This is a genomic window from Rhodococcus sp. IC4_135 (assembly GCF_011602025.1).
In the GTDB taxonomy this organism is placed as follows: Bacteria; Actinomycetota; Actinomycetes; order Mycobacteriales; family Mycobacteriaceae; genus Rhodococcus_F; species Rhodococcus_F baikonurensis.
Genome location: NZ_JAAOLG010000005.1, coordinates 229,132 through 286,802 on the forward strand (window position 1 = coordinate 229,132; position 57,671 = coordinate 286,802).

A 57,671-nucleotide genomic window follows, 5' to 3' on the forward strand; every position below is an offset into this window, starting at 1 on the left:
ACGCGTCCCGATGCTCGAGATCGACATCGTCGACCGGCCCACCGACACGGAGAAGCTGTTGATCTTCGGACGCTGGGATCTCGGCACGTCGCCGGAGGATGTCTTGGACGTGCTCGCCGTCCAAGGTTTGGTGCCGCCGGAGAAGTAGGCGCGGGCTACATGGCCAGTGCCGCGAGGTCCGGCTGCACGATGTCGAGCGCTTGCTGCGGCACCGCGACGGCGTCGCTCGACCATCCCCAGATCGAGTACAGCTCGCGGCCGGGGTCGGTATACCCATCGCGGCCGTGCAGCACCCGGTAATTGTCGATGCAGATCATCTCGCCGGCTTCGGCACGGAACATCGGCCCGCTGTCTCGCACGTGAATCACGGCCTCACTCCACTGCTTCACCAGCGGCCACTGCGCTTCCTCCGATTCACCGGCGATCGGCGCGAGGTACGGGTGGTACCGAACTTGGTTGCGTCCACTCGGCACAGTCCGGGCAATCGGCGCGAAGGTGTTCTGTGGGAAGTTCGGTTCCGAATGGTCGATGTCTGTGCTCCAACAGAATTCGGCCAGTTCCGCCGTTGCGGGATCGAAGGCGAGCAATCGCGTCAGCTTGACCGCATCGATGAGAAACGAGTCGCCGCCACTCGGGTACGCCGGACGCTTGCACCACAGAAATAGATAGTCGGGCGCGTAATCACCGAAAGCAAACCCGTCGTTGTGGGCGGTCATCCGCTCGCCGGAGATACCGAACGAGCGCTTGCGGCCGCGTTCGTCCACCGGTTGCGTGTCGACGACAGCGGCTTCGGCGTCCTGACTTTTGGCGCTAGCCTCGAACTGGCGGCCGACGCGAATGCACTTCTCACCGAGCAACTTCGACGCGAATGCAACGGCATCTTCCTCGGTGTGCAGCCCACCGAAGACCGCGGCGCCGTCGAGAGCGATTGCCGCCCGGACGGCCTCGACCGTGTCCACGCGTCGCGGAACAACACTTGCCAGCGTCAAATCGGAAGAGAACATTCATGACTCCATACGTCGAGTTGGCCAAACGGTTCAACTCGAGCGTAGGAACTCGTCATTTCGACGGCGTAACTCCGGAAACCGATTCGGTTACGGAGCCAGCCTTCCTTCAGATCACCTTGCCGGGGTTCATGATTCCGTGCGGGTCGAGTGCGCCCTTGATTGCATGATGCATCGCGACGACGGCCGGTGACAATTCTTGCGCGAGGCCGCCCATCTTCAGCAGGCCGACGCCGTGTTCACCGGTGACGGTTCCGCCCAACTCGAGGGCGTTGTCGATGATCTCGGCAAAAGCGGCCTGAGCGCGCCTCCGCGCCGCTTCGTCGTCGTGTGGCGTGATCAGCAGCGGATGCAGGTTGCCGTCACCCGCATGCGCGATGTTCGCGATGTGCGTGTCGTGCCTGGCCGAGATGGCCTCGATGCGCGCCAACATCTCCGGAACCGCCCCCTTGGGAACACAGATGTCCTCGGTGAGCACCGGGCCGAGCCGCTCGAGGGCGGGGTACGCCAGACGCCGGGCGGAGAACAGGGCGTCGGCTTCCTCCTGATCGGTGGACCTGGCGCTCCAGGTTGCCCCGGAACGGTTGAAACAGGCCAACATTCGCTCGGCTTCGGCGTCACCGATCTCGCCCGGTGTGTCGATGCGGCCGAGCAGGACAACCTCGGCATCGGCCGAGAGGCCCATGTTCTTCCAGGCGTCGACGGCAAGCAGGCACTGTCGATCGATCAACTCGAGGGCAGACGGCGTGAGACCGTCCGCAGCTACGGCTTCGACGGCCTTGCCCGCAGCGACGATGGAGTCGAAGTATCCGACGATGGTGCGTTCGGGATCGCGCTGAGGACGAAGCTTGACGGTCACCTCGGTGATCACGCCGAGAGTGCCTTCGGAGCCGACCATGAGCGCCGAGAGATCAAATCCTGCCACTCCCTTGGCAGTTCGACGCCCGAGCCGAACCAGCTCACCGGTTCCGGTGACCACCTGCATGCCCAGCACATAATCCTTGGTGACGCCGTACTTGACGCAGCACAGGCCACCGGCATTGGTCGCGACGTTGCCTCCGATCGTCGACCAGGGCGCGCTGGCTGGATCGGGCGGATACCAGAGGCCGTGCTCGGCGCAGGCGTCGCGGAGGTGATCATTGACCACTCCGGGTTCGACCACGGCCAAACGCTCGAGGGTGTTGATCTCCTTGATGGCGTTCATCGCGTCGAAGGCGATCACGACGCCGCCGGCGACCGCGTTGGCTCCGCCCGACAGACCGGTGCCGGCGCCGCGCGTGACGACGGGCGCACCGTGGGCGATGCACGCCTGCACAACTGTCTGTACCTGCTCGGCTGTGCGCGGACGGACCACCGCTACGGGCATCTCGTAGGGAGCCCACTCGGCGTCGTCGTGGATGTAGCTCGCCATGATGTCGGGGTCGGTGATCAGTCGATCCGCATCGATCTGCGAGCCGAGCGCCTCGAGGAGTGTCATGCCTCCACGATAGTGACGGCGGCTACACCACCCCATGTAGATTTACTCCGAGAAACCGGAAACCGTATGGGCATTCTCTCCATACTCGCCGTTCGTCTGACAAGGGAGTGCCGATGCACGAGAACTGGCTGCAGCTTCTCCTGGCCGAGGCATCCACCGAGGAACTGATCGAGCATCGCGATCAGTTGGCCGCCGGGTCAGCCCCGGAGGCCGCTGCCGAGATCGAGCGAGAAGCCCGATCGGCGCTTCAACTACGAAGTCTCCTGGCTCAGCGCCGACAGCGCGCCACCGAACTGGGGGCGCTCAACGACATCGCGTCGCTGCTCACCACGATGCACGATCACCACGCCCTCCTGCAGGAGATCGTGGATCAGGCCAAACGACTACTCGGCGTCGACCTTTCGTACCTTGCTCTCATTCATGACGACATCTTGATCATCGAAGTGACGAGCGGGGCTTATACGTCGCAGTTGCTCGGCCTCACGGTTCCGTTCCGCGAAGGTCTGATCGGTCGAGTGGTCGAGAACTCTTCTCCCGCTTGGTCTTCGGACTATCGCAACGATCCGTCGTTTGCGCACATCGGGCCGGCCGACGACGCAGCGCGGGCCGAGAACATGCGCGGCCTGCTGGCCGTGCCACTGACGTTGAACGGCAAGATTCTGGGTGCTCTGTGCGCGTGCAAACGTCAGGAGCGCCGATTCGGCAACGAGGAAGTTGCGTTGCTGTCCGCCCTCGCAGCTCATGCCTCGGTGGCGATCGAGAATGCCCGCTCTCTCGAACGCTATCGCGCGACGGTTGCAGAAGTGAATGCAGCGAACACCGAACTTGCCGAGCGCACAGCACTTCTCGAACAGACACTGACCTGGGACCGATCGCTCACACAAGTTGTCCTGCGCGGCGGTGGAGTCCGTGAACTCGTGGAAGAAACCTCGGCGTCGACGGGTTCGCCGGTGTTCTTCGTGACCGGAACATCCGAGATTCCACCGGGATTGCAACGGGTGAGCGAGAGTGTTCGTCGAGTTTTCGACATCTTCGCTGCAGACCGACGCGAGCAGGAAGTGACGCTCATCGTCGGTGAGCAGTTCCTGTTCGCCACCGAAGTGCGCAGTGCCGGTGACCAACTCGGGGTTCTGTTCCTGCTCTCGCGCCGAGAACCCACCGCCGCCATGAGATTGGCACTCGAAAGGTCGGCCCCGGCCATTGCGCTGGCGCTGGTCGGTGAACGGGCGGCCCGGGAAGCCACCCGTCGAGCACGCGACGCATTTCTGGTCGATCTGATCACCAGGCCAGCGCCGACGCCGGCCGAGGTCACCGGCCAGTTCCGCCTGGCCGGGCTCAACCCCGACCGCTCGTACACTGTCGTGGTGGCCCGCCCGGCAGACGCCGTCGACCGTACTCGTCGCAGTATCGAGGAAATTGCATTTCCCTCGGGAACTGTTGTTGCCGAGCATGGTTCACGGGTCATCGCATTGATTCCCGGAATGTCACCGGCAGAGGTTGCGGCGGCATGGGTGCAGCCGGCGGAGAACCCGACCGTCGGAATCGCCGATCCCGCAGTGGGAGCGGAAGGTCTGGCGCGAGCCTATGTCGAGGCGCAGCACACTGTCGACGTCCTCGAGACGCTCGGGCGGGCCTCACACGTGGAACCGGCAAGTTCACTCGGCATCTACCGAATTCTGCTCAGCCGCACCGGCCGCGAAGAACTGGAAGCACTGACGCAGCGGTCCCTCGGCCCACTCCTCGAGGAGGAGCAGCGACGCGGCGTTCCGCTATTGGACACCCTCGCGTCGTACCTGTCGCACAATTGCAAGCACTCCGCGACCGCCGCAGCGCTCGCGATTCACGCCAACACTCTGTACCAACGCCTCGAATCGATCGACCGGTTGATCGGCACACAGTGGCGTCAGCCGGACCAGGCGCTCGATCTTGCGCTCCTGATCCGGCTGCGTGCCAGTGCGGGGAAACTCGGTCAGATCTGAGCGGGCTTGCTCGATCGCTTTGCCAGAACCACTACAAGGATTGCGGCGCAGAGCATCACGGCGCCCACCACCCACAAACCTGCCTTGGCATTTCCGGTCACATCGGTGAGCCAGCCGGTGATGTACGGAGCGCCGAAGCCCGACGCATTGCCGATCGAGTTGATCATCGCGATACCCGCAGCCGCGCTGGCGCCCGTCAGGAACGTGGTGGGCAGGTACCAGAAGACGGGGAGCGCACACAGGACGCCGACGGCCGTGAGCGAGACCGCAATCATGACGGTGAACGGTGAATCCAGATACAGCGCAATCGGAATGGATACCGCACCCAGGAGCGTCGGTGCTGCAACGTGCCACATTCGTTCACCCGTCTTGTCGGAATGGCGGCTCCACAGCACCATCGCGACAGCGCCGATCGCGTAGGGGACGGCCACGATCAGACCCGTCTCGACGAGCGAGAAATCAGTATTGAACGTCTGCTTGAATCCCGCGACGATGCTCGGCAGGAAGAAGCTCAAAGCGTAGAGGCCGTAGGTGATTCCGAAGTAGACCAGACCGAACCCGATGACGCGGGGATCACGCAGGGTCTTGCCGGCAGACTGGTGACCGGCGTCGCCGAGTTCCTTTTCCTCGTCGGCCATGGACTTCATCAGCCACGTGCGCTCCTCGAGGGTCAACCACTTGGCGTCGGCGGGACGATCGGTGAGGTAGAACCAGACGACAAATGCCAAGATCACGGCGGGCAGGCCCTCGATCAGGTACATCACGCGCCATCCGGCCAGGCCGAACAGACCGTCGCCGTACTGGATGATGGCGGCCGAGAGCGGGGCGCCGAGCGCCGACGAGAGCGGAAGCGTCAGCAGGAACAAGCCCATCAGGCGTACGCGGTACTTCTTCGGAAACCAGAAGGTCAGGTAGAGAAGAACTCCGGGGAAGAAGCCGGCTTCGGCGATTCCCAGCAGGATGCGCAGGAAGTAGAGGCTGCCCACGTTGGGCACGAATGCCAGCGCAGCGGCGAGGATGCCCCAGGTGAGCATGATGCGCGCGATCCACAGCCGGGCGCCGAAGCGGTGCAGGGCCAGGTTGCTCGGCACCTCGAACAGTAGATAGCCGACGAAGAAGAGTCCGGAGGCGAGGCCGAACATGGTCTCGGTCATCCCGAGGTCGGCGCTCATGGTGAGCTTGGCGAAGGCGATGTTCGTACGATCCAGATAGTTCACGAAATAGAGCAGGATCAGAAAGGGGATCAGCCGTCGCGCTACCTTCTTCACCACGCGAGATTCGATCTCGCTCGGTGCAACCCCACCGTCAGTGGTGGTGCTATCGGTGGAGGTCATGGCAGGGGTACTCCTCGGAAAAGGTCAGCGGTGCTATCGACGAAGTGACTCAAGCCACAGTAGAAGCACCACTGAGCTCAACCTATGTGGACAATCTCTACAGAAGCCGTCCCCGCATGTGCGATTACTCCCGACGATCCGGCAAATGATTCCCGGCAGCCCGACGAACGTCCTTGAACAGTCGAACGCGACAAAACCGTCTGAGCTGCGGGTTTAGAGCTACTGGAATCGAGTCAGTGGCTAGTGTTGTCGGCGAAATAGCCGGAGCAAGTGCGTACGCACCGCATGACTTGAAGGACAGAACATGACGAAGTTGGTTCGGACCACGATGACCCGCCGGTCCTCCACCGCAGTCGCTGCCACCATCGCGGCGGTCGCTTTTTTCACCGCCGCCTGCGGCAGCGACTCCGACAAGACTGACTCGGAAAAGACCGCTACCGGCGCTTCGTCCGCTACGTCCTCGGTCAGCGTCGGTGGGAAGGCACTTGACGCCAAATTCGAGACGAAGTGCGCAAAGGACGGCGGCACGACAGTGATGACACTGCTCGACGCGGAAAATGCGACCTACGGCGTATTGACCGTCTCGGCCATCATCGATGAATCCGGCACGGTTCAGACTGCTGGAATCGCCGGAAGCGAGGGTGGATCGAACGGTTTGCCGTACACCGCCGGATTCGCACCGGGTCTGCCCGGCGGGTCCGCCAGTGCCAAGCAGGACGGCAATACCTTCGTGGTGACGGGCGAGGGAATCGGCGCCCGGGACGGGAGCAACCCGACGGAGACGTCGAGCTTCGAGATCACGTTCGCCTGCGAGTCCGTCATCGGCGGCTGAACGATAGAAGCAGGAGAATCGTGCACCTGTACTCAGGTGCACGATTCTTGCTAGCTGATCCCCAACTGTTCGCGCAGTTGGACGACGCGGAGCACGATGACTCCGATTGTCACCACGGTGACGGCACCAAAAGCGATCCAGCCGATCCGCACTGCTTTCACTCGGTTCTCGCCGGCGCCCAACCACTGCGGGACGTACAGGAAGGCAGCTGCCGTTGCGGCACCGGCCACCAGGCCTCCCGCGTGACCCCAGAACGAGATCCCGGGCAGCGAGATGCTGATGATCACGTTGATCGCGATCACCGAGATGATCGGGACCGGGCTTCGACGCAAACGCAGGAGAAGAACTGCCTGTGCGCCCATGATGCCGAAGATCGCACCCGACGCCCCAGCAGTCCAGGACAGGGCCGTGAGCGAGGAGAACACCGGCTGGAACGCCATCACCGAGGCGGAACCGCCGAGGAGCGAAACCAGGTAGATGCCGATGTACCGGGAGCGGCCCATCACGATTTCGGTGTCGCGCCCCAGGATGTAGAGCGCGTACATGTTGACCGCGAGGTGCAAGATGCCGAAGTGCAGGAACCCGGAGCCGATGAGCCGGAACCAGTCACCGCTGGCGACCAGACCCGGATTGAGTGCCCAGTTCGCGAAGATCGACGAGCCGACCTGATTGTTCATGATGCTTCGCGACTGCGCGAAGGTCGCGAGGAACGCCAGGACGTTGAGCCCCATCAAGGTGTACGTCACGACCGGGACCGCTCGGGTGGGGCTCACGGTGTTTCCGGCGACGCCCCGAACGGGACGGACATCGCGTTGACCGGCAGCTACACAGTCGACACATTGGTATCCCACCGCCGCCTCGCGAAGGCAGTCCGGGCACGCCGGGCGTCCACAACGATTGCAGGAAAGTGCGGTAGGTCGATCTGGATGGCGGACGCACCGCGGTTGGGGCGGGATGCCCTCACTCGCACCGCCGCCCCAACCGGGGTTCGTCATCTGCTTGTTTTACCTGTTCAGGAGATGGTGATGCTGTTGATCACGACGGGCTCGACCGGACGATCGCCACGATCGACGGCGGTCGAGGAGATAGCGTCGACAACCTTCTTGGAATCGTCGTCGAGAACCTCACCGAAGATGGTGTGGCGACGGTTCAGGTGCGGCGTCGGGCCGGTGGTGATGAAGAACTGCGAGCCGTTGGTTCCCGGGCCTGCGTTGGCCATGGCCAGCAGGTAGGAGCGGTCGAACTGCAGTTCCGGGTGGAACTCGTCACCGAACTTGTAGCCCGGGCCGCCGGTGCCGGTGCCGGTGGGGTCGCCACCCTGGATCATGAAGCCGTCGATGACGCGGTGGAAGATGGCACCGTCGTAGAACGGGCCGGTCTTGGTGCCGGCGGCGTTTGCGGTGGTGTACTCCTTCGAGCCGTCGGCGAGGCCGACGAAGTTCTCGACGGTCTTCGGCGCATGGTTGCCGAACAGAGCGATCTTGATGTCGCCGCGGTTCGTGTGCAGCGTTGCGGTTGCGGTCTGATGAGTTGAAGTCACACCACCATCGTGCCATTGCCGACGTTCTCGCGGATGTGAGCCCGCCAATTCCGCTCGACGGAGCATGCGTCACTGCAATTCGATGTCGGCGGCGACGACCGGATTGGAAATGTCGATACCGTCCGCAGCGGCGCGTTGGTACAGCCGGTACAGAGCATGATCGAACTCGTCGCGCGTTCGCCCCGCCGACCAGTACGGCAATGCGATCATCCGGGACGGCGGTAGGCCGTTTTCGATCGCTTGGTTGCGCAAGCGGGCGACACGACTTTTCTCGCCGCCGATCCACAACATCGTCGATTCCGTCCGCACCTTGGTCCGATCCAGTATGTCCACCCATTCGATATCAGGGAATCCGTGCTCGCCTGACGGACCCGTGAAGCTGTGTATTCGGACTTGTTCGGCGAAATTCGTCAGGGATCCGACAGCCGGGCGCGCAGATCTGTCGCCCACTGCAACGACGTCAGTGACGCCCGGAACAAGGACGAGTTCGTGTTTGAATCCGATCACCCCAACGCGACTGCCTACGCCCGTCCGGTTGAGCCACCAATCCGGCTTCCCGAGATCTATGACATCGAACGTGATCCTTCGATCGCCAGGATTGAAATCGATTGCTGTGTAGGAACGCCCGATCGGACGCCGGGGGTCGGCCTCCCAACTGGGAACCGCGAGTTTGTCCGACCCCAAGGTGGGGAGCATCATCTCGTCCGCCGGCTCCCGAGGCACGAACAACTTGAACACCGGCGCCGCCCCACGAACGCTCAGGTTTCCGAACTCGCTCGACTGCAACACAACTCGAACGGTGTCGTCCGTTCGCTGTTCAACCTCGGCAATCGAGGCAACGGTCATGACCATGCCCGCAGGTAACCGGGATTCTCTCGCCCTGTCCACGCTCGACTAACCCAACTGTCCCAACGCGGTACCCAGGTTTCCCGGCAGCCACGTCTTTCCAAGTACACTCGCATTGTTGATCGCCTCACCCTGCGCATCACTGAGCCATACGACGCGGGATTTCAGATTCGACTCCCAGAAAGGCGATTGTTCGAGGTTCGCGATGGAATCCCGTGGTGACGGCATCAGAAGTACCGCTTCACCGTCGACGTCGCCGGCGGTCTCACCCGAATACGTCACCGGAGTTCCCGTCGATTCCACCGTCGCCTGGTCCTCAGCCGGTCTCATTCCGAAGAGGCGCAGAATGTTTCCCCCCGAACCCAGCGAAATCTGCTCCTTGTAGTAGAGCCCGAATGAGTACGGCCGCTTCGCAAGTCCCGGGTTCGCCGCTGCCACACCGGTGAACTCGTCGACTGCCGCGGAGATCAGCGCCTGGCCTTGCTCGGATTTGCCCAACGCATCCGCGACCTGCTGAACGCCGACTCTCCAATCGTTGTCTGCGTCCTGCATGTCGAATATCAAAGTGGGAGCGATCGTTCGGAGCCGCTCCAACGTAGCGGGCTCGGTGAAAACCGGCCAAGCAGGAGCGATGATGAGATCCGGTTCGACCGCAAGCATCCGCTCGAAATTCACTTGCCCTGCATAGATGTCAGCCAAGGACTCGTCGAGCGCCTCGTTTCCCACGTAGTCCGCCAGATAGGGAAGCTTGTCGATGTTGGTCACGCTCGCGGCCACGGGGTGCGATCCCAGCGCCACGACGTTCTCGAACGCCGGGTTTCCCAGAGTGACGATCCGTTCAGGTGCCGACTCGATGATCACGTCTCCGGATTCCGTACTGATGGTCACCGGATAACTTCCGCTCGCTGCCGAACTTCCGTCGTCGTCCACACCCGTGTCCGATGAACATCCAGCGAGCGCGAGCACTAACGCAGCCCCGGCTGCAACCAGAAATCTTGGCCTCCACCTGTGTCTATTCATAATTGCCACAGTAGCAATAATTGATGTGGGTTGCCTTACCTTCCTACGAAGGGATGACATCTAGTGATCTGAAATGTGAGTCCAAGAAGCATCAGGAGTTGGAACGACCGTGGGAATGAGACCGGAATCGATCATCTTCTCGGCACCGACCAGGAAGGCGTCGAGCGTCCAGGAAACAACAGCCGAGAGGGTGTCAGGCTTCGGATACCGCGAATCCGGGTAACGATTGCGCGCCGGTGTATGCAGTGCCGCCGAAATGATCAATGTCCGAGAACCGAGTAAATGTGCTGTTGCACGGTCGAATTCGGGATTCCGTAGAAGTACCTCATTCATGATTCGCTCGAACTGCTCCAGAGTGCCCTCTTCGTAAGGCCCTCGAAGCACATAGTCCTCGAGCCCAGGCGTAGCAGTCACGAGTTCAGCGAACCGCTGACCTAGCGTCCGAAGGTAGTCCTGCCAGGACTTCGAATCCGAATCCAACTGCAGACGTCCGAAAGCTCTCGCGCATGCCAACGAGTACAGACGATCGGTCGAGTCGACGTGATGGCGAATCGTCGCGGCAGAAACGCCCAGGACCTGTGCGACCTCCGCCCTCGTCAAGCGGTCCAAACCCACCCGCTCCGCTGCATCGAGAATCTCCTCTGTCGACGTAATCGCAGGTCGGCCCGGACTTCGACGGGACCGTGCAGGGGAGGTCGACATTCACCCATCGTAAGTCCGATCTGCGACCGACCGACCCCGGTACAGCCGTTGTGGCAAAGTGAAGTCATGACACGAGTGACCGAGTCCCTCAGCACGCAGTTGCCCGACACCTTCGATCACGCGCGCGCCCGCGTCGAGGACACCTTCGACGAGACTGCCGCCTACCTCGAAGAGACAGCGGCTCGTATCAAAGAGTCCGAGGCAGCCGACAACGCTCGCCGCATCGCCGCGGTGGTCGCCACTTCGGTTGCTCGCGGCGCCGGGCAGGTCGGGTTGTTCCTGGGTCGCCAGGGCAAAGTCCTCGCCAAGAAGGGCGTCGAGCGCGCCAAGGCCATCCCCGCCAAGTCCGCGGAACGCACCGAGAAGCCTCGCGGCCGCAAGCGCGTCACGGTGTTCGTCATCGCCGGTGTCGCGGTGATCGGCGGCGCGGTGTTCTTCAAGAGCCGCCGACGCGAACATCCGCCGGTCGCTTCCGCACCCCCTCGCCTCGAGGAGAACTCGGCCGAAAAGACCGCTTAGTCGACATGAGAAAAGCCCCGGAACATATTGCGTTCCGGGGCTTTTCGATGTTCACGTTCAGCAGTTGGACGGTGCCGGGACGTTGTTGAAGCGATCGATCATGTATCCGACGGATTCGGGGGTGCCCACCAGGTACGGCGTCGCGTGATTGATTGCCAAGCCCGGAATGATCGGGGGCAGTTCGTTGACGGAGAACTGCACCGTTGCGCCCTTACCGCACCAGTCTCGCGCCAGTTGCTGTCCCTGGCCGAACGGAACGATGTCATCGGAGCGGCCATGCTGAATGAGCACGGGCGACTCCGGCGTCAGCTTGCCGATCTTCTGCTCGTCGAGGATCGCCTGCGCCATGGGCAGACGGGCCAGAACCGCGGACAGTGATTCACCGGAATTGGTGAAGCTCGACGACTGCTGGAAGCCGAACTGCAATCCACTTTCGGCGACGCACTGGTTCTTGGTGGCGGCCAACATCTGTCGGCCACGATCGTTGATCTCGGCGTCGAGCAGCGGCTGAACCTCGGGGTACTGCGCAAGGATCCCGTTGAGCGCGTAGCCGATCACTCCGGTGAGGAACGTGCCGTCGACCTGCTGCAGCGTCGCCGCCAGATCGGCGGGCGGTGCACCTGCGTAGGTGCCCTTGAGATCAAGCTCGGGAGCGTACGACGGCTTCAATTCCGTTGCGGCAGCGGCAGCTCCACCACCTTGCGAGTAACCCCACAGTCCGACGGGGCCGTCGGCGGGAATGTTCGTGTTCGGGAGCTGCTGCGCGGCGCGCACCGAGTCCAGAACCGCGTGTGCTTCGGCTTCACGGTTGACGTAGGTGTGATCGCCCGGAGTCCCGAGGCCCTCGTAATCGGTGACTACGACGGCAATGCCGTTGAGCAGCAACGTGTTCACCCAGATGGACTCGTAGCCGACCATGACGTCCGTCGGGAACTGGTACTCGATACCGGTGTTGAACAGCTTGGACGGTGCGCACTGATCGCCCTGTCCGTGCGTTCCCACCGCCGCGGCAACCAGTGGACGCGCCCCCTGCCCGGTCCACGGATTCGACGGTTCGAGATAGGTGCCCGTCACGGCAACGGGGGCACCCTTGGCGTCCTCGCTTCGGTACATGATCTTGGTGGCGGTTGCCGGCCATGCACCATTCGATCCGGGCACGCTCAGCAGCAGTGGTGACGGCTCACTCTTGATGAGATCTCCGTTGGCACCGTCCGGGAGCTCGGACGGCGGCGTGTAGAAATCCGCCGGTTCAGCCATTGCGGCGGGGGCCGTCACAGCACCCATGACCAGTGCTGCGACGGAGACCCCGGCCGCCCACCATGCTCTGCTCTTCACGTTTCGATCTCCCCACGTTCGCCTGCGCTGTGGCTTGGCACACAGCGAACGCAGAGTAACACATACCTCACGTAACACTTTTTCGTGAGGTTTTCGCCTTAACAGGCTGTATTACAACCGTTTACGACTACTTCGTGGGCTCCAGATTGGTGGTCAGCAGCGCACGAAGCTTGTCGGTATCAGCCGAGGTCCAGGCCTCGGGATGCAGGATCTTGGCCCACATGTCCGCTGCATCCTCGCCGTAATTGTGACCATGCCCGGACGGGACGTCCGCCGAGAAGACCATGTCGAGGGTGACCTGCCAGAAGGTCACGAGAGGCACCCACGTCATTCCCGGATCCACGTCGCGGCCCAGCGGTTCCTTGAGCCAATCCGGCTTGTTGAGCAGCAGGTCGAAGGACCACCACGTGATCGGGTCGCTGGCGTGCTGCCAGTACACGATGCGATCGTCGTCCCAATCCGACTTCAGCTCCAGATCCTCCGGATCACCGGCAAACCGAATGGCGCGTCCACCGTCGATCACCGGCAGAATTTCCTTCGACCCCGAGTCGCGACTGTCCGTGATTTCCTGCCATTGGGCAGTGAAGTTGGGGGTTCCGACCCACAGTGCGCCGTCGACGCGCGTCATCATGTCCTGGGCGCCGGCAAATGCGGCCTGGCCACCGTAGGAGCCGAGGCTCTCACCGAAGACAACCAGCTCCGGCCGCGTCTCCACGGGCAGGTCGATCCACTTGGCGTAGACCGCGTTGAAGAGTGCCCGCCCGGCGATCATCGGCGTCTCGCGGTCTGCGATGAAGGCCAACGGACTCGGAAGGAACGAGTACTGCATCGACGCGATCGCCGTGTCGCCGCCCTCGACGTACTCGAACGCCGACGCGACGTCCTCGTTCACCCAACCACGACCGGTGGTCGTCACGACTGCGAGAGTTCCGCGGTCGAAGCCGCCGGTGCGCTCCAACTCGTCGACGACGCGCTCTGCAACACCGTTGATCGAGTCCGAGGATTCACGTCCGGCGTACACGCGGATGGGTTGTTTCGCTTCACGTCCGGTCAGCGCAGATATCTCGGCTGCGGTGGGACCGCTGCCCATGAAGGTGCGCCCCTCCTGGCCCAGGGAATCCCAGGCTTCCGCCGACATCGGCGAACCACTGCGCTCGGCGATCATGGGTTGCTCGATGCCGTCCGGTGTTTCGTGATCAGCACCGGAGAAACTCCAGTTCGCGAACGCGATCAACCCGTTGTACAGCGCACCGTTCACGATGAAGATGCCGAGCGCGAAGATGACGATCAAACTGCCGACCTTCGCCGCCTCGAGGGGAACGAACCGAAGTGCGACTGCGGTGAGCTTGTTGGTGGTGAAACGAAGACCGCGACCGGCCTCGAGCAGGATGAACCAGATTCCGAGCGAAATCATCAGCACCAGAAGGTAATTCGCCTGATTGGTGCGGGGAGCTTCGACAAGATCCCGGACGATCTGCTGCCACCACGAACCGAGGACCAAGAACGTCGGAACAAGAATGATGGCCGCGGCCGACAGGACTCGCCAGCCGATCTTCTTGGTGCGATCCGACCACTGCGGTTCGACGCCGCACTTGCGGATCATCCAGGCAACCGTCACGCCGACGCCGTACCCCATCGCGAGCGATATGCCTGTCGCAACGCCCTGCAGGTACCACGCGCGCGGCAACAGGGAGGGACTCATCGACCAGGTGAAGAAGACCAGAGCAAAGGCAAGCCCGACCGGATGCAGCGTCTTGCAATAGAGGCGCAGCCGTTCCCACACACGTTTCATGCCGGAATCGTATGCGCCCCGTGCCCGAATAAGGTCACGAGGCGCACACGCGTCCAGTCTGTTTACGGGGCGAAGCGCAAAATCGCGGCAACTGCGCCGCCGCCCGGAATGTCCTCTGCGCGTACAGCGAGTACCCGAGCACCCGTCAGGAGCGCACGACGAGCGATCTCGTCGACGACCCCGTAGGTGCTTCCGTTGGTCGACTCGCCGGTCGTGAGAGCGCCCGTCTGGGGATCGAGACTTCCGGGTACGACGGAATCGATGTCGATGAAGACGGTGTCGACCTGGCCGTAGGTCGCGGCGGTGGCCACGTCGGCGACGTCGGTTTGAGTGCGTCCCTGTTCGGTGCGCACGTTGAAGGTGTCACGCACCGCCGCGAGCTGCTCGGCGTGGAAATCGTCGAGCGCAGGACGCGACCCGTCCGCCACTTCCTGCGTCGACAAGGCTTCCGGGTTTCCCTCGACGGTTTTGTCGACCAGGTGGCGGTACGAGTTCACGGAGCGGTACACCGACGCGATGGGTTCCGCAGCGGCCAGGATCAAGGGGACGTCACGGCCGGCGAGCACACCGCGAACCTCGTGATCGACTGCACGGGCGTACTGATTGACGCGCAACTTTCGGCTGTCCGACCCCGACAGTCGACCCGCTTCGGTGCGACTGTTGATCGAGGACTTGCCCGCGTGATCCGCAGCGTTCTTCGGCATTCCCTGGACACGAACCTCGTCGGCGGGCTGATCGGCAGCGATCTCGATCAGTCGCACCGACCCCTCTGCCAGAGCGAGAACGAACGCCGTCTGGGGGAAGGTCACAGAACGAAGCAGCGGCTTGAGATGGAACCGATCGCTGACCGTTTCGAGCGCTTGCAGACGGTTGGGGAGGCGGAAGGTCACCAGACGCTCCGGCGTCGCGTACGTGACCAATGAGCGCGACTGGAAGCGCCAGAAATCGTCGTCGTCGTCGAGCTCTGCGTATTCGGCCTCGAACAGTTTGCGCTCGGCCGGATCCTCCACCGACGCGAGTGCCGAGCGGACCTGGTCCTTGAAGGCGATGCGCGCTTTGTCATGATCCTGCGGCGCATCTTCAGTCGGAGTCACGATGGTGATGCAGGTGGGCCCTTCAACCTCCGCGAGTGCGGCAATTTCACCGTGGCTGGGAATGTCGTTGTGAAGCACTACGAACCTCCTGAAATTGGGTTCTCCTCACGCTACGCCCGGCTGGTTATGACCACTAGACTTTCCGGAGAATTCGGGACGAACGGTCCATAGGGGGCGCGGTTCTAGCCACCCCACTCCGAGCGAACGGCATGTTCATCGCCTCCAGTGCGCCGAAAGTGCCGTTCGCTCAAAAAGGGGAGGGCCACGAGACCGTCGGTGGGTCGACAAACAGAGGGTCGACAAACGGTGGGTGGAGATACAAAAACACCCTCCCGGATCCCGGGAGGGTGTTTTCTTACTGTGGAGCCTAGGAGATTCGAACTCCTGACATCTGCCTTGCAAAGGCAGCGCTCTACCAACTGAGCTAAGGCCCCGTTCGGTTTTCTGACCGGAGTCAGAGTACCTAGGTTCTATCCTGTTTCCAAATCGTGCCAAACCTTGTCTCCGCGCTGACTTTTGATCAGCTTGGTGACCCCGAGAGCTACCAGAATTCCGGCCCCGACAAGCAGAAAAACCTTCATTCCAGCAACCCTTCTTCGGCACATGGGAGTGGGCCTAGGAGGACTTGAACCTCCGACCTCTTCATTATCAGTAAAGCGCTCTAACCACCTGAGCTATAGGCCCCTGAACCGATTCCAAAGATTACCCCACCGGGCCGCTGACACCAAAACGGGCCCGGCGGAGCAATGTTTTCGCAGGTCAGTCGCGGTCGGCGAGAGTTACCTCGACGCCGCCAACCAGGTCGCTGCAGAGGTTGTAGATGAACGATCCGATCGTGACGAGCGCCGTGAAAAGCACCATGTTCGCGATACCGATCAGCGCGGCGTAGCCGAACACCTGGCCGGCCGTCACCAGACCGTCCGAGCCGCCGTCGGCAACGATGTCGGTGAACGCGTTGTTCAGGCGATCCCAGACGCCCATACCGTCGAGGACGACGTAGAGCAATCCGACGGCCACCATCCACACGAAGAACAGCGACACCGAGATCACGGAGGTGATCTTGAGCGTGGACCACGGGTCGATCCGGCGGATCTGGACCGTTGCGCGCAGCGGCGCACCGTCGACGACCGAAGCCGGTCCGGCGTGAGTTTTCTCACCCTTCACCGCGGCAGGCAACGGATGCTTGGCCTCGGAGAGGTCAGGCATGTCCTTCGGCAGATCCTTGCGATCGATGTGCCGGGTGGGCCCGTCGATCGCGGCGGCTTTTGCTTTCGGATTTGCAGCCCTCGGATCTGCGCCCGCGGGTGCAACTGCCTTGGCTGCGACGGTCGGTGCGTTGCTCTTGGCTGCTGCCGCACCGGCGATACCACCGGTAGCTGCAGCCGCTGCCGTTCCTGTCACGACGGGACGTGCCGGCTGTGCACCGGCGGGTCGGCCCGATTGCGGCTGTCCCTTGGGTGCGGGAGATTTAGCCGGGCCACCCTGCGCCGGACCGGCCGCGGTAGGACGCTGCGGACCCGCAGGCGGCTTACCCCCGGCCGGAGCTGCCGGTCGACCCGCAGGGGCACCCGCGCCGGCAGGGCGCGTGATGTTGGTCTGCGGCTGACTTTGCGGAACCTGGTTCTGCGGTGCCGGAGCCTTGACTGGGTTCTGAACAGCCGGGTTCTGAGCACTCGGGTTCTGAGCAGGAGCCTTCGGCGCCTGAGACGGCTGACCCTGGGGCTGGCCTGACGGCTGGGGTCCGCGCTGCCACGGCGGTGCCTGGCTGCCACGAGCCTGATTGGCAACCGGTTGCGGCGGAGCCTGACCATCACCCTTCGCCGGAGTTACCGGCGCACCCGGAGCCACAGAAGGAGCAGAAGGAGCCTGTCCCTTGGCCGCACCCGCACCCGCAGCCGCCGGCTTCTGAGCCGAATCCGACGGGCCGCGAGGCGGCTCCGGTGCCTTGGGCGCCGGAGCTGCCTCGGAAGCTTTGGGTCCGCCGTCCGCTGGAGCTGCAGGTTTCGAGGTCTGCGGCCCCGCCGGAGCAGTTGCCTGCTCCGGCTTCGGTGGCACCTGACCTGAAGGGCTTTCGCTCTTCCGGTCACTGCCCGGCTGGTTGGGAGTGCTCACTAGGACTCCTTAGCTCCATCGGCATTGTCTGCGTTGTCGGTGGTCTCTGCAGCGAGCTCTTCGGGCTCGTCGGCGTTGCGCGCAATCGCGAGCAGTGTGTCGCCTTCGCCGAGGTTCATCAGACGCACGCCCTTGGTCTGGCGTCCCGCCTTACGAACCTGCTTGGCAGCCGTCCTGATGACGCCGCCCCCCGAGGTGATCGCGTACAGCTCGTCGTCGTCGTCGACAATGAGCGCACCGACCAGAGTGCCACGTTTCTTGTCGTACTGAATCGTGAGTACGCCCTTGCCGCCGCGACCCTGCACCGGGTAATCCTCCATGCCGGTTCGCTTGGAGTAACCGCCCGAGGTGGCGACCAGGAGGAACGTTCCTTCACGAACGACGTTGAGCGAGAGCAGCTCGTCGTCACCGTTGAAACGCATGCCCTGGACACCGGACGTGGCGCGGCCCATCGGACGCAGTGCCTCGTCGGTGGCAGAGAAGCGGATCGACTGGCCCTGTGCCGAGACCAGGAGCAGGTCGTCGTCGGCGGAGCAGAGAACAGCGCCGACCAGTTCGTCCTCACCACGCAGGTTGATGGCGACGATGCCACCGCTGCGGTTGGAGTCGAAGTCGGTGAGCTTGGACTTCTTGACCAGACCGTTGCGTGTGGCGAGCACCAGGTAAGGCGCGTCTTCGTACGTCTTGATCTGGATGACGGACTGGATGCGCTCGTCCGGCTGGAAGGCCAGCAGGTTGGCAACGTGCTGACCGCGAGCGGTACGGCTCGCCTCGGGCAGCTCGTAAGCCTTCGCGCGGTAGACGCGGCCCTTCGTGGTGAAGAACAGCAGCCAGTCGTGCGTCGAGGTGACGAAGAAGTGCGAGACGATGTCGTCCTGCTTGAGGCCGGCACCCTGAACACCCTTGCCGCCGCGCTTCTGCGAGCGGTAGAGATCGGTCTTGGTGCGCTTGGCGTAGCCGGTCTCGGTGATCGTGACGACAACGTCTTCGCGGGCGATCAGATCCTCGTCGTTGACGTCTCCGTCGGCGGCGATGATGCGAGTACGACGGTCGTCGCCGTACTTGTCGACGATTTCCTTGAGCTCGTCACGAACGATCGCGCGCTGACGCTCCGGGCGAGCCAGAATGTCTTCGAGGTCCGCGATTTCGAGTTCGATCTCGGCCAACTCGTCGACGATCTTCTGACGCTCGAGGGCGGCCAGACGACGCAACTGCATTCCGAGGATGGCGTCGGCCTGGATCTCGTCGACGTCGAGGAGTTCCATCAATCCGGCGCGAGCGATGTCGACGGTCTGCGACGCACGGATCAAGGCGATGACCTCGTCCAGAGCGTCGAGGGCCTTGACCAGACCGCGCAGGATGTGGGCGCGCTCCTGTGCCTTGCGAAGCAGGTACCTGGTACGCCGGACGATGACCTCGAGCTGATGCGCCGTGTACAGACGGATCATCTGGTCGAGGCGCAGCGTGCGCGGCACTCCGTCGACGATGGAGAGCATGTTGCAGCCGAAGCTGGTCTGCAGCTGGGTGTGCTTGTAAAGGTTGTTCAGCACGACCTTGGCAACGGCGTCACGCTTGACGGTGACGACGATGCGCATGCCGACGCGGTCCGAGGACTCGTCGTGGATGTCGGAGATGCCACCGATCTTGGCGTCACGAACCTGCTCCGCGATGGAGGTGATCAGGTTGTCCGGGTTGACCTGGTAGGGCAGCTCGGTGATGACGATCGTGGTGCGGCCCTTGGCATCTTCTTCGATCTCGACGACGCCGCGCATACGAACGGAGCCACGGCCGGTGGTGTAGGCGTCCTGGATGCCCTGTCCACCGACGATGAGCCCGTGCGTCGGGAAGTCGGGTCCCTTGATGCGCTCCATGACGGCCGCGAGGGTGGCTTCCTCGTCCGCTTCGAAGTTGTCGAGCGCCCAGTAGATGGCCTCGGCAACTTCACGCAGGTTGTGCGGCGGAATGTTGGTGGCCATACCGACGGCGATGCCGTTGGAACCGTTGATCAGAAGGTTCGGGATACGGCTGGGCAGAACCGTCGGTTCCTGCGTCTTGCCGTCGTAGTTCGGAGTGAAATCGACTGTCTCGTGGTCGATTTCGCGCAGCATTTCCATCGCGAGCGGCGTGAGCCTGCACTCGGTGTAACGCATGGCGGCTGCGCCGTCGTTGCCGCGGGAGCCGAAGTTCCCCTGACCGTCGACGAGCGGGTAACGCAGCGACCACGGCTGGGCCATACGGACCAACGTGTCGTAGATCGAGGAGTCGCCGTGGGGGTGGTAGTTACCCATGGTCTCGGCGACCGGTCGGGCAGACTTCACGTATCCGCGGTCCGGACGATATCCGTTGTCGTACATCGCGTAGAGCACGCGGCGGTGCACCGGCTTCAGTCCGTCGCGGACATCCGGCAGAGCGCGACCGACGATGACGCTCATGGCGTAGTCGATGTAGCTGTTCTGCATTTCCTGCTGGATGTCGACCGGTTCGATCCGGTCGTGTTGCGGACCGTCCGGTGGCAACGTGGTGTCGGTCATGAGCTCACTTTCTTAAAAGAGGGGGCAAGCCCCTGTGCGCGGAAAGGGAGTCCAGGGACTCCTCAACCGCGCACAGGGCCGCAGGCCCTACACGTCGAGGAAACGAACGTCCCGGGCATTGCGGGTGATGAAGCTGCGTCGTGCTTCGACGTCTTCGCCCATCAGCACGCTGAACAGCTCGTCGGCAGCAGCCGCGTCGTCGAGCGTGACGAGACGCAGAACGCGCACCGTCGGGTCCATCGTGGTTTCCCACAGCTCCTTGGCGTTCATCTCGCCGAGGCCTTTGTAGCGCTGGATGCCGTCGTCCTTGTTGATCTTCTTGCCGGACTCGAGGCCGGCCTTGACCATCGCGTCGCGCTCGCGGTCGGAGTACGCGAATTCCGGCTGCGCACCCTTCTGCCACTTGAGCTTGTACAGCGGCGGCTGCGCGAGGTAGACCTTGCCGTGCTCGACGAGCGGCCGCATGAAGCGGAACAGCAGCGTGAGCAGCAGCGTTGCGATGTGCTGACCGTCGACGTCGGCGTCGGCCATGAGCACGATCTTGTGATAGCGCAGCTTGGCGATGTCGAACTCGTCGTGGATGCCCGTGCCGAACGCGGTGATGATCGACTGGACTTCGGTGTTCTTGAGGACGCGATCGATACGCGCCTTCTCGACGTTGATGATCTTTCCGCGAAGCGGGAGGATCGCCTGGTACATCGAGTCTCGGCCGGACTTGGCCGAGCCACCTGCGGAGTCGCCCTCCACGATGTAGATCTCGGACTTCTCCGGATCGTTGGAGCGGCAATCGGCGAGCTTGCCCGGCAGGCCACCGAGGTCGGTCGCGCTCTTACGACGGACCAGCTCACGCGCCTTACGTGCGGCGACGCGGGCCTGCGCCGACGAAACAGCCTTGTTCACAATGGTTTTCGCGTCGGCGGGGTTCGCCTCGAACCAGTGCGCGAGGTGCTCGTTGCACGCCTTCTGCACGAAGGACTTGACCTCGGTGTTGCCGAGCTTGGTCTTGGTCTGACCCTCGAACTGGGGTTCACCGACCTTCACCGAGATGATGGCCGCGAGTCCCTCACGGATGTCGTCACCGGTGAGCTTGGGATCCTTGTCCTTGAGCAGCTTCTTCTCGAGCGCGTACTTGTTGACCGTTGCGGTCAGTGCGGCTCGGAAGCCCTCTTCGTGGGTACCACCCTCGTGGGTGTTGATCGTGTTGGCGAAGGTGTGCACGGACTCCGAGTAGCCGGAGTTCCACTGCATCGCGACCTCGAGCTCGTGGCCGGTGCCCTTGGCGGTGAATCCCACGACCGAGTTGTGGATCGGGGTCTTGCTCTTGTTGATGTGCCGGACGTAGTCCTCGAGTCCACCGGGGTAGTGGTAGATGCGAGTCTTGGACTTACGCGGCGCTGCCTGAGCAGCTTCTTCGGCTTCTTCGGCAGCAGACTTGGGAGCCTCGGCCACCTCGGCAGCTTCGTCGTCGATGACCTCGGCGCGCTCGTCGGTCAGCGTGATGGTCAGGCCCTTGTTGAGGAAGGCCATTTCCTGCAGACGACGCGCAACGGTCTCGAAGTTGTAGCGGGTGGTCTCGAAGATCTCGGGATCGGCCCAGAAACTGACGGTGGTGCCGGTCTCCTTCGTCGGGTCGCCCTGTACGAGCTCTCCCGGCTTGGAATCGGTGTACGTCTGCTGCCACCGGTAGCCGTCGACCTTGATGTCGACGTCGAGTCGGGTGGAGAGCGCGTTGACCACCGAGATACCGACGCCGTGCAGACCACCGGAGACGGCGTAGGAGTCGGAGTCGAACTTGCCGCCGGCGTGCAGTTGGGTCAGCACGACCTCGACGGTGGGTACTCCGGAGGCGTGCATGCCGACCGGGATGCCACGGCCGTCGTCGATGACGCGGATTCCGCCGTCTTCGAGGAGGGTGACCTCGACCTTGGTGGCGTGTCCGGCCATCGCCTCGTCGACCGAGTTGTCGACGACCTCCCAAATGAGGTGGTGCAGGCCGCGTTCACCGGTGGAACCGATGTACATGCCTGGACGCTTACGTACCGCCTCGAGTCCCTCGAGGACGGTGATGGACGACGCGTTGTAGTCCTTGCTGGAAGTGCTTGTATCTGACTTCTGGGCAGCCACGGGTGGGTAGCTCTCCTTCTCCGTCAATACTCGAGCGCAGCCGTCAGCAAGCCCTTGCGGGTGTCGTCGGAGCGGGTTCGAGAATGTTGCCGCTAGTTACCGTTGACCATCTTACTGGTAAGCACCGACTAGAAGCGGCCAATGACACCCCTGGCTGCGCCGCAGACGAATTTTTACGATCCCCTGAAGGTGAAACGCTAGGAACTTTGCTTCTCCGAGCGACGCTCTCTCAGGCTCGCGATAAATGCCCGCGCATGTTCGGCAACCTCGCCCGGATGTGAAAACGGCGACCAGTGTCCCGCGGCAATTTCACGTCGCTGCAGGTCGGAGACCCATTTTTCGGTGTCTTCGTATCCCACCGGACGAACGGCTTTGTCGTACTTGTTCAAAATGAGCTGAACAGGCACGTCCGTGTACCGATCCCGCGGCTTGCCGAGAGACGGCCGGATATTCGCGCGATAGAGCTTGAGTCCGTTCACCATGTCGTCCGCGATGGTGGGCGCGGTGTTGACCACACGGGGGTCCAGACCGTCGAAGAAGCCCAGAAATGCCGGCCAGTGCTTGGAGAACCACAGACGCAACGGAAGCGTGCAGAGGCCCGGAATCTGGAACAGAACGGTGTAGGCCGACGCGATTCCCTGCGCCGCCGGACCGAGGAAACGACGCTTGGACGCGCTCGCCCGGATCCACTTGCCGAGATGATCGAGATTCGGGCCCGAGATGGACGAGAACGACGCGATCTTCTCCTCGGCACCCGGCTCGCAGACCGCTTCCCAGGTTTCGACTGACCCCCAGTCATGCGCCAGAACGTGCACCGGCCTGCCGGGGCTGACCGCGTCGATGACGGCAAACAGATCGCCGGCCAGTGCGCTCAGTTGGTAGTCCTGCACCCTCGAGGGGATCGTGCTCTCGCCGGCCCCGCGGCTGTCGTAGCTGACGACGCGGAAATCGTCCGCCAGCAACGGCACGATGCGGTTCCACAATTCATGGGTGTCGGGCCAACCATGCACCAGGACGATGGTCTCGCCGTCCGCTTTGCCCTGCTCGAACACGGCCAGGCTGACGGAACCGTTGGTCACACGACGCGCGGTCACGGCATGGACAGGAGAGTGCTTCGACATTGTCGAACCCTTCGGAGTCGGGAATATCTAGAGATCGAGAACGAGACGTCCACCGTCGGAACGGGATACGCAGATGAGCATTTCCGTTTCCTGTTCGGTGTCGGTCAGACGCCTTTCGCGGTGATCGGGTTTACCCGCGAGCACCTTCACACGACAGGTTCCGCAGAAACCCTGCTGACACGAATACCCGACACCGGGCAACGTCTTCTTGATGACGTCGAGCGCGGACTCGTCGGCGGGCACGGTGAGCACCTGTCCCGAATTGACCAGCTGCACTTCGAATTCTTTGCCGTCGATCACCGGCGGAGCCCCGAACCGCTCGAAATGCAAAGCAGTGGAGGGTGTATCGCGGAAACCGCGGCGGACGGCGTCGAGCATGGGCGTCGGGCCACAGCAGTACACGGCGCCGCCGACCGGTGCTCGCCCGAGAAGGTCTGCGGTGGTGGGCAATCCGAACTCGTCGTCCGGACGCACGAAGACACGCTCGGGATCCCAGGTTGCGATCTCGTCGAGGAACGGCATGGATTCACGGGAGCGGCCCGAGTGCACGAAGTACCAGTCCATTCCCAATTCTCTTGCCGCACGGACCATTGCGATGATCGGCGTGATACCGATGCCGCCGGCAACGAACAGAGCGCTACCTTCTCCGACGAACGGAAATCCGTTACGAGGGCCGCGAACAGTGACGTGCTCGCCGGGCTGCAGGGCGTGCATCTCGATGGAACCACCACCGCCGTCGGGGATTCGGCGCACCGCGACGCTGTATCCCGTGCGATCGGCAGGGTCGCCGCACAGCGAGTACTGCCGCCGCAGACCCGAAGGTAGATGGAAGTCCAAGTGCGAACCCGGATGCCACTGCGGGATCGCTGAACCGTCGGCAGATTCGAAACGCAGGCGAACGACGTTCTCGTCGGTGGCCACCACCTCACGCGTGGTGACCACCATGGTCATGGCCGTGTCGGGGTTGTGGCCCGCGATCTCGGGGTTGTAGTCGTAGGCCGTCAACACCCGAAGGTACTTGTCCGCCAACAATTCCGTGATGCGCATGGCACGGTCGGGACGGCTCTTGCCGGACAGATCGGGTGGCGCTGGAAAACGCGGCAACCCGTCGTGACCGGAGATGACGTCCTTGACCCTCGAGAGTGAAATCACCGTGCAGCCGCCTGCGCTGCGGGTGACGACGCCAGATATTGCACCGCCTGGGCGGTCGAGCCCTCTTTGCTGGGGTGGTACGACTTGCTGAAGTACGTCGACATCCGCTTGGCCAGCTCGAACGACGTGGGAACCGTGCCTCGTTTACCCGCCGCGATGAAATCGGACAGGTGAGGGCGTCGACGGCTGGGAGCCTGAGCGGCCAGTTCGGGATCGTTGCGCATGAGGAACCTGGTGCCGCGAATCCACAGCCACACCAGTACCGGCGTGACGACGATCTGCGTTCGGATGCGGCGTGTCTCGCGCTTGTCGAAGTAACGCATCACGTCGTACGCGACGGAGCGGTGTTCGACCTCTTCGGCGCCGTGCCAGCGGAGCAGATCGAGCATGGTCGGGTGCATACCGGCTTTGTCGAGCCCTTTGGCGTTGAGCACCCAGTCACCGAGGAAAGCCGTGATGTGTTCGATGGCCGCGATGATCGCCAAGCGCTCCACCAGGTGATTCTCGGCACGCAGTCCTGTCATCGGACGCGGTCCGAGCAGTTTCGAGAAGGTCCACTCCATCTGCTGCGTGTACGGCGTCGGATCGAGCCCGTTTTCCTTGAGATGGACCAGGACGCCCGAGTGCGCGTTGGAGTGCATCGCCTCTTGACCGATGAATCCGACGACGTCTTCACGGAGTTTCTCGTCCTCGATGAGAGGAAGAGCTTCCTTGAAGGTCTCGACAAACCATTCCTCACCGGCAGGGAGAAGAAGATGGAGCACGTTGAGAACGTGTGTGCTGAACGGATCGCCCGGAATCCAGTGCATGGGCAGATCGGACCAGTCGAACTCGACATTGCGAGCCTGCAACAGGATGTGATCCGGCTCGGCGAACGACGAAGCGGGTGTCGATATCTTCTGCGACATCTAGCTACTCCTTCATGCCTGCCGATCGGTAGGGAACGACAGCCTTGTGACACAGTTCACTCACTAGCGAGTTTTAACTGTAACACGAAGTAATAGGTAGAACCAGGGCCTGGTTGAGTTTTCCTCAGCCGTACGTATCGCGAGGTCCGCGGCCTTTCACATGCCTTTCACCCTTGCGCCAGCTAGGCGCGCTCGGACCGGTGATGCGCAGCGTCTTCACGACACCGTCACCGACGGCAGCAGCGATTTTGGCCAGGATCTGGGACTGCATCATGCGCAACTGGGTAGCCCACGCCGTCGACTCGGCGGAGATGCTGAGAACACCTTCTTTCAGGGAAATCGGCTCGGCGTGCGCGGAGATGTCTTCACCGACGACCTGCGGCCACCGACCGAGCACTGTGCCCTCGGACACCTTGGGGGACCACCCACGCGACTTGGAGATAGCGCTGGTGAGAGCACCGAACGGCTGAGGGTCCCGCGCATCCGGGCCGGGGCCGGACCAACCGCTGCGCCGACGCGGGCGGCCGCTTCCGTATTTGGGCGAAGAACGCCCCTGCCCGACGGCCTTGCCGTTGGCCTTGGCTGTCGCGCGCGCCTCCTCGAGGGCACGGCGCGCCAGATCGATCCCCTTGAGCTCGGGCTCCGGAGCCGCGCTGCTGTCTTCAGTCATCGATCTCGACCTCCTGATCCGTCGAGCCTACGGGCACTATCCGCGATATCCGACCGTCTCCGGTATCGGAAGCTTCGACGCCGAACTTGGTCGCCTCGAGTTCGTCCGGCACGTCCTCGGGAACAGCGGCCGTGATCAGCACCTGTTCTGCGGTAGCCGCAACGGTGGCGAGCGCACGACGCCGACGACGGTCCAATTCCGCGAACACGTCGTCGAGCATCAATACCGGGTCGCTGCCGTCGGCGCGTAGCAGGGCGAAACCTGCCAGCCGCAGCGAAAGCGCGAAGGACCACGATTCACCATGACTGGCAAAGCCTTTCGCCGGACTGTCGCCGAGAATCAGCTCCAGCTCGTCCCGATGCGGACCGACCAGACACACTCCGCGATCAATTTCCTTCGAACGCATCTGCGCCAACTCGAGATGGAATCGCTCCGCGAGGTACGCAACGTCGTCGATACCGGAAATCCTTGCAGGGTCGGTGAATTCGGGATCCAACGACGCACCCAGGCTGCTCTTGTATCGAATCGAGGCCGGCCGGGATTCGGGTGCGATGGAACGATACGACTCCGCCAGGTGCGGCGCCAGATCGTGGACCAACTCGAGGCGCCCGGCCAACAATTGTGCGCCGTGAGCGGCCAGATGCCCGTCCCACACCTCGAGGGTGGAGAGGACGTTGTCGGACTCGCCACCACGAGAACCGCGGCGCAAAGCCGCACCGGCAGTTTTGAGCAGCGCCGAACGCTGGCGTAAAACTTTGTCGTAATCCGCACGGACAGCAGCCATTCGGGGAATCCGCGACGTCAACAGCTCGTCGAGATAGCGTCGACGATCACCAGGATCACCACGTACCAACGACAGATCTTCCGGCGCGAACATCACCGACTGCAAAATCCCCAGCACTTCGCGTGGGCGACGCGTCGGAGACTGATTTATCCTGGCGCGGTTGGACTTTCCCTCGATCAGTTCGACGTCGATGGTCAGTTCGCGCCCGTTGTTGACCACTGTTGCACCGGCAAAAGCACTAGCGGAACCGCTGCGGATCATCGGTGCATCCGTGGACACTCGATGAGACGACAGCGTCGACAGATACCCGAGTGACTCGAGGACGTTCGTTTTACCGTGCCCGTTCGAACCGAGGAAAACGGTTGTTCCCGGTGTGATGTCAAGCGTCAGCGAATCCCAGGATCGGAAGTCCCGCAGCGAAAATCTACGAACGAACACTTAGCTTCCAGAAGCCGAATTCTTGGGCGAAGCGCTCTTGACCGCGTGACCACCGAACTGATTGCGCAAGGCTGACACAGCCTTCATGGCCGGTGAATCATCCTGTCGTGAAGCAAATCTCGCGAACAGAGCAGCGGAGATGACGGGAGCGGGCACAGCGTGCTTGATGGCTTCCTCGACGGTCCAGCGGCCCTCGCCGGAATCCTCGGTATAGCCCGTGATCTGCGCAAGCTCCGGATCCTCCTCGAGGGCGTCGACAAGCAGATCGAGCAACCAAGAACGTACGACGGTTCCCTTCGACCAGGCTCGGAGCACACCGGGAACGTCCGCGATCAGGCTTTCCGCCTCGAGGAGCTCGTATCCTTCGGCATATGCCTGCATCAGGCCGTATTCGATGCCGTTGTGCACCATCTTTGCGTAATGACCAGCACCGACCGGGCCTGCATGGACAAAACCGTCGGCCGCGTCGCCGTCGGGGCGAAGAGCGTCGAAGATCGGCATTGCCTTCGCCACGTCGGGCTCGGATCCGCCCACCATCAGGCCGTAGCCGTTCTCACGGCCCCAGATGCCACCGGAGACACCGCAGTCGAGGAAACCGATCCCACGGGCGCCCAACAGCTCGGCATGAACGGCGTCGTCGGTGAAGCGAGAGTTTCCACCGTCGATGACCAGATCGCCGCCCTCGAGGGCATCCGCCAGTTCGGCAATGGTGCCCTGAGTGATTTCGCCGGCAGGAACCATCACCCACACGACTCGAGGTCCCTCGAGGGAAGCAGCGAGTTCGGCAAGAGACCCGACGTCGGTGACTTCAGGTCGAGGGTCGTATCCGATCACCTCGAGGCCATGCGCGCGCAAGCGCTCACGCATGTTGAAGCCCATCTTGCCGAGACCTACGAGTCCGATCTTCATACTGTTCTCCCTGGTCAGGCGCGAACTGAAGTGCGGGGTACCACTCAGCCCGGAAGGCGAACCGGCATCAGCAGGTACGTGTATTCGCTCGAGGGCGCAGCGAAGTTACCGGACTCGTCTGCCGTGGGCTCTTCCTCGGCCGCGGGGCGAAGAACAGCCGGGCGGCTGGGAGTGGTGAAGCCGAACAGAACGTTTTCGCTGTGAAGCGAGTTCAACCCGTCGATCAGGTAACCGGGGTTGAACGCAATGGTGAGTGCTTCGCCCTGGAACGACGCGTTGAGCGTCTCTTCCGCGCGGCCGGCGTCGTCGCCACCAGCGGAGAGGAGTAGGCCGTCAGCGGAGAACTGCATGCGAACCTGTGCGCCACGCTCGGCGACGAGTGCCACACGCTTGATGGCCTCGATGAGAGGCGTGACCTCGACGGTTGCCATCGCGGTGTGCTGAGCGGGCAGCAGCTGACGGAACTTCGGGAACTCGGCGTCGAGGAGACGCGTCGTGGTGCGGCGTCCGTCGTTGACGATGCCGAGAAGTCCGTCGTTTCCGATGGTCGTACCGGAACCGAGAGCCAACTCGACCGGCGAATTTGCATTGCCGGCAAGCGTTTTCGCGGACTCCGACAGAGTCTTGGCCGGGATGAGAACAGCAGCCTGGACGTCGGGATTTGCCGGAGTCCACTCGAGTTCACGCACGGCGAGACGGAAACGGTCGGTAGCGGCGAGGACGATCGAATTCTGTTCGATCTCGACACGGATACCCGTGAGCATCGGAAGGGTGTCGTCCTTGCCGGCTGCAACGGCTACCTGGCTGATGGCTTCGGAGAACAGGTCGACGGGAATGGACCCGGACTGCTGGGGAAGCGTCGGAAGCTGGGGGTAGTCCTCGACCGGCATCGTGGGCAGGGAGAACTTGGCGCTTCCGCACGAGATGAGCACGCGAGTGCCCTCGAGGGTCACATCCACTGGCTTGTTGGGAAGTGACTTGGTGATATCGGCAAGGAGGCGACCGGAGACGAGTGCCTGACCTGCAGTTGTGACATCTGCCGAGACGCGGACCTGCGCAGATACCTCGTAGTCGAACCCGGAAACGGTGAGGCCGGCTTCGGTTGCGTCGAGAAGAACTCCGCCGAGAACCGGCACAGGCGGCCTCGAGGGCAGGCTACGAGCAACCCACGCTACTGAATCAGCGAACTCTTCCCGGGAAACGCGAAACTTCAGGCTTCCAAGCTCCATCGCCGGGTTATTCCTCTCGGTAGGCATGTTCGTCTGCTGCGGATCTGCATCAGCTCACTTGAAGTCTGACACAGACCAAGCGATGCCCACCGTATGCCCTCGAGGGCGCAAGTGGAAAGCCGAAGCCGGGACGAGCGCAGCCTGAGGCGAGGTTCTCAACAGGAGTTGTCCCCAGAACTATTTTCAAAGAGCTTTTCCTAGGAAATTCTCAGTAGTAGTAATAAGTCCTGTGCAATCTGTGGAGCAACGGTTGTCGACGCTGGTAGGTCCCCTCGAGGGCCTGTGCACTTCTCGAGGACAGACTCGAGGACCAATCGACCCCCTCTGTGCACTCTCTGAAAGTTTTCGGATTCCTCCTCGAGAACTCCACAGACTTTGAGAGTTATCAACACAGTTATCCACAGATGTGAATACTTTTCACAAGAAACGAAGAGTTTGTTCTCATCGGCGTGTCCGACTCCGGCGTGTCGTCCCTCGAGGTGGACAACCGCCCTCGAGGGACCGCATGTGGAACCCTTCGAATACACCGATGCCGCTCGAGGGAAACCTTTGCCTCGAGCGGCATCGATCCAAATAAGTGCAGGTCAACGCTTGGAGCGCTGCTTGATCCTTGCGGTCAACTCCTGAACCTGGTCGTACACCTTGCGGCGTTCCGTCATTTCCTTACGGATCTTCTTGTCGGCGTACATGACCGTCGTGTGGTCACGGCCGAACGTCTGACCGATCTTCGGCAATGACAAATCGGTGAGCTCACGGCACAGATACATCGAGATCTGGCGGGCCTGAGCGAGCGGCCTGGCCTTACCCGGCCCACACAGGTCGTCGATCGACATGTTGAAGTATTCGGCCGTCACCGCCATGATCGTCGCCGCGTTGATCTCGAGGCTCGACGAATCGGGCATCAGATCTCGCAGGACCACCTCGGCCAACGTGAGATCCAACGGCTGACGGTTGAGCGAGGCAAAAGCCGTCACGCGGATCAACGCGCCCTCGAGTTCACGAATGTTGCGCTCGATACGGCTGGCGATCAGCTCGAGGACGTCGTGCGGGACCTCGAGGCGATCCATCCTCGCCTTCTTGCTCAGAATCGCGATGCGCGTCTCGAGCTCAGGCGGCTGAACGTCGGTGATCAGGCCCCACTCGAAGCGCGTCCGCAGACGCTCCTCGAGGGTTGCCAACTGCTTTGGCGGACGGTCCGAGGAGACGACGATCTGCTTGTTCGCGTTGTGCAAGGTGTTGAAGGTATGGAAGAACTCCTCCTGGATACCTTCCTTGCCCTCGATGAACTGGATGTCGTCGACCAGCAGGACATCCGTTTCCCGGTATCGACGCTTGAACGCGACCTTGCGGTCGTCACGAAGACTGTTGATGAAGTCGTTGGTGAATTCTTCGGTCGAGACGTACTTGACCCGCATGCCGGGGAACAGTCGCTGTGCGTAGTGGCCGGCGGCGTGAAGAAGGTGCGTCTTGCCCAGGCCCGAAGCTCCCCAGATGAACAAGGGGTTGTACGCACGCGCCGGCGCCTCCGCGATCGCGACGGCAGCGGCATGCGCGAATCGGTTGGACGATCCGATCACGAAAGTGTCGAAGGTGTACTTCGCGTTGAGACTGTTCGCGCCGGACCCCGAAGCAGAAGGAGTAGCAGGCGGCTTCGTGAAGTACGACGGCCACGATTCGTGAACGCTTGCCAGTGCTTCGCGGTCGTCGTCGACTTCTTCGGACTCGGCAGTCTCGGAGTCCGAAGGTTCGCCGTCGCCTTCGGTGAACCGTCGACGACGGTATGCGCCGGAGGAGTTGACCGACTCGAACTGACGGCTGCCCGTGCGCTCCTCGACCGGTTCGGCGGGTGCGTCGGCATCGTCTTCGAGTGCGATGCGGACACCGAGTCCCTCGACCTGGCCGCCGAGGTGGCGGCCGAGTGCCTGCAGGATCGGCTCGCGGAGATCGCGCTCGATCGTTTCTTGAGCAAATGGCGATGGAACCGAGAGGAGTGCAAAACCCTGAGCAAGTGTGAGAGGCCTCACCAGACGGACGAATGCCTTCTGCTTGCTGCTCAAAGCCGGAAGATTACTTCCGGGGTCATCACTCGTGAGTTCTGCAACCACGTCGACCCAGACCCGTGCGAGCGCGTTGGGATCGTCGTTCACGTGGTTCCTTCCCGTGTTTCGCCGACAGTGGGTGTGCTGCAGCTGCCGAGCGTATGGCTGCGGCGTCGAATGATTCGGTGGATTACCACCCGGGGTGAGAACCCCGTAACAGGCTACGAATATGCCACCTGGGCTGTGTTTCCACACAATTATCCACAGATGTGGACAAACCTGCACTGAGTCGGTTTTTTCGTCAACCAAATTCGTCAAAGTGATCGAGAAATTGATCTACCTGCAACTTTGCTGGAACTCGAGGCGTTCGCCACTTGGTGTCGGGGATGCGTCAACACTCACAGCCCTGTGGATGAATGTGGAAACTCGGGATTCGGGGTCACGTCCGGCGCTCATCCCCGTATGTGCTGATGAGGCCTTGTCGAGAGCACGCGCAGGTGGAACTGTCCGGGTTGCCCGCAGGCCACCTGCGGTCCGTAGCGGAACTGTTGCCAAGGTCACACTTGCCGCCTCGCTCGAGGTCACGGCCGTATGCACACCGAGAATGGAATCTGCGGAATAATGGAAGTGTCGGCGTGTCGCCGCAGTTGCCGCGGAAGGGCTCCGAATCGGGCTGGTTTGACCTTGGCAACGGTGGTAAGTAACCTCGAACGGTCACCCGCTGGTGGTGATCGCTTCGTGCTGGCTACATATGTCAGGTCGGATCGGTCTTCCAAGCCACAACGAGTGAAGTTGATTGTTCTGTACCTGTTGGATCCAAAGACGCCGTAAGGCGTCGATCACTGAATGACGCCGGGAGGCGTCAATGAACTTCGAGGAGTGTTGACCGTGGCCAAGGGCAAGCGGACGTTCCAGCCGAATAATCGCCGCCGCGCGCGTGTTCACGGCTTCCGTCTTCGTATGCGTACCCGTGCGGGTCGTGCAATCGTTTCGGCGCGTCGCCGTAAGGGCCGCGATTCCCTCACCGCCTGATCTGATTTCGAGTTCAGGAGCTCGGGGTGTTGCCTGAGCCGTTCCGGTTGCGTCGCCACGCGGATTTCTCCGTGGCGGTGCGACGTGGGCGTCGTATGGGAAGACGCGACCTTGTCGTGCACGCGTTCGATCGCGAGCAAGTAGAGGCGCTGGTAGTAACAAATCACGGTCCCCGTTTCGGGCTGATCGTGAGCAAGGCTGTCGGGCCGGCGGTGATTCGACATCGAGTCGCACGCCGGCTTCGTCATATCTGTGCAGATTTCGTCGGACAGGTTTCACCGGAGACGGACGTGGTAATCCGCGCACTTCCGGGCGCAGCTACCGCCAGTTCAGCTGAACTGGCCAAGCAGTTGCGTGGGGGCCTGACCAAAATGAACCTATTGGTGTCGGTAAGTGAAGAGCCATGAGTACTCCGCTCTCTGAGCAGATCGAGACTCCCAGAGCCTCCCGTGTCATCACGGTGTTGAAGGCTGTGCGTCGCGCTCCCGCCACTGTTCTCATCTTCTGTATCGAGTTGTACCGGACGTATGTGTCGCCCTTGAGGATGCCGACCTGCCGGTTCACCCCCACCTGCAGTGAATACGCAGTCGAAGCGCTGCGCACTCACGGGGCGATCAAAGGCCTTTTCTTGACTGTGGTGCGGTTGGCGAAGTGTGCCCCCTGGCATTCTGGAGGGTGGGACCCTGTCCCTGCCCGTCGTGACCGTGATGCGGGTAGCCGCCATAGCTGTCCGGAAGCACGCGCAGCGTGTCACAGTCCGACGGACGAACAGAGGAGTACTTAGAGCCGTGCTCAATTTCATCTACTATCCGGTATCCGCGATTCTGTGGGTCTGGCACAAGGTCTTCGGGTTCATTCTCGGCCCGGACAACGGAATAGCCTGGGCGCTTTCCGTGGTGTTCCTGGTGTTCACCTTGCGTGCGGTTCTGTACAAGCCGTTCGTGAAGCAGGTCCGCACGACCCGCCAGATGCAGGAACTGCAGCCGCAGATCAAGGCATTGCAGAAGAAGTATTCGGGCGACCGTCAGCGCCAGGCCGTCGAGATGCAGAAGCTCCAGAAGGAGCACGGATTCAACCCGATCATGGGCTGTCTCCCGGTCCTGGCTCAGGCACCGGTGTTCATCGGTCTGTTCCACGTCCTGCGCTCGTTCAACCGCACCGGCACCGGCATGGGCCAGCTGGGCATGAGCGCCGAGGACAACCTCAACACCCCGAACTACGTCTTCTCGGCCACTGACGTCCAGTCGTTCCTGGATGCCCGTCTGTTCGGCGCACCCATCTCGGCGGCAATCACGACGCCGGTTGCGCAGCTCCAGGCTTACGTCACCGAGAACGTTCCCGAGCTTCCGTCACGCCTGAACATCATTCTCGTGGCAGCTCCGCTGATGATCATCGCCAGCATCGCGACGCACTTCAACTCCCGCGCTTCGGTTGCACGTCAGAGCGAAGCAGCTGCCGCGAACCCGCAGTCCGCGATCATGAACAAGCTCGCGCTGTACGTCTTCCCGCTCGGCGTTCTGGTCGGTGGACCGTTCCTTCCGATCGCGATCCTCCTGTACTGGGTGTCGAACAACATCTGGACCTACGGTCAGCAGCACCTCGTCTTCCGCAAGATCGACGCCGAAGAAGAAGCCAAGAAGCAGGAAGCGATCACCCGCCGCAACGACAATGCGCCCAAGCCCGGTGCCCGTCCCGATCCCAGTAAGAAGAAGGGATCCCCGGCTGCGCTGAAGACCGCGGATTCATCCGACGACGACGGCGATGCCCCGGAAGTTTCGCTCAAGAAGCCACAGCCGAAGCCCTCGGGTTCCAGTGGTGGTTCCACGTCGAAACCGAAACAGAACCGGCCACAGAGCAACCGCGGCAACTCCCCCAAGCGCAATAAACGGCGCTGATCCAGGAAAGAGAACGACCAATGTCCAGTGAAGCTGACATCGTTGTGGATGGAGAGAACGCAGACGTGAGCACCGAGACCACTGCGCCGGTTACCGATGTGGATGTAGACATCGACGATTCCGATGACGATTTGATCGAAGAGGGCGAGATCGCCGGCGACTACCTCGAGCAGTTGCTCGACGTTCTCGATTTCGACGGAGACATCGACCTTGACGTCGAGGGCGATCGGGCGATCGTCAGCATCGACGGCGGCGACGACCTGACCAAGCTCGTGGGACGCAAGGGTGAGGTTCTGGATGCTCTTCAGGAGCTGACTCGTCTGGCTGTTCAGCAGTCGACCGGAGAACGTAGCCGCTTGATGCTCGACATCGCCGGCTGGCGTGCGGGCCGCCGCGAGGCACTCAGTGCTCTCGGTGCGGAAGCTGCACAGCGTGTTCTCGAGACCGGCGAGCGCGAAGAGCTCGCTCCGATGACGCCGTTCGAACGCAAGATCGTGCACGACGCCGTCGCCAAGGTCGCCGGTGTTTCGAGCGAGAGCGAAGGCGCTGAGCCGTCTCGCCGAGTGGTTGTCCTCAAGGACTGACACTCCCCCTTGATCGAATGCGGGCCCCGGATTTTCCGGGGCCCGCTTTTGTGTCCGAGAGGTGTTTCACGTGAAACCGAATCTTTCGGCACGTTGAAGGTTGGGTGCCTATCGTTGTCGACATGTCCCATCTCTATTTCGGAACCAGCCGTCAATGAAGCGTCATGAAGGGAAGCAATGGTGCTGATTCGACCCGCGACACGGGCCGAGCTGGAAGAGCCCGTGTTCGCGGTGAACGATCCGGTCGGGTTCATCGACCCCGACTCGCTCCGGGAAGAGGTGGCGGCCGGACGGCTTCGTCCGGAATGGAGCTGGTTTGCCGTTGACGGCTCCAGGATCGTAGCGCGTGCTTTGTGGTGGGGGCGTGAGGACAGCGAGCATCCGCTCGCCCTTGATTTCCTACACGTGCTGGCTGACGTGCCGGATCGTGCCGCGCTTGCCGCCGAACTCATGTCGCGGGCGCACAGCGAGTTCCATGCGAAGCCTGAGTATGTACTGGTCGTGCCGACCGCCGGGCGGGACGCGGATTCCGCCGTCGCAGACGCCGTGTGCTGGCGTCGGGAGGCGGCCCAGGCGGCCGGACTGACCGAGATCATCGAGCGGCTGCGTTTCGAGTGGACGCCTGCGGCTGGTGTGCCCGCCCCCTCCGAACGTCTGATTTTCCGTCCAGCCTCCGATGAGGAGTTCCTCGCGGTGTTCCAGCGGGTCGCTATCGGCAGCCTGGACATCGCCACGCAACGAGGTATCGCGGCCACGGACATCGTCAGCCAGGCCCGGGACGATCTCGAGTTCTACCGGTCGTGCCCCGGCGAACGGTCGTGGTGGCGGCTGGCGGAGACCAGGGACAGGACGCTGGTCGGTTTCGCAATCCCGTCCGCGACGCCCTACCACCGCAACGTCGGATACCTCGGAGTAGTGCCCGAGCTGCGCGGGTGCCGCTACGTGGACGACATCCTCTGCGAGATCACCCGCGTTCACGCAGCCGATGGCGCCAATTGCATCACCGCGACCACTGACGTGCCCAACACGCCCATGGCTGCGGCGTTCAAGCGGGCGAACTACCAGGTGACCGAGGTCAGGATGGTGTTCGAGGCCCCGGCGGGCTGAGTCGGGCGTCAACCGGAGGTTCTGCCGTCGCCGGGTCGCGCCGGTACGGGCCTTTCTGTCCACCTGGTCGGACGGTGTAGCGGTGACGCGGAGATCGCCGACTACCAGGAGATATGGGTGGCTACGTTCCAACTCGGGTCACATACCCTGTTGCAACGGCGTCGTACGAAATGGAGGTCTCGAGATCCGTTCACCCTGTCGCGGAAGTGCAACCATTGGATGCTCGTGTGCGGCCCGAGCTATTGGCCCGTGGTCTTCGAACTGCAGCAGAGAATGGAAATCCACTCTTGCCCGCCGGATGGTGTGGAGTATCGGCTCTGCTGGTTGTTGTCGCTGGGAGTAGTCGACGTCAAATTAATTCCGCTTGCACTGGCATGGGGATCCGGGAGAGCAGTCATGCTCAGCTTCACCATTGCCTTCCTGGCTGTCGGCTGCGCACTGTGCATGTTCGGATTTTCGATCGACAACATGCCGTACTACACGTGAGCCACTCCCCTCCCCCAGCCGGAATAGTCGGCCCTTCGTTTCACGTGAAACCGGATCGATGGTTGTTGCCCCGAGCCCTCGACCTCTCATCCCCCGGTTAGCAATGGATACCTATTGGATGGCGATCACGAGTGCAACGGCTTCGGGTGTGCCGGATTCGACGATGGTTTCGGAGATGCCAACTGGCGGATCTCGTGTTGGAGTTCAACCCAGTGTCGAACCGGCGTGGAACGACGGTGCACGGTGTAGTCGAGTTCAAGTGAGTCGATCAACGCGGACCCTTGCGCCGCGTCGGCGTCTCGTCGCGGGCGTTCGTCGGCGACATATGCTCGGTGCTTCGATGAAGGAATTTTTGTAGAGCGGGTTGCTCGATGCTCTACGACGGTGTCGAGGGCGAGGCCGTCGTTGCGGGTGCTTTCACTGTCACTCCAGAGGCAAGGGTGAACTCTCCGATGCGCAATATGTGTTGCGGAGCTCTGTGGATTGATTCGCGGTTTGTGATGCCAATTCTCCGGTCCCCCGCAACGGGAGAGTCATGCCGACGCGATGAGATATCGGAACTGTCCGAGACTTGGTATCGAAGACCATCCGCGTCAAAAAATGGACTGCGTCAGACTGACCGAGTCGGCTCGGCAGCCCGACGTCCGCGATTTTGTGCAACCGCTTTTTCGTTGAAAATTGCCCATTTTGGGTCAGAATTCCATCCATGTAACTACCCATGGGAGTTTCGTCACTGTGATGATACTAAGAATCGCGCTGCTATCCGCATTCGATCGCCCGGGTATGTTTCACGTGAAACTCGTCAGATTGCAAGATTTCTCAGCGCGATGTTTCACGTGGAACGTGAACCCCTCCCCTCCCCCGCTTGAATTTTGGTCTGAATACTTCCCAAAGAATGAACGAGTCGGCAGACTCACAGCGAGTCGGTGTGCAGAAGCGAACACATGTCGGCTTCAGAGCGGATAATGATTTCGGTCTTGATTGTTGATTTCGCGGTTTACGCGGGAGGATGTTTCACGTGGAACAGAATGGTGCGGCGTCGGTTGACTGGGACGAACAAGAGACTGCGCGCGCAGTGTTCGGTGACAGATACGAGATCGCGGAACGGTACTACCAATCCCTTGCGACGGATGGTGTCGAGCGCGGGCTCATTGGTCCCCGTGAGGTTCCTCGACTGTGGGAGCGCCACCTTCTCAATTGCGCAGTGATCGGTGAACTGATCGCCGAAGGTGAGTCGGTTGTGGACGTAGGAAGCGGCGCCGGCCTACCCGGAATCCCTCTCGCGATCGCCCGCCCGGACTTGAAGGTGACTCTCGTCGAACCGTTGCTTCGACGTTCGGTGTACCTCGCGGAGTTCATCGAGTCGAACGGATTGGACGTACTGGTTGTCCGCGGGCGAGCCGAGGAATCGGGTGTCGTGAAGGAAGCAGGCGGTGCGGACGTGGTCACCTCGCGGGCCGTGGCGCCTCTGGAGAAGCTCGCACGTTGGTCCCTTCCGCTCATCCACGAGCACGGTCGGATGCTGGCACTCAAGGGCTCGAGCGCCGCCGAGGAGATCGAGCGGGACCGAACGGCGCTCACCAAATTGGGCGCAGGTAAGTTGGAAATACTCGAATGTGGAGCCAAGATTCTCCGCACCCCCACCGTGGTGGTGAAGGCCGAACGTCTCCCGAAGCGTCGCCAGCGTTGATGATTTACACGCATGCAATCGAGAGCAATGTACAGATGATGAGAGCACCTAGTGATCGATTCCCAATCGAAGGAGCAGTCAATGTCGGGTCGATCTGAATCCGCCGTTTCACGTGAAACACCGAAGCAGCACACGAGCGCGGGTGCGGATCAGATTGTCAACGACGACGACAATTTCACCGCCCCCTACGCGGCGATCTCGTCGGAGGAGACTCCCATCGGGGCGGCAGCGCATCGAGCGAGCCAGGTGCTTCATCCCCACTCGGTGACACTGCCGAAACCGGCGTTCCGTCGCGTGATCACCATCGCGAACCAGAAGGGTGGCGTCGGCAAGACGACGACCACGGTGAACCTTGCGTCGGCGCTCGCTCTTCAAGGTCTCACGGTCCTGGTAGTCGATTTGGACCCTCAGGGCAACGCCAGCACGGCGCTGGGCGTCGTCCATACCTCGGGCACCCCGTCGAGCTACGAGTTGCTCATAGGCGAAGTGAAGGCCCCAGAGGCGATCCAGACCAGCCCGCACAGTGAGCGGCTTCTCTGCATTCCCGCGACGATCGATCTGGCAGGCGCCGAGATCGAATTGGTCTCCATGGTTGCCCGCGAGAATCGACTCAAAGGCGCGCTCAACGACAAGGTGCTCGCAGAGCTCGACGTCGACTTCGTCCTCATCGACTGCCCACCCTCGCTGGGACTGCTGACCGTCAACGCGATGGTCGCTGCCAAGGAAGTTCTGATCCCGATCCAGTGCGAGTACTACGCCCTCGAGGGGGTCGGTCAGCTGCTCCGCAACATCGAACTCGTCCAGGCTCATCTGAACCCGGATCTGCATGTCTCCACCGTCCTACTGACGATGTACGACGGGCGTACCAAGCTGGCCGATCAGGTCGCCGAAGAAGTACGCAAACACTTCGGTGAGGCCGTCCTGCGCGCAGTGATTCCGCGCAGCGTGAAGGTTTCCGAAGCTCCCGGATACGGAATGACAGTTCTCGATTACGACCCAGGTTCACGTGGCGCCATGAGTTACCTCGACGCCGGACGCGAACTTGCCGCCCGCTCTGCCACCACGACGACCCAGGAGCAGTGAGATGAGTCAAGCACGCAAAGGTGGATTGGGCCGCGGCTTGGCTGCTCTCATTCCCACTGGGCCGGCGACGGCGCCGGGTCTGGGATCGGCTGCAGCGGACGTCGTAATCGGCGTCGACAAGCGCAACCCCTCCCCTCCCCCACCGACGAAGGCCGCCCCGAAAACGCCGAAAGCCACCAAGGCGACGGCTGCCAAGGCCGCCGTCGAAGCGGAGCCGGAGACAGAACTCGAGCCGACCGGCGCGGTCTATCTCGAGATCGAACCGAGCCTGATCGAGACGAACCCGAAGCAGCCTCGCAGCGTTTTCGACGAGGAAGCACTCGCGGAGTTGGTTCACTCGATCCGCGAGTTCGGCTTGATGCAGCCGATCGTGGTCCGTCGACACGGTGACAAGTACCAACTTGTCATGGGTGAGCGTCGCTGGCGTGCGAGCCAGGAAGCCGGACTGGAGAAGATTCCGGCGATCATTCGCGAAACCGATGACGACTCGATGTTGCGCGACGCGCTCCTCGAGAACATCCATCGAGTGCAGTTGAACCCCCTCGAGGAGGCAGCGGCGTATCAGCAGTTGCTCGAGGAGTTCGAAGTAACGCACGAAGAATTGGCCAATCGGATCGGGCGCTCGCGTCCCGTCGTGACCAACATGATTCGTCTGCTGAAGCTGCCGGTGGCGGTTCAGCGCCGTGTGGCGGCCGGCGTACTTTCGGCCGGCCATGCTCGCGCACTACTGTCCCTCGAGGCGGGTGCCGACGCGCAGGAAGTCATGGCGGCGCGCATCGTCGCGGAAGGAATGTCGGTTCGGGCGACGGAGGAAGCCGTCACTCTTGCCAACCGGGCGGACAATGAGATCGCTCCCCCGCAGAAGCGCAAGCCCATCGTGATGCCGGGTCTGCAGGATGTGGCCGAACGTTTGTCGGACTCGTTCGACACCCGGGTGACTGTCAGCCTGGGCAAGCGGAAGGGCAAGATTGTGGTCGAATTCGGCTCGGTCGACGACCTACAACGCATCGTCGGAATGATGGAAGCGCAGAAATCGACGTAATGAATTCGGATGCCCGTTTGGTGACGTAATGACGATGACCGGGCACACCACCTACTTTCGTCACTGTGACGAATTTAGGTGGTCCGAGCTTCTCGAAATCTTGAACCGGGACGAAAGATGTTGAACAGCAATACATTAGAGCGATCAACTCTCGCGCCACTGCCGACTCGGTACAGCTGGCCTATCCTGGAGAAGAAAAAAGCGGCGCGCGAGCATCGAAACCGCTTCGGGGACCTACGGAGAGTGAGTTAGTCAGTGTCGACTCACGTCATCACCTCTCTCACGCTCGACAGCCTCGATCAGCTTTCCGCCCATGCGCGTCGATGCGTGTTCTGGGAGATGGACCCGGGCGCGCTTCACGACGCCCGAGGATTCTGCGATCAGGAATTCGAGAAAGAAGCCTGGCTGTCGATGGTCATGCTCGAGTGGGGTTCGTGCGGCCAGGTCGCCGTCCGCGACGGAAAGCCGCTCGGCAGCGCGTTGTACGCCCCTCCCCGCATGATCCCGCGTGCGCAACTGTTTCCCACCAGCCCGGTCAGCTCGGACGCAGTGCTTCTCACAAGCCTTCGCCTCGAGCCCTCGGGCATTGAGGAAGAGCTAGGACCAAGCCTGCTGGCCGCTGTCGTGACAGATCTGGTTCGACGCGGAGTTCGTGCGCTCGAAGCATTCGGTATCCGTAGCGACGACCTGGGACCTGCTTCCGACGTGGCCAGTGCAACGGCAGCTCTGGAATGTTCACCCGCAGAATGCATGATCAGTGCCGAGTTCCTCGAGGATTACGGTTTCGAGGTTGTGGCACCGCACCATCGTTACCCGCGCCTTCGCCTCGAGCTCAATCGAGACCACGAATGGAAAGTCGACGTCGAAGAAGCCCTCGACCGTTTACTGAAGGCCGCAGCTCTCGAGATGGTGGAGATCAGCGAACTCGCCAGAGTGTGAACAGGTGCCGACCGCAGGACCTACGAAATGCGGTCGGCTACCGAAAGTTCTTCTGCGAGAAGCTCGGCGAAGGTGAAGGTGCCGGTCGGCTGATCGTCTTGACCCAACAGGTACAGCCGCTTGACCGAGATCAAGATGGCTTCGGCGATGGTGTCACGCATCCGCGGATTCGTCAGTACCGCAACGTCGGACGCGTTTGACAGGTAGCCGAGATCGATCTGCACCGTCGGCATGTTGGTGAGGCGCAACAACTCCCACGTCCGACCGTGAGTTCTGCAGTCCCGCAACGGGGTTCGCGCAACAATCTCGCGCTGAACGAAACCGGTCAACACCTGCCCGATCATCGAGACCGAACCGTGCGAATTGCCGAAGTGGAAGCTCGCGACGCCGTTCGCCGATGGGCTCGAGTTGCTGTCGCAGCGCAGCGAGATCATCAGATCGGCGTCGAATGCGTTGGACGTCAGTGCGCGTTCGGCCTCGGTCGGATCGGCGTTGTGCGGTCGGGAGAGGAAGGTTTCCATCCCGGTTGCAGCCATCCGCCCCTCGAGGCGCATGGCCAGATCCCAGAGGATGTCGGCTTCGGAGATGCCGTTGACGATGGTGCCGGTGGACGGCCCACCGAGGCCGGGATCGATGACGATGCGCTTTCCACCCAGCTGCGGGCCCTTGCGCCTGACCAATTCCTCTTCGCTGATCGCATGTGGGGAACCACCGGTGACGCGGGTTCCCAGCAGTTCCAGTGAGCGCAGTGTCTGCGGTCCGCAGATACCGTCGGCCGCAATCCCGATTTCACGCTGGAAAGACGAGAGAGATTCGTGGGTCTGCGGGCCGAAGAAACCGTCGACCCGGCCTGCGTAGAAGCCGAGGTCCTGCAGTTTGGCCTGCAGAGCTGCGACGTCGTCGCCGTAGAGCGGCGCTGACAACTGGTAAATCAACGTACGGGCACCCAAGCGGTACGAGGCCTCACGAAGTGACCGATAGGTTGCCGGACCCACAATGCCGTCGACAAGGAGCCCACGCTGCTGCTGGAAGGCACGAACGGCACTGTCGAGTTGATGATCGAAGATGGCGTCGGGTGCAACCCAGTGGGCACCGTCGGCGCTTTCACGTCGAATGCCGGAAGTTCCGTGATGGAGGTATCCCAGCTTCGTCAATGTGCCCCGAATCTCGGCGACGGCCGGGCCGTGATCGCCGTGTCGGAGTCTGTGCATGCGTGAAAGCCTCTCGGATCGGTTAACGAATTCGATCGATGTGCCTGGTCGTAGACCCGATCAGGCACATCGATCGATTATCTCAGAAATTCTGTGGATTGCGAGAATCCACGATGTTCACTCGCCCGTCAGAGAACGTCTGCGAGGTCCTTGAGCAGCGCGGCCTTGCCCTTGGCGCCGACGATCGTCTTGATCGGCTTGCCGTCCTTGAACAGGATCATCGTCGGGATCGACATGACCTGGAAATCGCGCGCGGCTGCCGGGTTGGCATCGATGTCGAGCTTCGCGACGGTCAGCTTCTCGCTGTTCTCGCCGGCGATCTCCTCGAGGACCGGGGCGACCATCTTGCACGGGCCGCACCAGGTTGCCCAGAAATCGACCAGAACGGGCTTGTCGCTGCCCAGGACGTCCTGCTTGAAGGAATCGTCGGTGATGGTGACGGTATTCGACACTGTTACTCCTCGAGGGTTGGGTACGACAGCTTTGTGAATCAGGGAGCGCCGACGACGTCGACCGTGTGGCCGGCTGCGTCGAGCGTGTTGGCGGTGATGTCGCCGCGGTCGGCCAGCCAGCGTTCGGCGTCGATAGCTGCGGAGCATCCGGTGCCGGCAGCGGTGATCGCCTGACGGTACGTGTGATCGACCAGGTCACCGGCAGCGAAGACGCCGTCGACGGAGGTCGCGGTGGAACCGGGGGCGACGCGGACGTATCCGGCGTCGTCGAGGTCTACCTGGCCCTTGACGAGCTCACTGCGCGGGTCGTGGCCGATGGCGACGAACATGCCGGTGATCTCGAGTGTGGAGGTCTCGCCGGTGACAGTGTCGCGCACGACGAGGCCGGTGACGCTGTTCTCGCCGAGCACCTCGACGGGCTCTGCATTGGTCAGGAAGCGGATCTTCTCGTTGGCCTTGGCGCGCTCGAGCATGATCCGTGAGGCGCGGAACTCCTCGCGGCGGTGCACCAGGGTGACCGAGCGAGCGAAGCGGGTGAGGAAGGTTGCTTCTTCCATCGCGGAGTCGCCGCCGCCGACCACGACGATGTCCTGGTCACGGAAGAAGAAGCCGTCGCAGGTGGCGCAGGCGCTGACGCCGCGGCCGAGGAGGCGTTCTTCACCGGGAATGCCGAGGTAACGGGCAGCCGCACCCATGGCGAGGATGATCGCGTGCGCGGCGTATGTTTCGCCGTTCGCGACAACCGTCTTGATCGGGCCGCTGAGATCGATCTCCTCGACGTCCTCGGTGCGGATGTCGGTGTCGAAGCGAAGTGCCTGCTCACGCATCTGTTCCATCAGGTCGGGGCCCATGATTCCTTCGCGGAATCCGGGGAAGTTCTCGACCTCGGTGGTGGTCATGAGGGCGCCACCGAACTGGGTTCCCTCGAAGAGCAGGGGCTGGAGCTCAGCGCGCGCGGTGTAGACACCAGCGGTGTAGCCGGCCGGTCCGGAACCGACAATGATGACGTCATGGACCGCGGGCGTGTTTTCCAGCTGGGTGGTCATGCGAGCCTTCCAATAGTGAGTGCAGACCCTCCGCTTCTTGGAGAGCCGTACCGATCAACACCAGGATAAGGGGTGTTGTTCCCGCACTCGGCTGGAAAGTGGCTCACAGTCCGCAGCTCACAGCGCGGGGCTCACTGGGCGGGGCGCAGTGCCTCCCGAACCACCAGCGCGTCCCGAACCACACAGCGCGTGCCGGTGTAGATGGTGGGCATGCACTTGTTGCAGTGGATGCACAGTCCCTCGTCGGCGCTCTCGGCCTGGAATTTGTTGACCAGTTGCGGGTCCCTGAGGAGCGCACGCGCCATGGCGACGAATTCGAATCCTTCATCCAGTGCGTGGTTGATGGTGTCGACGCGGTTGATGCCGCCGAGCAGGATCAGCGGCATCCTCAGTGCCTGCCGGAACTGACGGGCGAAGGGCAGGAAGAAGCCCTCCTCGAACGGGTACGTCGGAAAGAGTTTGGGACCGTAGAACTTCAACCCGTACCCGACGAGTTTCGGTTGGGAGGCGACGAATTCTGCCAGTGGGACCTCGCCACGGAAGAAGTACATTCCGTTGAGAAGTGAACTGCCACCGGTCAATTGCATCGCGTCCAGGTGGCCGTCGCCTTCGAGGATCTGTGCGATCGGCAGACTCTGGTCGAGCCACAGACCTTTCGGCACCCCGTCGGACATGTTGAATTTCGCGGTGACCGCCACGTTGGATCCTGCGGCCCGTCGCACCGCTTCGATGACTCGACGCGGATACTCGGCGCGATTGGCGACGCTGCCACCGTATCGATCGTGGCGCTTGTTCAGATTGGGGCTCATGAAGGAACTGAGGAGATAGTTGTGACCGAGATGGACCTCGATGGCGTCGAATCCTGCGTCCACTGCGACGCGGGCGGTCCGTTCGAAGTCGGAGACGACACCGTCGAGTTCGGCAAGTGTCGCGCCTTTGACGAGGCCCATCGCGGGCGGACTCAGCCGGGTCGACGGCGCCAGAGTCTTCGTCTTGTTGGAAAGTGTGTTGGCGACCAGTCCCGCGTGGCCGATCTGCGCCGCGGCAAGTGCGCCTTCGGCGTGGACGGCGTCGGTCAGCCTGCGCAGTCCCGGCAGCGCGCGCTCGTCCATGACAAGGGTGTCGCGGTGGACGCGTCCACCTGGTGAGACGGCGCAGTAGGCGACAGTGGTCATCGCGGCTCCGCCCCGAGCCACTTCGGCGTGGAAGTTGATCAGATCGTCCGAGACCGCTCCCCTGGGCATGACGCCCTCGAACGTCGCAGCCTTGACGATGCGGTTACGCAAGGTCAGGGGGCCGAGACGTGCGGGTTCGAATATCGACGGTGTGGGCGCTGTGGTCATTTTCAACTTCCTGCGGCGGCCTGATCTTTATGATGCCAGTGGACTCGTAACTACGACGATATAGCGCCTACTCCCAATCTGTCCGACAATTCGACACGATGAACGCCACAGGATCAGGTCGCCCACGAGACCCACGCATCGATGACACAGTCCTCGAGGTCACCCGAGCGATGCTCCTCGAGGTCGGATGGGAGCAACTCAGTCTCCGGGCGATCGCGGCACGGGCAGGGGTCAGCCGAGCTTCGATGTCACGGCGATGGCCGTCGAAGGCGCATCTTGTTCTCGGGTCCATTCTGGGCGCGACACCAGACCTGACACCGTTCGAGGGCACCGACCGTGACGGCTGGATCCGTTGGGTGGTGGAGGGAAGTGCTCAGCTGTTCTCGCGGCCCGAGGTTCGCGCCGCGTCGCCGGGACTGCTGGCTGCGCTGCGCGACCATGACGACTTACGCAACGAATTGTGGCGCGGTTTCAGTGGGCCGAGCACGCAACTGTTCCTTCAGAATGCCGAAGATCCCGAATCGGCACTGCTCGATGCCAAGGCCGTGCTGGTATTGGCGGCCGGAGCAGCGATGTTTTCGAGTCTGATAGCGGTCGAGGACGATACGGATGCATTGCGCGGGAGAATCCTCGAGCTCCTGCTTCCCGCGGCAACGCCGCGCTGACACCGTCAACCGATGTTCTTGATTGACAACGTATTCGGATTCTCGTCGCTGCAGTTGATGCCAACAGTCAGTGCGGTGATCTGACGCGGCTGCGATCCCGCGAAGAGGATGACTATCGCAGGTGCACCGTCGATGCGAACCTCACCGGAGCCGAGGACAGGCCTGCCCTCGTCGATGCCATTGGCGCTGAGGCAGCCGGCAAGCTTGGACGGATCTTCCAGTGGTCCAAGGTTTTCCGAGCCGATGAGTGAGAGAAGGGACGCCGAATCCGGATCGTCGACAGCGGACGTCGCCGGTGTGCTTGGTTGAGCGACAACGCTTTCGGCAGGCTCGGAATCTCGGGTTCCGACCACTACGATCACGAAGGCCACCAACACGGCTGCTGCGGCACCGAGCACCCACGCTTGTGGGCGTCGCCGGAACGGCACGACGGTTGTCTCTGCTGGCGGCTCGACCTGGCTGGACTGTTTATCCAGTGCCGAATTGATTCGCTCGGCAAGCGAATTCGGAATCCGTTCGTGAGTGGCCTCGCGCGAGTTCAGTGTCGCGAGTGATGCTGTGACGCTGTCGAGAGTAATGACAAATGCATGGGCGTCGGGGTCTGCGTGCACCCGCGGCCACAGGGCCGCACTGGTTTCGGGATCGAGAACCCCGGCGTGAAGATCCGCTAGTAGGTCTTCCGAATACGGAGGCGACGGAACACGAACAGACGGATCTGTCATGAACCCTCCCTCGGCAGTCGGTGTGGACGCTTACAAGATAGGACGCGTCCGGTTCACGAATGGTTCCCGCCTTCGCGAAAGTCTTCCAACTGGGTGGCGAGGCGCTTACGCGCGCGGGCGCAGCGACTCTTCACGGTCCCTACGGGCACTCCCAATCTCTCGGCGGCCTCGGCCACCGGATACCCCTCGACATCGACGGCGACGACGGCAGCACGCTGCTCAGGGGGCAGCGATGCCAGTGCCTGTTCGACGGTCAGGCTCATGTCCACTCCTGCCGCGTAATCGCGGTGATCGCGGGGTTCCTCCGCATTCTCGGAAGACAGAGAGAATGCGGCCCGCGATTTGTTGCGTCGGATCCGGTCGAGGCAGGCATTGACCACGATGGTGTGGAGCCAGCTACGCACCGCCGCGTCACCGCGAAACTTCGCCGCCTTGCGGTGCGCGGACAGCAGACCCTCCTGGAGAGCGTCTGCCGCGTCCTCGTCCGAGTAGCTCGTTCGCCGGGCAACGTGCCACAGATGATCCTGATGCCGGAGCAGTAGTTCACGGAACGCGTGTCGATCGCCCGCGACATGAGCGGTCAACAATTCGAAATCCGTCGCCTCGAGATTTTTGTTCTCGAGACTTCTGGATTCGAAATTTCCGGCTCCGCCCCCGGTGCCCCCCCGATAACTGTGCACGGGCGGATATTAGCCCAGTCGGTAGGTTTCGGAAGGGCCAAGGGCGATCACTTTGCAGCAGTGAAAGCAATCTCCGAGATGGATGTCTGGTTTTGTCCGGATTCGGTGCTGAGCTGCGTAATCCAAACCAGGACATACTGACCCGAGCCATCCGAAGTGACTGGAATGTCGGTCACACCGTTCTTCAGGACACCCGATCCGATTTCCTTGGTCTGATCCAGTGAAGTATTCGCAGAAGGGGCAGAACGGATTTCAACGACGGTTCCCGGCGAATCAGACGTGATTGCAACGTTCTTCAGGTTGGCTGCATCGGCAAGACTCACCATCAGGCCGACACCGTTCTTCAGTGACGGGAACGGCTGGAAGTACGAGTCCGACGACCACGCAGTGGCCGGATTGCCGTCGATGGCGTTCTTGGCCGTTGCCGGTTGATCCGGCGTGCCCTGGGGTGAGAACACCGTTACGGCCGAGGCAGCTACCGGCACGGTTGCCGCCGCCGGTGCGGGCGCGGGTGAATTGTTCTCGGGCGCAGTGGCTTCGGTGGTCAATCCGAAACTCTGCTCGCTGAGAGGGGTGTCGTTACTACCACCCGAGAGGAAGCTCGCCACCCACACCACAAGGAGAATCAGGACGATCACGGTGAAGACACCGAGCGCCGTCAGTGCCGCGAGCATCCGCGTCGACTTCTTCTTCTCGGCCTCGATGGCTTCGGGGTCGTTCAGTGCATGACCGGACGCTCCCTGTTCGCGGTGGCCGAGACGAAGTGCCGGAATCATTTCCGTCTTGTCGTTGACGACGGATGCCTGATCGAGGATGTGCTGCACGGTGGCAGCAGTGCGGATTCCGCTCTCCGACTGCAACGCTCGAACTGCCACGGCCGAGATGTCGAACGGAACCTCCGGACGGACGACTCGAGGCTCGACGATGTTGCCGTCGGCGCCGCGGCCGGCGGGAAGCAAACCACCGACGGGACCGGCGGACGGTTCGGCCAGCGGCCAGCGCGCCGTGATGAGCGAGTACAGCATGGCGCCGAGACCGCGGACGTCGCTGGTGGAATCGGCGTCGGCAAGCGTCGCCGGGAACGCCAGTACGGCGTCACCGTTGATGCTGATGCGAACGCGGTCCGGGTGATCGATGGACAGCGCGCCGCCGGTGCGGTGAGCGGCTTCGGCAGCGGCCGCGAGGGCGCGAATGGCGCGGGCAGCACCGATCGGTGACGGCGTGGTCTCGGCCATCTCACGCAGCGAGCGACCGGGAGTCCATTCGGCGACGACGATGCCGCCCGAGCTTCCGCGGACGACGTCGAGGACGCGAGCCAGACCGGGCGAGTTGATCCGTCCCAGGCGCAGCGTGCGCGAGAGAACCGCCTGTGGTCCGGACTGGCTGTCGTCGTCGCCGCGCTGATCGGCGTCGACGAACGTCAGGGCTACTTCACGGTCGAGCTTGACGTCGAGAGCTTCCCAGAACTGCAGTCCGCGGGTTCCGCCGTGCGGCGCGAGCAGACGGTAGCGTCCGCCGGCGACAGAGGCGCCCGGGATGAGCTTGGGTCCACGGGGCATCGGTCGCTGGGCCGGTCGTGATGCGGATCCGGCGGCAGGTGTGCGAGGCGCAGCGGTCGGCGGTGCCTGAGCGGCAGCCGTCTTCTGAGGTTCGGGTGCCTTCTTGTCCGGAGCAGGTGCCTTCGACACGGGTGCCGAAGGTGTCTTCGACACGGGTGCTGAAGGTGTCTTCGACACACTGACCGGAGGCACCGGCGGAGCGGCCTTCTGCACCGGCTGCTGTGGCTTCTGACCCTGCGGGCTTTGGCCCTGCTGCGGTCGCTGCACAGGCTTCTGACCCTGCTGCGGCTTCTGGCCGGCAGAGGCGGAGGAACTCGTGGATGCAGGTGTGCCCGACGATGCCGTTGACTTCTGTTCGGACGCTTTCACGGCAGAAGTCCCGGCACTCTTGTTGCCGGAAACGTTGTCGTCGCTCACCCTCGCTCCTTCTCCATCGATAGCCCGTCCCCGAATACGCGCGGGTTGCGATCCTGTACGCCCATGACCAGGGTACGGGAGCGCACCCGGTCGTTCTTGCTCGTTTGATTCCGTTTTGATTGCAGGAATCAGCTCGGTGACGTCGTCGTCGGTGTTGTTACGTGTGTCCGGTTCGGCGCGACCTGTCAGTGAACGAATCTTGCGGGAGACCGCAACCGTTACCGACAGAACTTCCGGAACCTTCTTGAAGTACAGAATCGTGAAGGTGATCGCGAGCATCAGGATGCCGCCGACGGCGACGCGAACCATCGAGCCAGGTCCGCCGAAACGCTCGGTGAGTTGATCGAATCCGAGGACTCGGTCGACCGCGAGCATCGTCAGCGAACCGGCCAGCGAGGCGAGTACGACGGACCAGACCGTCTTGCCCACGTTGGCCATCTGCAGGTTTCCGAGGCTGCGGTGCAGGAGGTATCCGCCGATGACGGCGCCAGTGATGTAGCCGAGACCGTTGGCCGCACCGAGCAGGATCACGACCTGATCGCTGTTGGAGGCGAAGACCGGAGCCAGCGCCGAGAAAGCGATCTTCACTGCAGTGATGCCGAGAACGATCCACGTCGGCGTCCAGGCCTGTTCGCGGGCGTAGAACACTCGAAGTTGGATCAGGACCAGCGCGTACGGAATCAACGTGAATGCCGACCAACTCACGGCGGTACCGAGTCGTTCGGCCTGTTCGGGCCCGAAGCGTCCGTAACCGTAGAGCGCTTCACCGACCTGCGGACCCATGAAGGTCAGGAACATGATGATCGGAACCAGCGTGATCATGGTCAGACGCGTCGCGACCGACAGATCGTCCACGACAGCCGGGGTGTCGTCGGCAGCTGCGTTGCGGCTCAGGCGCGGCATGATCGCCGTCAGTACCGTCACTCCGAGCACGCCGTACGGGAGCTGCAGGAGTAGCCAGGCCTGGCTGTAGATGGCAGGGCCGGCTTCGTCGGCGTGGGAGGAGATCTTGGTCGCGAAGATCATGCCCATCTGGCTGATCAGGACGTACAAGACGATGGCGACGGCCATGCCGCCGAACTGGCGCAGGCGATCGTCGAGACCCCACAGCGGCTTGAGCGAGATCTTCTCGCGGCGAAGCGCGGGGATCAGGCTGGCCGCCTGCACGATGACGCCGATGGTGATGCCGATGCCGAGGGTGAGCAGCTTTGCATCGCCCATCGAGACCGGATCAAGCGAGATCTCGCCCGGAGTCAGGCGGTAGACCACGAGCACCACGAGGACGACGACATTGTTGAGTACGGGAGCCCAGGCTCCGGGCTTGAAGATCTGTCTGGTGTTCAGAAACGCTGTGAACAGCGCCGACAGCCCGTAGAACAGGATCGCCGGCAGAAGCAGATACGACAGCGCGGTGGTCAGGTCGGTGCTGACCTTGCCGTCTTCGGACAGGAAGACGTATTTGGTGAGTACGGGTGCTGCCAGGGTCGCGAGCAACGCGGCCATGCCGAGTAGAACTAACGACGCCGTGAAGAGGCGTCGGACGAACGCTTCGCCGTGATCGGCGTCCTCCCGCTCGGCGCGAACCAGCACGGGGACGACGATGGCGGTGAGCACGGCGCCCAGAACCAGTTCCGCGATCATGTTCGGGATCTGGCTGGCGACGGTGAACGAGCTGGCGATGGCCGGACCGAGGACCATCAGGATCATCAACTGCTTGGCGAATCCAGTGATGCGACTCGTCAGCGTCGCGATCGCGATGGAACCCGTTGCCGCGAGGAGTCGAGAGTTCGTCTCCTTGCGTTCCCCGACCTGGACATGGGCGTCGGTGTCGAACTCGTCCGACTTGGTCGTCTGCCGGTCCGCGAACTCCATCTCGGCTTCGCGGTACCTGGGGTAGTCGCGGATCACCGGGATGGTCATGGTGGGTGCGTCGTCGAAACGTGCGTCCGGGTTGACCGGCTGAATCGGGTAACCGCGCTCCCACGGTGGCATCCGAGGATGCGAGCGGGTCGTGGCACTCTTGCGGGTGATCGCCGAGCGGCGACCCTCCTCGGGTGGATTCCCGGTCATGAGCGTTCGTACCCTTCATCTGCTGGGTCCGGCTGACCCTTGAATCGATGCCACAGCCGTCGCCCTGCCAGGAACAGCAGCAACCCTCCCGCTGTCGCCGTCACGGCGGCCAGGGGACGACCGTACGCATTCGACCGTACGGTCACGCTGGTCGGCGTACCCAATTGGCGGCCATCTGTCGTGGTCAGCGAGAAGTTGACTTCCAGCTTGCGAGAATCGTTCATTTCCGCGGGCACAGTCAACTGTCGGCTACCTCGCGGCGGCAGCTGTTTGGGACCGATGTCACTGATCTGCATCTCGGGTGGGGCTTCCACACGCAGGTCGACGTTGATGGCGATGGGCAGCTCGTTGCGCGCCACCAGCAGGAGCGGACTCTGCCCCGACGCGAGGGTGTAGACGCCGCCCGGCGACACGACACTGACGGCCCGGTACATCCCGTCTACGGCTTCGGTGACGTTGTCGGCGCGGATGGTCGCGGCGCGCTCCGCCCGATTGACCGAGGCGGAGTCGACGTTGCGGCGATCGGCCAAAGTCATCGAGCGGAGTAGATCTTCGCGGAGCGGCGCCGTGAATCCCCGGGGGGTGAGCAACACCGCCGGATCGTCCACGAGCGAAGCTTCGAGCCCGTCGATACGCGGAAGTTGGGTGGTTGCGGTCTCGACGACGGACGTCTGCGGGCCGTCCTGGGTAGCTCGGTCCGGGTAGTCGAGCGTGGCTGCGTCCGTGGCGCCCGGTTGTCTGCCGAGTAGTGCGGGCAGGGCCTGAGGTGAGGCGAGACCGGAGCGGATGAGGGTCGCGAGCATCGAGAGCACCGCGGTGGCGTCGTTGCTGTCTGCGGTCCACAGTTGCGGCGGCGCGAAAATCTGATTGCGCGGCAATGACGTCGGCGTCAGCGCCGCCCAGGCCATCGCCCCCAACGCGTCCTGACGCCGGGCGCTGCGCGATTCGATGTCGATGGTCGGCGCGGTGTCGTCGGGGATGTACGACGGGACCTGCGGTTCCGAGCCGGTGGCTGCCAATGCTGCGGCTGCCGAGGTGTCGAAGGCAAGCGCGTCGAGTGAGCCGGTTATCCGCGACGACAGTTGCGGGGCCGCCGAGTCGACGGAGGTGTCAGCCACCATCGCTGTGGTGGGATTCACGCTCAGCACCTCTGCGGTGGCCGAGTCGAGGACACCCGAATCGGGCCAGACGAAATCTCGCAGTGAAGTCACGCCGAGGATGTTGTCGACGATGTCTGCCGGGCGTGCGAGCGCGGTAGCCGTCAGTTCCGGATTGGCCACCGAGGTGACCGCGGCGAGATCGGCCTGCGCGAACGGAACCGCCGTCGTGCACATCGAGGACGCGAGAGTCTTCACTCGGCCGAGCCATTGGTTGGCGGCGTCGCTGCCACGGCCTTCGTGCGACGGCCCGGTGGGATCGGACGAGTTGTCGGCCACGAGGTATCCGCGAGTCATGTTCTCGACGGTGATCAGAAGATCCGGGTCGATTGCCAGGCAGAGCGCGTCGGTGACGCGGCGATCGGTATCGCTCTCGGGCTTGGTGGCGCTCTCCACCGCGTCGACCAACGCGTCCAGGCGGCCGCCGTCGGAAAGTTCGGTGGCAAGTTCGTCGTCGATCAGGCGGACGGGCTCGTTGACCGAGCCGGGGATTCCGCCGACGAGTCGGGGAGAGTCGGCCAGCGGCCACATGAGCGTGACACCGATCGGGGCGGACGTGTCGGGGGGAACGACGGCCGTCGCCGACGAACTGGGTGTTCCGGATGTGGCGTTCGATTCGGCTGCGGCCGGCACACCGAGGACGGGGAGCAGGAAGCGTGCGTCGTCGAGCCGGGCGGCACCGCCGTACTCCGGGGTGCCGTTGACGTTGACGAGCATCGGGTACACGCCGGGTTCGGTGATGTCGAGAGACAGGCCGGTGGTGCTTCGGAGCGGCAGGGTGAGTGTGAACTGCTTGGACTGGCCGGTGTCGAGGGTGGTGGCAACGGTGTCGAATTCGCCGACCGTGTCGAAAACAGCCTGGTCGAAATCGAGTGCTGCGCGCACGTCCGAACTGGAGTCGATCGCGGGTGCGCGTTGCAGCCTCACTCCGACGTCCTCGACGGGACGGTCACCGACATTCTTCACCGTGCCTTTGACCACGACGTTGCGGTCACTGGTGGTCGTCACCGTGGTCGGTGCGGTGGAGTCGATGGTCAGCTGCAGAAATTTGGCATCGTTGGTGTTTCGCGCCGGGGCGCGCTCACTGGGCTGGCTGGGCGGAGCGGCCCAGGAGACGGCAGTCGTTGCAGGCCCGAAACCGACAGCGGCCATCACCAGAGCGGCCACACCGGCCCGCCGCAGAGCCATTCTCATCCGGCGTCCGGTTCCTTCGGGTGCTGTTCTTGTCGTATTTCCGTTCGCGGCATTTCGGCGATCATCTGCGATGCGAGTTCGGCCAGCTTGCGCTCGTCGGCGTACGCGAGTCTCGAGTGCAGTTCCGTCAGCGGCACCCAGGCGACTTCGGTGACCTCGATGTCCTCGTCGGAGAGTTCACCGCCGAGAAAGCGGAGGAGATAGTGGTGCACGGTCTTGTGGACGCGTCGACCTTCGGTCACGAACCAGTAGTCGATGCTGCCCAGCGGTGCCAGGACAGTTCCCTGAATGCCGGTTTCTTCTTCGACCTCACGCATCGCGGTCTGCTCGGCGGTCTCACCCTGCTCGATATGGCCCTTGGGTAGCGACCAGAGCAGGCGTCCACGGCGGTCGGTACGGCCGATCAGTGCAGCGCAGAGGCGTTCCGGGGGTCCTCCCCAGCCATCGACGACCAAGCCGCCCGCAGAAGTTTCACGGACGGTTCGCATCAAAGGTTTATCGGGGTTGCCGACGGCAGGTCGACGCCGCGGGTTGCGGCGACTCCTGTTTGTTCGTTCGGCACCAGACACCTCATCGATACTAGTTGGCCTTGCTGCGTTGCCCGGTAACCCGCGCAAAGCGGTCTATCGCGTTCGTATGCGCGTTCTGCTATTTGCGCACCTTAAGTAAGCTCCTTTCACGTGACTGTCCCTACCTCCGACGCTGATCGCCGCCTACGACTGCTTGCCGACGCCACTGCAACGCTCGGCACGTTGTCCGACGTGTTGAACCCGCTCGGTGAGCGTTTTGCTGCGGCCGGTCACGAGCTGTTCCTGGTGGGGGGCAGTGTTCGCGACGCGATCCTCGGCCGCTTCAGTGGCGATCTGGACTTCACGACGGACGCCAGGCCGGAGAAGGTTCAGGCTCTGCTCAAGGGCTGGGTGGACAAGCAGTGGGACACGGGCATCGAGTTCGGGACCATCAGCGCCATCAAGCACGGCCAGGAGATCGAGATCACGACCTTCCGGGCCGACGCTTACGACCGCGTCTCCCGCAATCCGATAGTCGAGTACGGCACGACGTTGGCCGACGATCTGGTGCGCCGCGATTTCACCGTCAACGCGATGGCGATGAAGATCGGCGCGGACGGTTCCTATACTTTTGTCGATCCGCTGAACGGCATGGACGCCCTGCTGGCCGGAGAGCTCGATACGCCGTCGGCGCCGGAGAACTCGTTCAACGACGATCCGTTGCGGATGCTGCGCGCAGCCCGGTTCGTCTCGCAGCTTGGTTTCACGTTGAACAATCGTGTTTTCGAGGCCATCAAGGAGATGGCGTCGCAGATCGAGCGGATCACCGCCGAGCGCGTGCAGGTGGAGCTGAACAAACTGATGCTGGGCATGTACCCGGTGGACGGCATCAACATGATGGTCGACTCCGGGCTGGCCGCGTACGTGCTGCCCGAGGTTCCGCAGATGAAGCTCGAGATCGACGAGCATCACCAGCACAAGGACGTCTACCAGCACTCTCTCACCGTGCTCCAGCAGGCGATCGACCTCGAAGAAGGCGATCCCGACCTCGTATTGCGTTGGGCTGCACTGCTCCACGACATCGGAAAGCCGGACACCAAGCGCAACGAGCCGGGCGGCGGCGTCAGCTTCCACCACCACGAGGTGGTCGGTGCCAAGCTGGTGCGCAAGCGCATGCGGGCCTTGAAGTTCTCGAAGCAGATGGTCGACGACGTTTCGCAGCTCGTGTTCCTGCACTTGCGTTTTCACGGTTACGGCAAGGGGCAGTGGACCGATTCGGCGGTGCGGCGGTACGTCACCGACGCGGGCGAGTTGCTCCCCCGACTGCACAAGCTCGTCCGGGCCGACTGCACCACGCGCAACAAGCGCCGCGCCGCGCAGTTGCAGGCCACGTACGACGACATCGAAGAGCGGATCGCGCGCATCGCGGAGCAGGAAGACCTCGCTCGAGTGCGTCCGGATCTCGATGGCAACGCCATCATGGAACTGCTCGGCATCCCGGCCGGCCCGCAGGTGGGCAAGGCATGGACGTTCCTCAAGGAACTACGTCTGGATCGCGGGCCGCTCGAACGGGACGAGGCCGAAGCCGAACTGCTGAAGTGGTGGGCTACCCAGTAGGGCTGGTTTCTCGTTTCTTGCGGTTGATCAGTACCGCTGACAACCCCGCGGCGTAGACGCCCGCGCCGGCAAGGGCAAGGCCGACGCTCTTGCCGTCGGGCGCGATCACCGTCGACGCCGCCGCGATCGCACCGATGAACGCGACGTTGAACACGGTGTCCTGCAAGGCGAATACCTGGCCACGACGGTCGTCGTCGATGTCGATCTGCATGGCCGCGTCGCCGCTGAGTTTCACGGACTGACCGGCGATGCCGAGCAGGAATGCGGCGATCAGCAGCGAGCCTTGCGTCAGGGCGGTCACGAAGACGAGCTGGACGAGAACCGCGCACACCAGGGCGTACGTGATAGTCCGCGAGCGCCCGATCCGCGGGATGAGAAACGGTGTGATCAAGGCCGCAATCAGCATTCCGATGGCCGTTGCACCGACGGCGACGCCGAATCCGGCCATCCCTCCAGGTAATTGGGAGCCGTTCGAGGTGTCGCGTAGGACCAGCACCATGATGAGGGTGTTGATGCCGAAGCAGATGCGGTGTGCGCCGATTCCGATCATTGCCGTGGTGACGCCGGGCGCCTCCCAGGCAGCGGTTGCACCGGTGCGCAGTCCGGCTGTTACCGAACGGACGGCGCTGGCGCGGACCACCTCGTCGGCCACCGGACCAAGCGAGCGGGCCGTGAACCTGGCCGCGGCGAGGGCAGCAATCACCGACCCCAGCGCTGCGATCGCCACGGCTGCGCCCGACGCTCGATCCCCGGCGCCGATCACACCGATGATCGCCACCGCAGCCGAAGCGCCCAGAGCAGCGACCACCGAACCAGCCGTTGTGAGAACGGAATTGGTTGCCACCAGCCACGATTGTCGGACGACCTTCGGCAGGGCTGCGGATACCCCTGCCCCGACGAAGCGGCTGACTCCGATGGCAGCAAGCGCACACGTCAACAGCAGAGTGTCACCGCCGCCGGCCACCAACAACACCGCGGTGGTCAGAATGAAGAGCCCGCGGAGCACGCTCGCCCACAGGAGCACCAGGCGGCGGTCCCAACGATCCAGCAGAGCCCCGGCAAAGGGGCCGATCACCGAATAGGGAAGGAGCAGTACGGCAAAGCCGGCCGCTATCGCCACCGGATCGGTTTCGCGTTCCGGATTGAAGAGGATTGCGCCGCCGAGCGCGGCCTGGAACATTCCGTCGCCGAACTGGCTGGAAAAGCGGACGAGCGCCAGCCTTCCGAGGCCGGGTGATTCACGCAGGGTGTGCAGTACGCGCTGCCAGGCCTCGCGGCGGTTCGAGGCTCGGTTCATAAGCGGAAACTGTAGTGGGTGGGTCAGGCGCCGATCTTGACGGTCGCCCGCTCGAGGATCGGCGCGATGTCGATTCCCCTCGGCAGCGTTCCGAACACGCTCCCCCAGTCGCTTCCGAGTCGACTCGCACAGAACGCGTCGGCCACCGCGGGGTGCCCGTAGCGGAGCAGCAGCGAGGCTTGCAGTGCGAGTGCCATGTCACCGACGATCTTTCGCGCCCGGTATTCGATGTCCCCGAAATCGCCGAATGTCGCCTCGAGATCCCGCACGGCCTGATCGAAGTGGGCATCCACGCCACTCGCTTCTTTCAGTTCCTCGAAGAACACCTGCAGCGTTTCGGGTTGCTTCGCCATCGCCCGGAGTGTGTCGAGCGCCGCGACGTT

The 57,671-nt window shown here is 62.7% G+C and carries 50 protein-coding genes and 2 tRNA genes (2 of these 52 only partly in view); 17 read left to right on the forward strand and 35 right to left on the reverse strand.

Annotation, left to right across the window (positions count from 1 at the left end):
- Positions 1-148, forward strand: partial view of a PH domain-containing protein gene (locus tag G8767_RS13020; RefSeq protein WP_166810385.1) — the final stretch only. It extends 344 nt beyond the left edge of the window; 148 of the gene's 492 nt are visible here — the last part of the coding sequence; the start codon falls outside the window, past its left edge; the stop codon is at positions 146-148.
- A 7-nt stretch (positions 149-155) separates the two neighbouring features.
- Here the strand turns inward: G8767_RS13020 and G8767_RS13025 are convergent, their stop codons facing one another.
- Together G8767_RS13025 and G8767_RS13030 are read right to left on the reverse strand one after the other, a co-directional pair.
- A complete protein-coding gene (locus G8767_RS13025) occupies positions 156-1,004 on the reverse strand; it encodes a TauD/TfdA family dioxygenase (RefSeq protein ID WP_166810386.1) in 849 nt (282 codons plus the stop codon).
- A gap of 109 nt (positions 1,005-1,113) precedes the next feature.
- Positions 1,114-2,481, reverse strand: a complete 1,368-nt coding sequence (locus G8767_RS13030; RefSeq protein WP_240952218.1) for an FAD-linked oxidase C-terminal domain-containing protein — start codon at positions 2,479-2,481, stop codon at positions 1,114-1,116.
- Between the two features lie 113 nt (positions 2,482-2,594).
- Between G8767_RS13030 and G8767_RS13035 the strand changes: the two genes are divergently transcribed.
- Entirely contained in the window at positions 2,595-4,460 is a 1,866-nt protein-coding gene (locus G8767_RS13035; RefSeq protein ID WP_166810388.1) for a GAF domain-containing protein, read from the forward strand.
- Here G8767_RS13035 and G8767_RS13040 read toward each other — a convergent pair.
- Positions 4,451-5,794: an MFS transporter gene (locus G8767_RS13040; protein WP_095969324.1), complete on the reverse strand. Its 1,344-nt coding sequence runs from the start codon at positions 5,792-5,794 to the stop codon at positions 4,451-4,453. The genes G8767_RS13035 and G8767_RS13040 overlap by 10 nt on opposite strands.
- Before the next feature lie 304 nt (positions 5,795-6,098).
- On the opposite strand from G8767_RS13040, the gene G8767_RS13045 reads away from it, so the two are divergent.
- The gene (locus tag G8767_RS13045; protein WP_095969323.1) at positions 6,099-6,626 is read left to right on the forward strand and encodes a lipoprotein LpqH; all 528 of its coding nucleotides are present in this window, start codon (positions 6,099-6,101) and stop codon (positions 6,624-6,626) included.
- A 50-nt stretch (positions 6,627-6,676) separates the two neighbouring features.
- Here G8767_RS13045 and G8767_RS13050 read toward each other — a convergent pair whose 3' ends face one another.
- The 5 genes from G8767_RS13050 to G8767_RS13070 all read right to left on the reverse strand — a co-directional run bounded on the left by G8767_RS13050 (position 6,677) and on the right by G8767_RS13070 (position 10,734).
- Complete coding sequence (locus G8767_RS13050; RefSeq protein WP_124566976.1) at positions 6,677-7,621, reverse strand: rhomboid family intramembrane serine protease; 945 nt, start codon at positions 7,619-7,621, stop codon at positions 6,677-6,679.
- Positions 7,622-7,638: 17 nt separating this feature from the next.
- Complete coding sequence (locus tag G8767_RS13055; RefSeq protein WP_007729190.1) at positions 7,639-8,166, reverse strand: peptidylprolyl isomerase; 528 nt, start codon at positions 8,164-8,166, stop codon at positions 7,639-7,641.
- Between the two features lie 69 nt (positions 8,167-8,235).
- Entirely contained in the window at positions 8,236-9,018 is a 783-nt protein-coding gene (locus G8767_RS13060) for a siderophore-interacting protein (protein WP_166810389.1), read from the reverse strand.
- 42 nt (positions 9,019-9,060) lie between these two features.
- On the reverse strand, positions 9,061-9,900 hold the full coding sequence (locus tag G8767_RS13065) for an ABC transporter substrate-binding protein (protein WP_166810390.1): 840 nt from the start codon (positions 9,898-9,900) through the stop codon (positions 9,061-9,063).
- 192 nt (positions 9,901-10,092) lie between these two features.
- Positions 10,093-10,734, reverse strand: a complete 642-nt coding sequence (locus tag G8767_RS13070) for a TetR/AcrR family transcriptional regulator (protein ID WP_166810391.1) — start codon at positions 10,732-10,734, stop codon at positions 10,093-10,095.
- 66 nt (positions 10,735-10,800) lie between these two features.
- On the opposite strand from G8767_RS13070, the gene G8767_RS13075 reads away from it, so the two are divergent.
- A complete protein-coding gene (locus tag G8767_RS13075; protein ID WP_206029279.1) occupies positions 10,801-11,253 on the forward strand; it encodes a hypothetical protein in 453 nt (150 codons plus the stop codon).
- Positions 11,254-11,310: 57 nt separating this feature from the next.
- Here G8767_RS13075 and G8767_RS13080 read toward each other — a convergent pair whose 3' ends face one another.
- The 16 genes from G8767_RS13080 to dnaA form a co-directional block, all read right to left on the reverse strand.
- Positions 11,311-12,588 (reverse strand): lipase family protein, encoded by a 1,278-nt coding sequence (locus tag G8767_RS13080; protein WP_166810392.1) that lies wholly within the window; start codon positions 12,586-12,588, stop codon positions 11,311-11,313.
- Between the two features lie 127 nt (positions 12,589-12,715).
- Complete coding sequence (locus G8767_RS13085; RefSeq protein ID WP_166810393.1) at positions 12,716-14,380, reverse strand: alpha/beta-hydrolase family protein; 1,665 nt, start codon at positions 14,378-14,380, stop codon at positions 12,716-12,718.
- A 62-nt stretch (positions 14,381-14,442) separates the two neighbouring features.
- Complete coding sequence (locus G8767_RS13090; RefSeq protein ID WP_003942559.1) at positions 14,443-15,552, reverse strand: hypothetical protein; 1,110 nt, start codon at positions 15,550-15,552, stop codon at positions 14,443-14,445.
- 283 nt (positions 15,553-15,835) lie between these two features.
- Positions 15,836-15,908, reverse strand: a tRNA-Ala gene (locus G8767_RS13095).
- Positions 15,909-16,084: 176 nt separating this feature from the next.
- Positions 16,085-16,158: transfer RNA gene (locus G8767_RS13100), tRNA-Ile, on the reverse strand.
- Between the two features lie 75 nt (positions 16,159-16,233).
- Positions 16,234-17,586: a DUF3566 domain-containing protein gene (locus G8767_RS13105; RefSeq protein WP_166810394.1), complete on the reverse strand. Its 1,353-nt coding sequence runs from the start codon at positions 17,584-17,586 to the stop codon at positions 16,234-16,236.
- On the reverse strand, positions 17,586-20,117 hold the full coding sequence (gyrA, locus tag G8767_RS13110; protein ID WP_095969316.1) for a DNA gyrase subunit A: 2,532 nt from the start codon (positions 20,115-20,117) through the stop codon (positions 17,586-17,588). Before gyrA ends, G8767_RS13105 begins: the two co-directional genes overlap by 1 nt.
- 87 nt (positions 20,118-20,204) lie before the next feature.
- Positions 20,205-22,241, reverse strand: a complete 2,037-nt coding sequence (gene gyrB, locus G8767_RS13115; RefSeq protein WP_003942515.1) for a DNA topoisomerase (ATP-hydrolyzing) subunit B — start codon at positions 22,239-22,241, stop codon at positions 20,205-20,207.
- A 197-nt stretch (positions 22,242-22,438) separates the two neighbouring features.
- Positions 22,439-23,362, reverse strand: coding sequence for an alpha/beta fold hydrolase (locus G8767_RS13120; RefSeq protein WP_166810395.1), 924 nt, complete (start codon positions 23,360-23,362; stop codon positions 22,439-22,441).
- 27 nt (positions 23,363-23,389) lie between these two features.
- Positions 23,390-24,511, reverse strand: coding sequence for a PDR/VanB family oxidoreductase (locus G8767_RS13125; RefSeq protein ID WP_166810441.1), 1,122 nt, complete (start codon positions 24,509-24,511; stop codon positions 23,390-23,392).
- Entirely contained in the window at positions 24,511-25,422 is a 912-nt protein-coding gene (locus G8767_RS13130) for a metal-dependent hydrolase (RefSeq protein WP_003942578.1), read from the reverse strand. Before G8767_RS13130 ends, G8767_RS13125 begins: the two co-directional genes overlap by 1 nt.
- 124 nt (positions 25,423-25,546) lie before the next feature.
- Positions 25,547-26,092: a DUF721 family protein gene (locus tag G8767_RS13135; RefSeq protein ID WP_003942471.1), complete on the reverse strand. Its 546-nt coding sequence runs from the start codon at positions 26,090-26,092 to the stop codon at positions 25,547-25,549.
- Entirely contained in the window at positions 26,085-27,314 is a 1,230-nt protein-coding gene (gene recF / locus G8767_RS13140) for a DNA replication/repair protein RecF (RefSeq protein ID WP_166810396.1), read from the reverse strand. Before recF ends, G8767_RS13135 begins: the two co-directional genes overlap by 8 nt.
- A complete protein-coding gene (gene gnd / locus G8767_RS13145; RefSeq protein WP_166810397.1) occupies positions 27,315-28,223 on the reverse strand; it encodes a phosphogluconate dehydrogenase (NAD(+)-dependent, decarboxylating) in 909 nt (302 codons plus the stop codon).
- Between the two features lie 44 nt (positions 28,224-28,267).
- On the reverse strand, positions 28,268-29,452 hold the full coding sequence (gene dnaN, locus G8767_RS13150; RefSeq protein WP_007729165.1) for a DNA polymerase III subunit beta: 1,185 nt from the start codon (positions 29,450-29,452) through the stop codon (positions 28,268-28,270).
- 584 nt (positions 29,453-30,036) lie between these two features.
- Positions 30,037-31,599, reverse strand: coding sequence for a chromosomal replication initiator protein DnaA (dnaA, locus tag G8767_RS13155; RefSeq protein ID WP_095969313.1), 1,563 nt, complete (start codon positions 31,597-31,599; stop codon positions 30,037-30,039).
- 780 nt (positions 31,600-32,379) lie between these two features.
- Between dnaA and rpmH the strand changes: the two genes are divergently transcribed.
- The 11 genes from rpmH (at position 32,380) to G8767_RS13210 (ending at position 41,349) form a co-directional block, all read left to right on the forward strand.
- The gene (gene rpmH, locus G8767_RS13160; RefSeq protein ID WP_003942540.1) at positions 32,380-32,523 is read left to right on the forward strand and encodes a 50S ribosomal protein L34; all 144 of its coding nucleotides are present in this window, start codon (positions 32,380-32,382) and stop codon (positions 32,521-32,523) included.
- A 26-nt stretch (positions 32,524-32,549) separates the two neighbouring features.
- Positions 32,550-32,930, forward strand: a complete 381-nt coding sequence (rnpA, locus tag G8767_RS13165; RefSeq protein ID WP_003942450.1) for a ribonuclease P protein component — start codon at positions 32,550-32,552, stop codon at positions 32,928-32,930.
- Positions 32,927-33,307: a membrane protein insertion efficiency factor YidD gene (yidD, locus tag G8767_RS13170; protein ID WP_007729147.1), complete on the forward strand. Its 381-nt coding sequence runs from the start codon at positions 32,927-32,929 to the stop codon at positions 33,305-33,307. Before rnpA ends, yidD begins: the two co-directional genes overlap by 4 nt.
- A 4-nt stretch (positions 33,308-33,311) precedes the next feature.
- Positions 33,312-34,418, forward strand: a complete 1,107-nt coding sequence (gene yidC, locus G8767_RS13175; RefSeq protein WP_166810398.1) for a membrane protein insertase YidC — start codon at positions 33,312-33,314, stop codon at positions 34,416-34,418.
- A gap of 20 nt (positions 34,419-34,438) precedes the next feature.
- Complete coding sequence (locus G8767_RS13180) at positions 34,439-35,002, forward strand: protein jag (RefSeq protein WP_003942504.1); 564 nt, start codon at positions 34,439-34,441, stop codon at positions 35,000-35,002.
- A gap of 177 nt (positions 35,003-35,179) precedes the next feature.
- Positions 35,180-36,109 carry a GNAT family N-acetyltransferase gene (locus G8767_RS13185; protein ID WP_166810399.1) on the forward strand — a complete coding sequence of 310 codons (930 nt, stop codon included), beginning with the start codon at positions 35,180-35,182 and terminating at the stop codon, positions 36,107-36,109.
- Positions 36,110-36,382: 273 nt separating this feature from the next.
- The gene (locus G8767_RS13190) at positions 36,383-36,595 is read left to right on the forward strand and encodes a hypothetical protein (RefSeq protein WP_166810400.1); all 213 of its coding nucleotides are present in this window, start codon (positions 36,383-36,385) and stop codon (positions 36,593-36,595) included.
- Between the two features lie 1,009 nt (positions 36,596-37,604).
- On the forward strand, positions 37,605-38,285 hold the full coding sequence (rsmG, locus tag G8767_RS13195; RefSeq protein ID WP_019746204.1) for a 16S rRNA (guanine(527)-N(7))-methyltransferase RsmG: 681 nt from the start codon (positions 37,605-37,607) through the stop codon (positions 38,283-38,285).
- 81 nt (positions 38,286-38,366) lie between these two features.
- A complete protein-coding gene (locus G8767_RS13200; RefSeq protein WP_003942510.1) occupies positions 38,367-39,368 on the forward strand; it encodes a ParA family protein in 1,002 nt (333 codons plus the stop codon).
- Between the two features lies 1 nt (position 39,369).
- Positions 39,370-40,410 (forward strand): ParB/RepB/Spo0J family partition protein, encoded by a 1,041-nt coding sequence (locus G8767_RS13205; RefSeq protein ID WP_124566987.1) that lies wholly within the window; start codon positions 39,370-39,372, stop codon positions 40,408-40,410.
- Positions 40,411-40,665: 255 nt separating this feature from the next.
- Positions 40,666-41,349 carry a hypothetical protein gene (locus G8767_RS13210; RefSeq protein WP_007729135.1) on the forward strand — a complete coding sequence of 228 codons (684 nt, stop codon included), beginning with the start codon at positions 40,666-40,668 and terminating at the stop codon, positions 41,347-41,349.
- 20 nt (positions 41,350-41,369) lie between these two features.
- Here the strand turns inward: G8767_RS13210 and G8767_RS13215 are convergent, their stop codons facing one another.
- The 4 genes from G8767_RS13215 to nox form a co-directional block, all read right to left on the reverse strand.
- Positions 41,370-42,560: an N-acetylmuramoyl-L-alanine amidase gene (locus tag G8767_RS13215; protein ID WP_124566988.1), complete on the reverse strand. Its 1,191-nt coding sequence runs from the start codon at positions 42,558-42,560 to the stop codon at positions 41,370-41,372.
- 128 nt (positions 42,561-42,688) lie between these two features.
- Positions 42,689-43,012, reverse strand: coding sequence for a thioredoxin (trxA, locus tag G8767_RS13220; RefSeq protein ID WP_003942530.1), 324 nt, complete (start codon positions 43,010-43,012; stop codon positions 42,689-42,691).
- A gap of 38 nt (positions 43,013-43,050) precedes the next feature.
- Positions 43,051-44,058: a thioredoxin-disulfide reductase gene (trxB, locus tag G8767_RS13225; protein WP_003942521.1), complete on the reverse strand. Its 1,008-nt coding sequence runs from the start codon at positions 44,056-44,058 to the stop codon at positions 43,051-43,053.
- A 131-nt stretch (positions 44,059-44,189) separates the two neighbouring features.
- Positions 44,190-45,401 (reverse strand): 4,4'-dithiodibutanoate disulfide reductase, encoded by a 1,212-nt coding sequence (gene nox, locus G8767_RS13230; RefSeq protein ID WP_166810401.1) that lies wholly within the window; start codon positions 45,399-45,401, stop codon positions 44,190-44,192.
- A gap of 98 nt (positions 45,402-45,499) precedes the next feature.
- On the opposite strand from nox, the gene G8767_RS13235 reads away from it, so the two are divergent.
- Positions 45,500-46,066 carry a TetR/AcrR family transcriptional regulator gene (locus tag G8767_RS13235; RefSeq protein ID WP_020909857.1) on the forward strand — a complete coding sequence of 189 codons (567 nt, stop codon included), beginning with the start codon at positions 45,500-45,502 and terminating at the stop codon, positions 46,064-46,066.
- A gap of 5 nt (positions 46,067-46,071) precedes the next feature.
- Here the strand turns inward: G8767_RS13235 and G8767_RS13240 are convergent, their stop codons facing one another.
- Genes G8767_RS13240 through G8767_RS13260 form a run of 5 tightly spaced genes read right to left on the reverse strand, consistent with a single transcriptional unit; the run spans position 46,072 to position 54,353 of the window.
- A complete protein-coding gene (locus G8767_RS13240) occupies positions 46,072-46,788 on the reverse strand; it encodes a hypothetical protein (RefSeq protein ID WP_166810402.1) in 717 nt (238 codons plus the stop codon).
- Positions 46,789-46,841: 53 nt separating this feature from the next.
- On the reverse strand, positions 46,842-47,468 hold the full coding sequence (sigM, locus tag G8767_RS13245; protein ID WP_166810403.1) for an RNA polymerase sigma factor SigM: 627 nt from the start codon (positions 47,466-47,468) through the stop codon (positions 46,842-46,844).
- 47 nt (positions 47,469-47,515) lie between these two features.
- On the reverse strand, positions 47,516-51,514 hold the full coding sequence (locus G8767_RS13250) for a lipid II flippase MurJ (RefSeq protein WP_166810404.1): 3,999 nt from the start codon (positions 51,512-51,514) through the stop codon (positions 47,516-47,518).
- The gene (locus tag G8767_RS13255; protein WP_166810405.1) at positions 51,511-53,865 is read right to left on the reverse strand and encodes a DUF6049 family protein; all 2,355 of its coding nucleotides are present in this window, start codon (positions 53,863-53,865) and stop codon (positions 51,511-51,513) included. The genes G8767_RS13250 and G8767_RS13255 overlap by 4 nt, the downstream gene beginning before the upstream one ends.
- Positions 53,862-54,353 carry an NUDIX hydrolase gene (locus G8767_RS13260; RefSeq protein ID WP_095973479.1) on the reverse strand — a complete coding sequence of 164 codons (492 nt, stop codon included), beginning with the start codon at positions 54,351-54,353 and terminating at the stop codon, positions 53,862-53,864. The genes G8767_RS13255 and G8767_RS13260 overlap by 4 nt, the downstream gene beginning before the upstream one ends.
- A 192-nt stretch (positions 54,354-54,545) precedes the next feature.
- Here G8767_RS13260 and G8767_RS13265 point away from each other — a divergent pair, with 192 nt between their 5' ends.
- Positions 54,546-55,991, forward strand: coding sequence for a CCA tRNA nucleotidyltransferase (locus tag G8767_RS13265; protein ID WP_095973478.1), 1,446 nt, complete (start codon positions 54,546-54,548; stop codon positions 55,989-55,991).
- Here G8767_RS13265 and G8767_RS13270 read toward each other — a convergent pair.
- Together G8767_RS13270 and G8767_RS13275 are read right to left on the reverse strand one after the other, a co-directional pair.
- Positions 55,981-57,288: an MFS transporter gene (locus tag G8767_RS13270; RefSeq protein WP_166810407.1), complete on the reverse strand. Its 1,308-nt coding sequence runs from the start codon at positions 57,286-57,288 to the stop codon at positions 55,981-55,983. The genes G8767_RS13265 and G8767_RS13270 overlap by 11 nt on opposite strands.
- 23 nt (positions 57,289-57,311) lie before the next feature.
- Positions 57,312-57,671 carry the end of an acyl-CoA dehydrogenase family protein gene (locus G8767_RS13275; protein WP_166810408.1) on the reverse strand. It continues 1,278 nt past the right edge of the window, so only the last 360 of its 1,638 coding nucleotides appear in the window; the start codon falls outside the window, past its right edge — the gene reads right to left on this strand; it ends in the stop codon at positions 57,312-57,314.

Bases quoted from the DNA above. Each gene is read 5' to 3' on its own strand.
- G8767_RS13260 (WP_095973479.1), bottom strand. From the start codon at position 54,353: ATGCGAACCGTCCGTGAAACTTCTGCGGGCGGCTTGGTCGTCGATGGC.
- rsmG (WP_019746204.1), top strand. From the start codon at position 37,605: ATGTTTCACGTGGAACAGAATGGTGCGGCGTCGGTTGACTGGGACGAA.
- G8767_RS13060 (WP_166810389.1), bottom strand. From the start codon at position 9,018: ATGGTCATGACCGTTGCCTCGATTGCCGAGGTTGAACAGCGAACGGAC.
- gnd (WP_166810397.1), bottom strand. From the start codon at position 28,223: ATGAAGATCGGACTCGTAGGTCTCGGCAAGATGGGCTTCAACATGCGT.
- G8767_RS13270 (WP_166810407.1), bottom strand. From the start codon at position 57,288: ATGAACCGAGCCTCGAACCGCCGCGAGGCCTGGCAGCGCGTACTGCAC.
- G8767_RS13035 (WP_166810388.1), top strand. From the start codon at position 2,595: ATGCACGAGAACTGGCTGCAGCTTCTCCTGGCCGAGGCATCCACCGAG.
- G8767_RS13255 (WP_166810405.1), bottom strand. From the start codon at position 53,865: ATGAGAATGGCTCTGCGGCGGGCCGGTGTGGCCGCTCTGGTGATGGCC.
- G8767_RS13135 (WP_003942471.1), bottom strand. From the start codon at position 26,092: ATGACTGAAGACAGCAGCGCGGCTCCGGAGCCCGAGCTCAAGGGGATC.
- G8767_RS13205 (WP_124566987.1), top strand. From the start codon at position 39,370: ATGAGTCAAGCACGCAAAGGTGGATTGGGCCGCGGCTTGGCTGCTCTC.
- G8767_RS13040 (WP_095969324.1), bottom strand. From the start codon at position 5,794: ATGACCTCCACCGATAGCACCACCACTGACGGTGGGGTTGCACCGAGC.
- G8767_RS13025 (WP_166810386.1), bottom strand. From the start codon at position 1,004: ATGTTCTCTTCCGATTTGACGCTGGCAAGTGTTGTTCCGCGACGCGTG.
- G8767_RS13190 (WP_166810400.1), top strand. From the start codon at position 36,383: ATGGAAATCCACTCTTGCCCGCCGGATGGTGTGGAGTATCGGCTCTGC.
- nox (WP_166810401.1), bottom strand. From the start codon at position 45,401: ATGACCACAGCGCCCACACCGTCGATATTCGAACCCGCACGTCTCGGC.
- G8767_RS13240 (WP_166810402.1), bottom strand. From the start codon at position 46,788: ATGACAGATCCGTCTGTTCGTGTTCCGTCGCCTCCGTATTCGGAAGAC.
- G8767_RS13070 (WP_166810391.1), bottom strand. From the start codon at position 10,734: ATGTCGACCTCCCCTGCACGGTCCCGTCGAAGTCCGGGCCGACCTGCG.
- G8767_RS13085 (WP_166810393.1), bottom strand. From the start codon at position 14,380: ATGAAACGTGTGTGGGAACGGCTGCGCCTCTATTGCAAGACGCTGCAT.
- G8767_RS13120 (WP_166810395.1), bottom strand. From the start codon at position 23,362: ATGTCGAAGCACTCTCCTGTCCATGCCGTGACCGCGCGTCGTGTGACC.
- G8767_RS13180 (WP_003942504.1), top strand. From the start codon at position 34,439: ATGTCCAGTGAAGCTGACATCGTTGTGGATGGAGAGAACGCAGACGTG.
- G8767_RS13250 (WP_166810404.1), bottom strand. From the start codon at position 51,514: ATGACCGGGAATCCACCCGAGGAGGGTCGCCGCTCGGCGATCACCCGC.
- G8767_RS13235 (WP_020909857.1), top strand. From the start codon at position 45,500: ATGAACGCCACAGGATCAGGTCGCCCACGAGACCCACGCATCGATGAC.
- G8767_RS13130 (WP_003942578.1), bottom strand. From the start codon at position 25,422: ATGTCGCAGAAGATATCGACACCCGCTTCGTCGTTCGCCGAGCCGGAT.
- G8767_RS13075 (WP_206029279.1), top strand. From the start codon at position 10,801: ATGACACGAGTGACCGAGTCCCTCAGCACGCAGTTGCCCGACACCTTC.
- G8767_RS13050 (WP_124566976.1), bottom strand. From the start codon at position 7,621: ATGACGAACCCCGGTTGGGGCGGCGGTGCGAGTGAGGGCATCCCGCCC.
- dnaN (WP_007729165.1), bottom strand. From the start codon at position 29,452: ATGGAGCTTGGAAGCCTGAAGTTTCGCGTTTCCCGGGAAGAGTTCGCT.
- G8767_RS13185 (WP_166810399.1), top strand. From the start codon at position 35,180: ATGGTGCTGATTCGACCCGCGACACGGGCCGAGCTGGAAGAGCCCGTG.
- gyrA (WP_095969316.1), bottom strand. From the start codon at position 20,117: ATGACCGACACCACGTTGCCACCGGACGGTCCGCAACACGACCGGATC.
- G8767_RS13200 (WP_003942510.1), top strand. From the start codon at position 38,367: ATGTCGGGTCGATCTGAATCCGCCGTTTCACGTGAAACACCGAAGCAG.
- G8767_RS13030 (WP_240952218.1), bottom strand. From the start codon at position 2,481: ATGACACTCCTCGAGGCGCTCGGCTCGCAGATCGATGCGGATCGACTG.
- yidD (WP_007729147.1), top strand. From the start codon at position 32,927: ATGAGTACTCCGCTCTCTGAGCAGATCGAGACTCCCAGAGCCTCCCGT.
- trxB (WP_003942521.1), bottom strand. From the start codon at position 44,058: ATGACCACCCAGCTGGAAAACACGCCCGCGGTCCATGACGTCATCATT.
- G8767_RS13045 (WP_095969323.1), top strand. From the start codon at position 6,099: ATGACGAAGTTGGTTCGGACCACGATGACCCGCCGGTCCTCCACCGCA.
- G8767_RS13215 (WP_124566988.1), bottom strand. From the start codon at position 42,560: ATGCACAGACTCCGACACGGCGATCACGGCCCGGCCGTCGCCGAGATT.